Below are 57671 nucleotides of genomic sequence, written 5' to 3'. Positions count from 1 at the left end.
CGTCGACGAGCTCGGCGAAACTCGGGTATTCCTCGAGCAGGTTCGCCTCGGTCGGCACCAGATCGGCCTTCGCGATCTTGACCGTATGCTCGGCGCCGCCCTTCGATTCCGGGTCGAACGGTTCACACGTGTGCACGACGCAGCCGTAATGCTTTCCTGCGGAGACGATGTCGGGGTGGCGGACGGGGACGCCGGCGATCCGGTCCATCGTGACGGTTCGGGGATTGTCGGTCAGCAGATACGTCGGTGCCCCACCGATCCGGCGCAGCGTGGTGTCCAGGCAGGCGATCAACGTCGGGAGCTGCTGGTCCCACGCCGGCACCACCACCCGAAACCTCGACCACGACAACCATGCGCAGAACAGTTGGGTACGCCGGCCACCGACCCGCGGGCCCTCGCCCCAATCGAACTGCAGCCACATCCCCGGCTCCGGGATCCAGGGCCGATACTTCCGGCGGTGCCCGGCCCGGTACGTCGCCTTGAGCTCGGCGACCGCGCGGCGGGTGGTGCGGTCGGTGCCATCGAAGCCCATCGCGGTGAGCTTGTCGTGCACCACGTCCGCCCGGATCCGGCCCTGTGAGGCCTCCACCAGCTCCTCGATCTTCCCGAGGAACGGGTCGATCGAGCGTGCGCGACGCGCACGCTCGGCCGGGTCGCGGCCGGCGTCGCGGAGCGCGACATACCGGGCCACCGTCTTCTCGTCACACCCGACCAGCTGCGCCGCCGAATGCGCACACTGGGTCAGGTCGTAGGCTTCCAAGATCTCCATCACTTCCCTGGCACACTTGGTCATGGGGTTCCTTCGGTCGGTTGGTTTGCGCGGCAAACCAAGCCAACTCGGGCGAAGGAACCCCGTCCGGTATTTACGCCAGCGTGTCAATCAGCTGTTTCGCGGCCGCCGACCCGGAATTCTCGTGTCCACTGATCCGGAGAAACCGTGTCCGCCCAACCGGAGCGAACTGACCGCCTACAAGGAGTCTGACGTGTCCGTTGGCAGCGAAGGCGCTCCCGCACGCGGTGCAGCCACTTGAGACCAGCAGATCCCGCTTTGTGGCAACCAGCCTCCTGTGGCCGGCCCCACCACTGCTCGCGGAAATTCTCGCGACTTCGGCGCTGGAGGTGAGAGCAGCCTAATTCGCAACGATTCTCGATTACCCCGACGAGACCTGCACTCCGGAGTGGGTAAGTCTTTACCGAGGCCTACCCACACTCTATCGAAACCACCCCCGTCCCCGTCGTGGACGGGGGTGTGCTCGGTGTCACCCCCACCCGGACGGATCAGGGATGCAACATCGTCAGGAACACCTCACTGTGGGGACACGACGGTGTTTCTCGTTCTCGTTTCCCCGACTGTCGAAACGGCCCAGCGCTGCTCAACCTGCAGCCAGTCGAGGATCGCCCGCGCCGCACGCGCACACGAGGGACTGAACTTCAGTCGAATTGGTTGGCCTTAACAGGATTAAGGAGGATCGGTCGAACCGAATTGGTTCCCCCGACGAGATTGAGCTCAGCGAGAACCTGCTCGACGGAGGTGGTCGGATCCGGAAGTTCCCCTTCGACGTACGTCGCCAGGTTGGCCAGCGCGGAGGCGATCCCAGCCTCGTGCACCACTTGGTCGATACCGGGCGACACGTACGTGGCGGTGACGGTCACCTCGGTCCCGCCACCGGCGGCAACGAGGCGCCCGGTCATCGTCATGGTGCCCGCGTACGACGGGTCGTCAGCCTCGAACACCACCCGCTCCGCTGGCACCAACTCGGCGAACTCCACCTCGACGACATCCGTCCCATCCGAAGTCTTGCCAGGGCTGCCGGCAGGTTCGAGGTAGGTGAGGACCATCCGGAACCCGCCGCCACCAGGCCGAGGATCCGACCGGTCGACCCGCCCGCGCATACCGTCCGGCGGCAACCATGCCTCGACGGACTCCCCGTCAAGGAGGCACGTAGACAATCGCCGACGGTGCCGAAATCACCCGGCTGGCGCGATCGGTCCGAACCTCACCCGATTCTACGGCGGAGAAGTTCCGTAGCTGAACCCACAATCTCAACGATGCCACCTATCGAGGGAGCGGTTATGCGCCGCTGCCTCACACCGAGGGTGCCCACCGTTCCTCGACCGGCCGTGCACCGACTCCGCGGCCTTTCGAGGGGCCTCATGTACCGCGGGCCCCGCAGCGAGTGAGTTGGTCGGATAGGCGATGCACGGAAACTTAGGTATCACGCGTCGACTGCGCCACGATCCGGCACTATCGAATAGCACGTACGCAACGGCATCCTGATGCACCAATGTGGAGGACTCATGTCAATAGGCCCAGCCGTCAAACGAGATTGCCCGCCGAAGATCGACATCACAGAAATGACGTATACAGTAAAGTCCCACGCTGGGGGAATACGGCGACGTCCCCCTGTGAATCCCGCCCTCGTACCGATTAACAGGTCGGGGGGCAGGGTTGAGGCGAGTCTGGCAGATGTCCCCCGAGCCGGATACATCGACTTCGATACCGATGATGACAAGCGAATCGTCATGACTCTTCGCATAGAAGTCCAGTGGCAATACCAGTGCCAAGGTGTTGCGTCGCAGCTTATTTCCGCTCTCCTAGACGCATTTCCCACCTACGAACTAGTAGAAAGTTCAAACCCAAATGATGAAGACGGCAACCAACTCCTGTCTAAACTACGAAGTAGAGGTGTGCCCTATCACCTACCAACGTGCTTCCGAAATGACAGGGAATGCCACTGTAACCTCCACGGGCGCATGCGCGCAGCCTGACATTCGAGTCGTGGCGGAAGCGGGCATCGAGTTGCTCGCCTTCGGATTCAACGAACCGACTCTACGTTGGCCGGCGCGCGATTTACCGGATCACTGTGACGGCGGATGCTAGGTCGTCGAGATCGGCTGCCTTCTCCGAACAAAGTTGTCGCGATAACGTCAAATAGGCTGGCCGCTATCTGCGTCTTCAGTGCGTGGACTATGCCACCCCGTACGTGCGAGCACCGTGCAGAATTCGAGAGTGTGCCGTCGGTGTCATCGTGCATACTGTTGACACCAAGACGGGTTGGGCCACGGTATCTGCCGCCCGCCGAGCCCGCCCGAGTGGGCGCGGGCGATCTCGACCAGCGACGCCACCGACGGATACATCCTTGGCGCCGTCGACCCAGACACCGGCACCCATCGGCGCCGGCAGCTTGCAAACCGCCTCTACCTCGACACCGACCGCCAGGCGAACCCGGTGCGTCAACAGGTGGTCACCTGCCCGGGCTACCTACTCTCTGCCATCGACGGCAGCCGAGATCACCATTCCCACGACGGCCTGACCAGCTTGCTGACTGCCTCCACACTTCCGACCCGTGGCGGAAGTCTTGGGCGCGCCACTCGGATACTCTACGGCGAACAGAGATGCGCTGTGGACATCCGCAGCCATGCCGGTTGAGAAGCGAATCAGCCGTGCCCCAGACGATGTTGTTGCTCATATTTCACCCACTCGCAGTGGATTCGATCAAGCGCCGATATCGCAGACAGCCCGTAGACGAACTCACGAGAGGTGATGCCTTTCCGAAGTTGGGACACCTGGAACCCCACAACTGCTGTTAGTCGGCGTTTGTACTCGGCGATGTCGATTGCGAATGCGGCGGTGATATCCCTCGGAGCAGGCCCACCGAGCGGTTCCCAAAGAAGCGCAAAGTCGAGAATGTCGTTGTCACTATGGCGGTTTCCACATTTCGTTCCTGTGTGAGGCGGATGCTCAAGTTTGCGTAACTCCTGGGATCTGTCGGATCGCCAGCCGCGCCCTCTGTCCACGTAACCCGCCGAGCGACTTATCGCGGTTCCTCCGACGCCGGTCTTCTGCAACCACAGATACGCGCTGATGCTCACGCGACTCTCTGCTATGGCGCAGTACACGCCACCGTGGACGATGCCGAAAGGTTGACGGTGGATCCACCGATCTCAAGCGTGGCGGTCACCCCGTCGCCGTCGGTGGGGACGAGCTCTAGCCCAGCTCTAGCCCCAGTACGGTGTCGAGGCCTTCTTCCGGACGTGGCGAGTTTTCTCGTCGCTGGACGTGTGCATGTTCTCCCCCTGAAGATCAGTCGCCGCGGTGGCGCCATAGCTCACTCTTGTCGGCAGGGATCGGCACGAGTTCGCGCTCGATCCGACACTGCTGAGCTGCATCCACCGAGTGGGGGTTGAGCGTTGGTCCGAGTGGCAACCAACCGCTGAGGCAGGTGTTGTCGTATGCACCGTCATCACTCGCGCAGTTGAGCATGCCGGCCCGTTCGGCCTCCTCCGGGGTGGCCACCACAGAGAGCAGACGTCTGCGCCGGTGAACAGTTCGGACCATTCGGCGGCGCTGCGGTGGGAGATCGCCGCTGCCAGCTGTGCCCGTACCTCGACGACGTCGAGGGCCGCGCCCGCGGATCCTCGCTGGACTCTGAAGTTGTTGCCATTCGGCAGGCGACGAACCTCGACCACTACACGGGATTCGGAAATTCAGGCACCCGACATCGTCAGGCCACAGGGGTGGTCGATTGCGTTGTCGACCACGGAGTCGGACGGGGGAGACTCGGCAGTACCGCCACGAAGTGATTGCGTCGCGGCGGCTCGGGGAGCAAGCGACCGACCGTTTGGTAGTCCCAGCTCTCCGGGAGAACGCGCGACCGGTCGCATAGGGAAGCTGGCGGATGCATCACGTAGGGAAATTGTTCGGATAATGCATTCGACCGCAGACGATTACCCCTCGCTACGGATGACTTTGCGGTCTCGTTCGGGGTTGGCGAACAGGAGGACTAGCACCGCCGCGACAGCACCGAGCAGGCCGATGGCCTGGAATGACGTCGCGTATCCCTCGGACGGTGTCGCGGCGTGGTCAATAACGACGCCGGTTACGTAGGGGGTAATCAGACCGCCGAACGCCATGAGGGCAATGAAGATGCCCATGGTGCCCGCCGTCTGCTGCGGCGGACACAGCTCTGAGATCGCCGCGTTCACAAGGGGGTAAGCGACAGTCCCGATACCGTAGCCGATCGATACGACCGCAACCGCGATTCCCGGTGCGCCGATGTATGGCAGGAACACCAGCACGGCGCCGCAAATGAGAACACTGATGGCAGGGACGATGATTCTCGTGACGCGCGAGGTATGACCGCGCGCATTCAGGCGATCAGTCACGCTGCCAGACACGATCATCAGGACCAGCGCGACGATCGAGGGAAGCGCGAACATCGAACCTGCCTGCAATGCACTGTAACCGAGACCGACCTCGAAATACGACGGCAACCAGGTGAGTACAACAGTCGAGAGTGCGAAGACGGCGGTTGTCATGAAGGCGCAACTGACGAAGGTGCGGTTCAGGACGATCCTGCGCCAGGGTACGGACGGTTCTGTGGGCTCGGGGGGCAGTGTCTGTTCCCTGTGCCACCCGACCCGTGTAGGGGCCTTCCTTCCACCAGGCGAGCCACAACACCATCCACACGAGTCCGAGTAAAGACAGTGAAACGAGAGCGGCCCGCCAACCCCACTGCACGGTGATGAAGGTCAGCGCTGGAGCTAGTGCAATCTTCGCCACCGAGGGTGCGCCGGCGAGGAGAGCTCCCGGCAGCCCGCGCTTGGCCCGCGGATGCCAGGAGTACATCGCGGTATGCAACAGTGCTGCACTCGGCCCCTCGCCGAAGCCGAGCAGCATGCGACCGGCCACCAATGTCACGAACGTTGCGCTCACGACGAGTGGAAACATCACGACCGACCAGACCAGAGCGAGTGCGAGCAGCGCCCATCGCAGGGTGAACCGCTTCTCGAGTGGGCCGGCGAGGAATCCGCCGACTGTGTATGTCGCGTAGAACAGCGACCCCACCAGACCGATCTGGGAGGAACTCATGTCCAGTTCACGGGCCAGTGGCTGCGCGATGATACCCAGAACGGCCTTATCCGCATAGTTGACGACATACAGGAAGATGACCAGTCCGGTCATTCCCCACGCGCGGCCCGGGGTGACCGGGAACCCGGATGACTGCGTCCTCACGGCGCTTTGGCGGTCGGCGGAGGCCGACGGCTCGCGTGCAGTACCTGTGGTCATGGGGGTCCCTTCTAAATTCTGCACAGAGCCCTCGGCTCGGCCGCGAAACGCCGCGGGCCCAAGGAAGTGAACGTAGAGAATTGAACGTGACATGGGTCACGAAGCACAAAGTGTCACATGGAATCAGGGTGACTAACCAAACCTATGTAGCGACAACCGGATGGGCGGTGCCGCTGACTACGGTGGAATCGCATTCCTTCCCGTGATTGTTCGGCCTCGGCGGCCTGGGGAAGTCCGAGAGCGGATTGTGCCGTGTCCATCCATGTCAATCAGTTGTGCCGGTTGGACATCGTAATGACCGAGGCCAGTGAATCGCCCGGGCTCGTGAGGCAAGGCGCCGACGTTCCTGTGCAGGTCGGCTTCGAGTTGGAGGCGCGGCGAGGCGCGGCAGGTCACAGTCCGTAACACCACCGCGCTTCGCGGCGGGGCGACCATATTGACGCCCCAGCGCCGGGCATGTAAGTTTCGTCACAATCAGATCAGATCATTGATCTGATTTGCATATGAATACCACCAACCATTCGAATCGACTACAAGTACAAGGACCGACGGTTGCGAACCGTCGGTAACGGCGACTGCCGACGGTTCATCTGTCCCTGTGCATGCCCGGCAAGACACGTGTCCGTTCGCACCACGATCCTTCGACCCTGCCGGGCCTGCATTGACCCTCAGCAGGCCCCGAAACGTCTCTTCTTCGGAATTGGCGTTGCCGAACGCCCGGCATTGGCGCAATCAAATCGGTCGGGTGCGTCTATGGGCGTACTCGACTAGGGACCTGAGAAAGGTAACCTCCGCATGCACGCACAAAGTCAAGCGCTGGTAGGTCAGGCCAGCCCTGGCACGCGACTCGACCGACTCCCGGTAACCCGACGACACGTCTTCTGGATCGTCATTCTCGGCCTCGGATACCTGGTCGAGATGTTCGACAACGTGGTCTTCTCCTTCCTGGCACCCACGATCCGGGCCGAGTGGGGCCTGAGCATCGGTCAAGTCGGTCTCGTCACGTCTGCAGTTTTCATCGGGATGACCTTCGGAGCAATCGGTGGAGGTCGGCTCTCCGATCGATTCGGTCGAAGGCCGGTGCTGCTGTGGGCATCCGTGTTCTACTCGTTGACATCGGTGATGTCGGCACTGGCTCCCAACTTCGAGATACTGTTCCTCAGTCGCGTCCTGACCGGAATTGGAGTGCAGGCCGCCGCCGGGGTCATCTTCGTCTACATCAGTGAGATGTTCCCGACCCGGACCCGGGGCAGGTTCCTCGCGGTGACGATCTTTATCGGAGGTATCTCGAATCCGCTCACATCCTTTGCCGCCCTGGCAATTGCACCCTCGGGTGAGGGCGCATGGCGGTGGGTCTTCGCTTTCGGTGTCGTGGGCTTCATCATTGCCGCGGTGGCCGCGGTCGGTCTGCCCGAGTCGGTCCGCTGGCTGACCGCGAACGGGCAGACGGAGGAGGCTGAGCGCGTGGCCACAAAGTTGGAGGCGATCGCCAGCAGCAACGGTGAGCTCCCCCCGGTCGCTCCCGAGCCGGAAACCGCGCACAGTGGCACCTATCGGGATCTTCTCGCACCTCCATACCGTCGGAGGATGGTGCTGCTGGGCGGTGCCTTCGCGGTGTTCATCTTCGGCCTCTATGGGTTCTCTTCTTGGATGCCGACCGTACTCGTCGACCGTGGCATGGAGCAGTCGGAAGCGTTGAGGGTCGCCAGTATCGCGAGCTTCGGTGTCGTCCTGGCGCCGCTTCTGCTCTTTGCCGTGTCCGACAAGATCGAACGCAAGACGGCGGTGCTCGTAGCGGTCCTGACGGCAGGCGCGGCGATGATCGTGTTCGGACAGACGTCGAATGCTTCGGTGCTGATCGTTGCGGCAGTTGTCGTCCAGACCGCTCTCGTCGCCGCGACGACCAGTTTCTACACGTACATCCCTGAAGTCTTCCCGACTCACATCCGTGGTGTAGGTGCCGGCGTCGTCGGCGGAGTCGCTCGACTCGGCGGAGTTGCATCGGGTGTGGTGGTCGCAGCGACATACAGCGGCTTGGGAAGTGCTGCGCTCTACCTCATTCTCGGTGTTGCGATGTTCGCCGTAGGTGTGGTTGTGGCGGTCTTCGGGCCACGCACAACTGGTCGCTCACTCGAGGAGATCTCGCAGGACTAGCCCAGCGCTTCACATGCATCGGTGCTGAAATGCGGGCCATTCGGGCTGGCCCTCGGCCGGCGACAAGCCGAAACCATACGGACGATGGGAGTGCTCGAACCTGCGTCCTGCAGGGGTTTGGGGACCCTGCAGGACGCATTTTCCCGATTTCTCCGCCGCAGGCGACAGTCTCGGGTCAAACAGGTCCATCGACGCGTTGGTGACGGACTCCTCCCAGCATGTCGACGAACGCTCGTCCTGTCTTTGTCAGGGAAATGGGGTTGTAGATGACTCCGAAGCTCCGTGTGAACCGGGGTTCACACGGACGCGCCACGGCTACATCCCGCACGGATTCGGCAAGCGTCCGCTCGACCACCGAACCGCCTACTCCTGTAAGTACCATCGGGAGCCGGGCTTCCCGCTGGTCGTTCAGAACGGCAAGAGGTGGATGCACACCTGCCCGCTGCATTGCATTCTCGATCTGGAGACTCACGGATCCACCCACTCGTGGAACGAACACCATGGGGATATCGGGCAGCGCGGACCACGCGAGTGGCCCCTCCGGCAGCTGTGTTCCCGGAGGGTATACGAGCCAATACTCCTGCGTGCCCAGTTCGATGACCTCGAGACCGGTGCCATTGCCCTCGACCGGCAGGTGTGCCACCACGAATTCGCAGTGTCCGTCCCGTATGACCGAGGTGGCGTTCTCTTCCAGGCGCAAGTCTGCGAATCGTACGGTGGCCCGCGGATGCGCCTCGCAGAACCGGGCGACGAGTTCGACGATCGGGCCCGTTGCCAACGCGGGGAACACCATGAGATCGAGGCTGCCGACAATGTCGTCATCCGGCAGGGCCAGCAGTTCCTGAACCGCGTGGACATCTCGCAGAAGCTGTCGGCTCGGACCGATGAGCGAACGTCCTGCAGCTGTGAGTACCAGGCCGCGCCCGACGCGGTGGAAGAGCCGTACGCCGAGATCGCGCTCGAGGCTGCGCAGCGCATGTGAGACCGTCGGCTGCGCCACCCCGAGGGCGGTCGCGGCTCCATTGAGTCCGTCGTTCTCGACGATGGCAAGAAACAGCGCAACCTGCCGGAATTCCATGTCGCTATCCCTCGTTCGCCGGGCGGGTGGCCGCCGAGATGAAGGCGGCGGCGGCAGGGGTGAGTTCGTCGGCGCGCGTTACGAGGCCGACACGGCGAACGATGGGCGGATCCATCCCGATCACGACTGCATCCGGCATCTGCTGTTCGGCGACCAATCGTGGGACGACGGTCCCGCCGGTCCCTCGTCGCACGAATTCCCAGATGGCAGTCGGGTGGGCGCAGTCGACCACGACATTGTCCGTTCCGAATAGGTCACCAGCATTGACAACGGCTTCGGGGGAGCCGCGATCGACAACCAGCGGGATTTCCCGGACACGAGTGCGCGGGAGGGGGTCGGGAAGATCGGTTGCCAGGTGAGCCGGGATGGCGAGTACCAGCTCTTGTTCGCAGAGTGGGATGGTGGTCATGCCGGGGTGATCAGTCGCCAAGTCCGTGATGCCGATTTCTGCCTCGCCGCGCCGAAGCGCCGAGAGAACCCCTGCAGGGCCCTTCGTCTCTGAGATCCTCACGGTGATGCTCGGGTGGCTCGACCGGAAGCGACGCACCAACTCGACAACGGGATGGATCGAGAAGGTGGAGAACGTTGCTATGTCGACGGTCCCCGCCTCGAGGCTTCGGATCGCCGACATCTGCTGTTTGGCACGCTCGACATCTGCGACGATACGGCGCGCCGCGAGTTCGAATTTGGCTCCTTCGTCGGTCAAGGTGAGGCGCCGGCCCACGCGGTCGAACAGGGTGGTGTCGAGTCGGCGTTCGAGCGTGCGGATGGACTGCGAGAGTGACGGCTGCGAAATGTAGAGCGCTCGGGCGGCTTTCGTGACTCCGCCGTGGTCAACCACAGCCAGGAAGTAGATCACGAGGTGCAGATCCATATCTTCCCCTCACCAGCTCGAAACGCCGGGTAGGCCGGCCACCACACCACCGGGACCAGGACCAGGACCGCGGCGAAAACGGCCCTCGGTTCTTGACCGGCTGGGGCCTCTCAACCGTACAATCAGTCAGCAACACTAATAGTTGGCCAAATGACACCCAAACTCTAGATTAGTTAGAAGGATTGATTGAGCATGGATATCAAGCACATCGAAGCCTACTTGGTGCTTGCGGACGAGCTTCACTTCGGTAACGCGGCGAAGCAGTTGAACATGGCTCAACCGGTGTTGAGCCAGCTGATCAAGTCCTTCGAAGCCGAGCTCAACGTTGACCTGTTCGTCCGCACCACACGGTCAGTCGCGTTGACGCCTGCCGGCGAAGCGATGCTCGCCCCTGCCTCAGTTGTCAAGGACAAGGTAGACGAGATGCGGCGGGTGGCTGCGGCGGCGCAGGAGGGTCGGATCGGGCGAGTGCACGTCGGGATCGCCGGTGGCACGGGATACGCACTGGTCTTTCAGTTGGCGAAGATCACCGCGAAAGATGCACACGAGGTGGTGATCGACATCCACCCACAGACCTTCTACAAACAAGCCGTGGAGCAGCTTCGATCCGGTGACCTCGATCTGGCGATCGTGACTGCGAACGACATTCCGCAGGACCTCGAGTCGGTGCTGGTAAAGGAGGACAGACTCCTCGTGGCGGTGTCGGATCTGCACCCCTTCGCGAGCAGGGATTTTATCCGCGTCGACGACCTGCGCAACGAGCGGATAGTCGCGTTTCCGGAGAAGATCGGCTCCCATCTGCGTGACCTCCTGAAGAAGCTCTGCGGTGAGGCCGGCTTCACGCCCAACATCGTGCAGGACGTCAGTGACCCCTACAGTCTCTTGACGGTGGTGGGGGCGAACGTGGGTGTCGCCTTGATGGGGGAGTCGACAGAGGGCCTTCAGTTCCAGGGAGTCAAGTACATTCCACTGGACGGGGTGGACGATGTGATGCCCGTATACCTCGCGTGGCGATCCGCAGCCGTGTCGCCATCGCTCAAGCTCGTACTCACCCTCGCTGCCGCGCACTTCGGGCTGGACCTCACCCCGAACGGCGCGAAGGGGCTCGGAATCCCGTCGGCCGTATGAGACCGGTTGGCACTGTGGGCGCTGACACCGTCAAGCACCTCGACTCGACCGGGTTCGTTCTGCCCACACTGCGGTGGGCAGAACGAACCCATTTTCGAGGGCGGATTCCTTCGGGCACACCCTGGTTCCGTCCAAATCCACGGTGCGCCCCGCAGAGCCGTCTCAGACCAGGGCAGCGGAGCCCGCCGGCACGGCACCCTCGCGTCGGCGTCCCTTGACGTCACAGGCATACGCCGCGTCAGGGGTCACCATCACGGGATTCAGCTCGACGGAGTCGAGCGAGTCGCTGTCGAGAACAGCGGACAACTGCACTGCGAGATCGGCGATCAGCTGTGCACCCGCGCGTGCATCGCCGATCGTGGAGCCCAGGTACGTGTACAACGGCGTCGCACGCACCGCGGTGACGATCTCCGTGGCGGTGCTCCGTCGGCTGAGCACGACCTGGTTGCCGAGAGCGTCGGCGTGCTTTCCTCCGAATCCGATGACGAGCATGCCGCCCAAGGGCCCCGCCTTGGCGGTGACCAGTACTTCGGCGCCGCTGGGTGCGTGCGCCTCGACGACGAGCTCGGGGAACAATGTGCTCATTTCGCCGATGACCTCGAGCAGCTGGTCCCGGTCGTGAACTCCGGTACGCACGCCACCGTAGAGCGCCTTGTGGCCTCGCAGATTCCCTCCCTTGACCACCACGGGGTAGGTCAATGGAGGTGAAGCTGCCAGTTCGTCCCCTCGGGAGAGCCAGGTGGTGGAGGGACGAGAGATTCCTGCGCGGGCCAGCAGGGTGGTGCCCTCGGTGTAGGTGAGCCACTCCTCGCCGGTGCTGTCGTCCTGGCTGTCGTCAAATATTGCGTTATCCGCTGCGGGAATCGGTGTCGAGGCCGACGATGTCGACAGCCACCGCACGGCGTCCCCCACATCATCGACGACGAGAACGGCGTTGTCGTTGAGTTGCTTTTGCAACCCAGGTTCGACCTGCGCCGAGACGAAGACGATCGGCTTACTCAGGAGCCCGGACGTCAGCTGATCGCAGATGAACTCACCGTAGATGTTTCCCGAGGTCAGGAACAGCAACGAATCGACCGAGGGGTCGGTGGCGATCGCCTGGAGGTACTCCTTCAGGATCTTCGGCGTACCACCCCCGGTGGCGGAGTCGAACGGGTTCAGCGTGGAGTTGCGGGAGTTGAGCGCTTGCAGTGCCGGCGCGGACTCCGACAGCGGGCTCAACCGCAGCTCGGACTCGTCGATCAGGTCCGCGGCCAACGCGCCCGAACCACCCGACGTCGTGAACACCACTGTGTTCGGGCCGGGGCGTCGGCCGTTGTTGTTGACGAGCAGGGCCGCGATGTTTGCCGCGTCGCGGAACGAGTCGGCGACAACGCCCCCGCTGTGGCGGACTGCGGCGGCGAACTCGTCCCAATCGCCTGCAAGCGCCCCGGTGTGATCCTGAGCAGCCTGCTGGGCGACCGCACTCTTTCCGACCTTCACCACGACCACGGGCAGCCCCTTTGCGGTGCACCGGCCGACAGCCCGCAGGAAGGCGTCCGGTCGCCGTGCCTCCTCGACGAAGACCACAGCGCCATCGGTGACGCCCGCCTCCGCGAAGTAGTCCAGTACGTCCTCAATACCCAGATCGGCTTCCTCCCCGACGCTGAGCAGGTGGGAGACGTTGAGTCCGGTCTGCTCGACGAGAGGGGCCATGGTGCCGAGGGCGCCGCCACTCTGCGACAGCAGTGCCAGGTTCGACCGGTTGCCGTCGGTCACGTACTTCTCATCGGTTGCCATGAACGTCAGCTCGGAACCGCTGACGGTGTAGCCGACACAGTTGGGACCCCACACTCGAATCGAGTCGGGGATCAGCGCAGCGAGATCGGCTCGTTGCTGTTCACCCAGTTCGCTGATGATCAGGAAGTGGTCCCAACCGACACTCTGGGCTTCGCGGATGGTCGCGATCACATCGGAGGCGCGCACCACGAGCACACACAGGTCGCCGGGCTGGCCGCTGGTGTCGAGGACACTGTCCACAACCGGGACTCCCTCGATGTCCCCACGAGATCGACCGACCAGCTGAAGTCTGTCGAGCTTCGCATTCAGCACCGCGCGCGTCATTCGGGCGTTGAACGACCACGAATTGGTCTTTCCGTCCGAAGCGCCGACGAGGCAGGCGCTTCGGACCTCGAGGAACTCTCGGACGAGGTCGATCCGATCAGAATCGGACTGGACCTCCGGAAGGGTCTGGATTTTCACTATTTCACTCTCCGTACAACGATGAAAGTCGGTTCACAAGGGGCGTTTTCCCCGGTGCCGGAAGGTTCGGCAGCTCACGCTCCGATGCCCACCGGCGCGGCGCGCCGCAACTCTTCGATGGCGCCTCGGGCTGTGGTGCGGCGGTGCTGAGCGACGGAACCGTCGATTGCCCGCCAGGCCATCGAGCGCTGGAGGAACAGATGCAGGTTGTGCTCGCGCGTGAACCCGATTCCGCCATGGCACTGCAGCGCGGCGTTCGCAGCCGCGAGGTTCGCCCGGGTCGCCATCGACTTGGCCATCGCCGACGACGCAGCCCAGCCCTCGGACGAGGAGTCCAGTTCGTACATCGCGAACCAGCCGACAGATCGTGCCGCCTCGAGGGCGATCATGACATCGGCGAGCTTGTGCTTGATCGCCTGGAAGCTTCCGACCGCCTGACCGAACTGCTGACGCTGCTTGACGTACTCGGTCGACATATCCAGCAATGTCGTCGAAAGCCCGTTGAGCAGTGTCGCCGTTACCGTTGCGCTCACCGCCCGGACCCATCGGAGAGCTGTCGCATCGTCGGTCACGATCTCGGAGCGGGAGTCGTCGAACATACAGCGAGCGAGTCGACGGCTCGGGTCCTGGGAATCAACCGGAGTGGCTGCGAACTCTCCGGAGCGCGCCAACCGAAGTGCTCCCTCGCTTTCGTAGAGGACGATGTCGGCTCGGCCACCGTCTGCGACGAGGTCGCTGTCGCCGAGTGCAATCGTGCACATCAAGGAGCCCTCGGCGATCTGTTCCGCGTACGTCTCGCGCAGTTCTGATGCGCCGAAGCGCAGGAGAGTAGGCAGGACGACAGCGCCCGTCGCCGCAACCGGCTCGTCGAGTCCGGCCGCGCCGACTCTCTCCAGCGACAACGTCAGGTCGCTGAAGCGTCCCCCGAGGCCGCCGAGCTCTTCCGGTGCCAAGATCGTGGTGAGCCCGAGTTCCGCCAGCTTGTCCCAGTTGCTCCGGGAGCGTGCATGGCCGTCCTGCCAGGCCTGGCGCAGCGTATCTGCGCCGAACTCGCGTGCCACCCAGGCATCGACGGATCTCGCGAACTCTCTCTGCTCGTCAGTGAAATCAAACAGCACGAGACGTGCCCTCCTTCGGCAGACCGAGAGCCCGCTCGGAAATGACATTTCTTTGAATCTCATTGGTGCCGGCGAAGATCAACGAGGCACGGGTGAGCCAATACCGTTGACGGAGATCGTCGTCCCCATCGGTGAGCTGCTGATTTTCACCCAGCAGCTCCATTGCGAATTCGAGCATCCTGGCCTGCATTTCCGACCACCAGACCTTCCCGATGAAGGCCTGCCGCCCCAGGGCCTTTCCCTGCGACAATTCAGAGGTCGTGCGCAGCGAGAGATACCTGTACGCCTCGATCTCCTCGGCGAAACGGCCGATGCGATCCAGCAGGTCGGGGTCGTCGAGCCGATCCTGGGGAAGCAGGTTGACGATTTTGCCCAGGACACGCTTGAAATGAGCGGCGGTGTTCAGTCCGCTGCCACGCTCGAATCCGAGAGTGGACATGGCAATCTGCCAACCGCTGTTGATCTCGCCGATCACGTTCTCCCGAGGGACGACTACGTCGTCGAAGAAGACCTCACAGAAGCCGGCGTCGTCGACCATCTGCTCGATCGACCGCAGATCGATCCCCTCGGACCGCATGTCGATCATCAGGAAGGTGATTCCCTTGTGCTTGGGCACGCTGGAATCGGTGCGGACGAGGGCGAAGATCCAGTCCGCGAACCGGGCACCCGACGTCCAGATCTTCTGGCCGTTGACGATGATGTTGTCGCCGTCGACGGTCCCACGAGTGCGGAGAGACGCCAGGTCGCTTCCGGCTTCGGGCTCGCTGAATCCTTGGCACCAGAACTCCTGGCAGGACAGAATGTTTGACAGCCATCTGTCCTTCTGGGCCTGCGTGCCGTGTGCGATCAGGGTGGGGCCGGCCAACCCCAGCCCGAGGCGGTTGAGTCGATCCGGGGCATCTGCCCGCACGTACTCGTCGTAGAAGATCGCGGTGCTCAGCGGGTCCATTCCGCGGCCCCCGTATTCCGACGGCCACTGCACGGCAGCGAACCCGGCTTCGTACAGCCGCTGTTCCCATTTCTTGTGGGCCTCGTACCCGTCCGGCGTCCACTTGTCCGGCAACGGTTCGGTGGGCACGTTCTCACTGAGCCAGTTCCGTATCTCGTCCCGGAACGATCGTTGCTTCTCGGTCAGCTCCAAGTGCATTGCTGGACTCCCGTCGATAACTCTGGCCGTACGCCAGAATTCAAACTCTACTATTTATGTCAATCAAGTATTTATCACATCGATTGATATGAGCTGGGATGTGGCCGGACGCGCCCGTCGTGGGACGGCGAGCCTTGTCGCTGAAGCGGGTGCGCCCGGGCGGCGTACCCGCTCAGCTGTGGCCTACCGCAGCTGCCACTCGGGCTGTCGTCGTTCCACGAAGGCGGTCATCGCCTCGGCGGAATCCTCGAACAACCTGAGCCGGAGCGTGTAGTCCTGTTCGCAACGGTATCCGTCCTCGACCGACAAGCCGTCGATCCGCACCGCCGACTCCTTGGCCAGGCGCATCGCGATGGGGCTCTTCGTTGCGATCTGATCGGCGAGTTCTTCTGCATAACGCTCCGGCTCGCCGTCCGGGACGATCTCTTCGACGGCGCCGAGTCGGTAGAACTCGCTCGCCGGTACCGGATCGCCGGTGAAGAACATTTTCCGCGCCTTGTAGGGGCCGAGCATCCGCGTGACGACACTGCTTCCGCCGAGGAGACCGACATTGATCTCGGGTAGTCCGAACGCCGCCCGCTCGGATGCGTAGATGACGTCGCACTGGGCGGCCATCAGGCCCGCGCCGACGGCAAGGCCATCGACGGCACCGATAACCGGGACCGCGCAGTGAGCGATCGCCTCGGTTGCTCGGCGCCATGCTGCGCCGAAGTCGACCACGATTCCTGGAGTGGGGTGCGCCAGCTCGCCGGAGTTTAGCTGACGCCGTTCCTTGAGATCGATTCCTGCGCAGAAGATGCCATTACCCTTGATCTTGGCGCTGAGCACCATCGCACGAGTGTCTTTCGCGTACTCGGCCTGGGAGAAGACGGCGGTCAGGTCCGCCACCATCTGCTTGTTGACTGCGTTGGCCGGCGGGCGGTCCAGACGGACGATCACCACTCCGTTGTCTTTGCGGACTACCTCGAGGGTTTCGTATTCACGTTCCATGATTCATTCCCGTTCTTCGCCATGGGGCACCGATTGCTCGGTTCCCGGAAAATAGAGGCGCGTTGTTCTGTTATCTCCGGCCGATGTCTTCGAGCGCATCGGCGGGGAGTGGTCAGCTGTCGTGTCGAACCGCGATGACCCGCTGTTGTTCGGCGACAGGCCGCGTGATCTCTGTGTAGACCCGCCGGCTTGATTGTGTGAGGTGCGGCGCGATCTTCCGCTGCCACTCGCTTGGGGTCTTCATCGTCCGATAGTCGTCGGTGTCGAGAACATCCAGATTCTCGACTTCGTAGATCGCCAGGTACTTCGGTCCGCCTTCGACTGCTTGGAATCGGCGAGCGGACAAGAACCCCGGGCAGTTCGCGCGCTCCGGAACGTGTTCGGTGTCGAACCAGAGATTGAACTCGTCCTCGTGACCAGGATCGATGTCGCCCTGGGTCACGATCAGGGCCTTTTGCTTCACCTCGACCGGGGGGGTTTCCTCTGTCTCGGGCGAGTCGTCCGGGAGGTAGATGGGGTTGCTTGCTGCCGCGACGGCAGCCGGGTTCTCTACGTAGCCCGCCTGCGCCGGCTCGCCGAACGCCGCTTCGACCTTGCGGTGCCGGAGTTCGACTTCCTGTTTGAATGCGGGATGGGTGATGACGTAGAGCTCGTTGTTCTTCACCGCTGTGACCGTTCGGCGGCCGACGGCGAGCGCGTCCATTTTTCCTGAACGCGCTTCCTGGAGTGTTTCGAGGTAGTTGCTGATTCCGTCCGATGTGTTTGCTGCACTGCGCTGGGCAGCGGTCGCCTTGAGCTTTGATTTCACACTGCCGGGGCAGAGGATCGATACGCCGATGTTGTGCGGAATCAGCTCTCCCGCCAGTGCCTCCGAGAATCCCACGATCGCGAATTTCGAGGTGTCGTAGAGGCTTGTTCCCGGCACCGCGACGAGGCCGGCCATCGAGGCGGTGCTGATCAGGTGACCGCCCTGGCCTCGCTCGATCATTCGGGGTACCACATGCTGGACCCCTCGAATTACTCCTGCGATGTTGACGTCCAGAACGATGTCACGTGCAGAAGCCGAGAGTTCCCATGCCCGAGCTTGCTTCCCCGAGGGAAGCACGCCCTGTCCGACGCCTGCATTGTTGACGAGGACGTCGATGCCTCCGTAGGTCTCCCACACGTGGTCGATGACCTTGATCCAGCTCTCGTCTTCGGAGACGTCGAGTTCAACGAACTCGACCCGGGACAGGTCATCCGCAAGGACCTGGCGGGCATCGGAGAAGTTCACAGCATTGATGTCGGCGACGACGACCTTGCTGCCTTCTTCCAGGAACGCTTGCACCATTCCCAGTCCGATGCCGCTGGCGCCGCCCGTGATCAGAACTGTCTTATCGGCGAGCTCGTTCATTGTGATCCCTTACTTGATGAGGATTGCGTTGGCCGGGGATCCGATTCCGCCGGGAGCGCCGATCGGTGTGCTGACCAGCATTCCTTCGTAAACGTGCGAATCCCGGCAGTCGTCGACCAGGTCGGCCAGCTTCCACAGCTCGCCGAGGGCGATACCCAGGCTTCCGATCAGCATCTGGTGGAGGAACCCGAAGGGCATCGCGTCCGCGCTCAAGTCGCCGGGTGACGCCTCGACGGCGAGATTGTCGGACGCAACCGCCGCGACGCGTGTGTTCCACAGATGACGGGCCGTTTCTTCCGACCGGGCCAGCCCTGCGATCGCCCGGGTTTGCGTTATCTCGGTTCGCCCGGCGTGATCCTGGGATTCGTACCAGCGATCAAAGCCGGTGTAGACGAGCAGGATGTCGCCAGGCTTCCGCGTCGACCCTTGCAGAGTTGCCGCGCCATCCAAATGCGCGCTGGTGATCTCGAAGGTTTCGTCCGGTCTGTACGCGACGCCAGTCGACTCGAAGTATGCCGGCATATCGAGAACCACGCCGCGCCCGACGATTCCGGTGGCCGCCCAGCTGTGGATCGTATTCCTGTTCTGCGAACGGATTTCGTTCACCGAGGCACCGTTGTAGAACTTGTCACGCTCGTATCCGAAGTGTGCCAGCGAATCCCACTGACTTCCACCCTGAGGGAAATATGCGTCGTAGTAGTCGTCCATCGCCAGGCCGTCGGCCATCTCGATCACATGGTGCTGAGTCTCCAGTCTGCCCTTGACTATCGGTGGACTGAAGTGTCCGATCGGGTGGTCGAGTGGGAACGTGACGCCTCTTTTCACCAGCTTCGAGGCAGATTCCACTAGCTCTGGAGTCAGGTGATTGATCGTTCCTCGTTGGTCCGTGTCCCCGAAGACTCCCCACCCGAGCCGTCCACCGACGGAGCCGGCGGGGAGCTCGTCGTAGAGCGGAAGCGGGGCGGTCATACGCGCACACCTGACTCCAGCGACTGTGGTGCGGCCGAGATGCTGAACTCCTCGACGTCGACCACGTCCTGCGGACGCACCCGGCCGAGTGGTTCGGTGGAATCGGCAGTGTCCGGCACCAGCCCGGCGAGGCGGCCCTTGATCTGCAGCGCGAGGAATTTGGAGTTGATCCGGCATTGGGCAAAGCCGCCGCCGGCGATCCACAGGCCCTTCTGCTCGGTGCGGCGCCACATGTTGTTCATCTCGCCCTGCGGGTCGAAGCCCCAGATCCTGCCCAGGGAGCGCTGGACATCCTCACCGAAGATCTCTCCTGCGATGGAGTTCTGACCTTGGAATCCCGTCGCGAATACGACGTGATCGAACTCCAGGGTCTCACCGGTCTGCAGCTGCACGCCGTCTGCCACGAAGCGGTCGAAGTCGGCGAACTGGATCACCTTGATCGCGCCGTCCGCAATGAGTCCGGAGCAGCCGACGTCGAGGTAGTAGTGACCGAAGCTCTCGAAGAACTTCCCGGCGAAACCGAGATCGTCCTCGCCGAAGGTCACCCGGAAACCGGCTGCTTCCAGTCCGTCGTGGAGCTCCCGCTCGGCTTCCCGCAGTTCTCTGGTCAGCAGCTGCATGCTGTGGCGGTTCAGTGGGTAGGGCGTCGAGGCGGACTTCAGGTCGGTTTCCTCAGTCGGACGCCCACGCATGTAGGAGGCGTACAGCTTGCCCGCCCGTTCGATGCCGACCGTCGTGATCGCGGTGGCGGAGCGCTGCATCATCGTGACCTCTGCGCCGGCGCCGTGCAGTTCCTGGGCGGTGTCGTGACCGCTTGTTCCGGTGCCGACCACGAGCACTCGCTTGCCCTGGTAGGACGCCCCAGCTTCGAATGCGCTCGTGTGGATCTTCGTCCCGGTGAAGTCTGCACTACCGGGAAGGTTCGGAATGATCGGCTTCCCGCTCACGCCGGTGGCGAGAATGATGTGCTTCGGCCGCACCACTCGCTCGGTTCCGTCGTGGTGGCGTACCGTCGCCGTCCACGTCTGAGCGGTCTCGTCGTAATCGGCCTTGACCAGACGCGTGCTTCCCCAGAAGTTCAGCTCCATTGCCGTGGCATAGTTTTCGAGCCAGCCGGCGAGCATGTCCTTGGGGATGTAGGTGGGCCACGTATCAGGGAAGGGCATGTACGGGAGGTGGCACACGTCCGCCTCGTTGTGCAGGGTCAGGGAGTGGTAGCGGTTCCGCCAGTTGTCGCCGGCGCGCTCCATCGGATCGACGATGACCGAGTCGACGCCCAGCTGACGCAGCCGAGCTGCAACGGTCAGCCCCGCCTGGCCACCTCCTGCGATCAGCACCTCGGGCTCCCGCCCATCGAATTGCTGCTCCGCGTTGCGCTTGTCGAGCCAGTTGGGACCGCTGAAAGTACGCGAGAACTCCAAGCCGCTCGGCCGGTTCGCTCCGGTCCGCTCCTCATGGCCGATGAGTTCGTCGAGGATCGTGCCGAACGTCCATCCCCAGAGCTGTCCGTCGCGCTCGACCAGACGGACGTAGCCCCGGCCCCGCCCGATCGACGTCGTGAAGGAGTACGGAACCTCGATGTGCTCGACACCGTTGCGCACCGTACGCCGCATCTCCAGTGTCGGATCCAGTGCGAGGGTCTGCACCGACAGCGGCGCGGCCTGCAACGCCTCCGTGATCTGCTCGAGCCCGTACAGGGTGGTCAGCTGCCAGGACACCGCCAGGCCATCGCGCCACAGCGCATCGGGGAGCAACACATCCTCGAGGGACCGCCCATCTCCTCGAGACCGAAGCGCTTCCGCGAAGCGGCTCAACCACGCTTCTACGGCTGCAACGTCGATCGAATCGGTAGTAGGAGTCGTCATCTTCATCCTTTTCCACTTCGTTGTGAAGGATCGCTCAACAGCAGACATGGCCACTAGATCAATCCTAAGCAGTGATTACTGTCTCAGGCCTAATGATGTTTGTCTATAGGAGTTTGCTAGATCTTTCGCGAGTCGACACCCCCCTGTCGAAAGCGCTGCATACGAGGCACGTCGCTGGAATATATGCCCGGAACCGGGGCAATCGACCGAATCTCGCCTCGACATACTGCGCGGGCTGCGAGATCCATTTCGCCCCCGGGGTAAACCATCACTCGACATCGAGGCCTCGGTACGGCCGAACAGGAGTCCACTCGGTTTGACGCACGTCCGCGCTGTAGTAGCAGGCGCAGAATGCTCTCGGTGTGAGATCCGCTCCCGACATCGAGGGGCCCGGCTAGTGAGATATCGAGATCGCGAATGCGCGGATCTCGCGGAGATCGAGACCGCACCCAGCGCATCCGTACCGCCCATCCGGTACGGCCGGATGGGCACGAGGGCCGGCGCTGCCGCAACGCTTGACACCATAGTGCGATAGATATATGTTACAGAAAAATCAATGTTTCATATTGATTAACAATATGCATGAGTCTGGTGCGGAGCCGCATGCGCTCGGGTCAACACCCGGAGGAACAGCGGCGTGTTCGACCGTCGTCGCACTAGCGCTGATGAGGCTTGGCTCGGAGACACCGCTGTCGGACTGAACAGTTTCTGCTGGATAAGGCCATTCGATGCATCGCAGAGAATGCGGCCGGCCGGCCGCGAGATTCGAAGGTGGAAAGTATGTTGACCGGAATTCGTTCGACGATGGGTGATGACTACCCCCTGAATGTGACCTCGTTGCTCAAGAGAGCGGCCCGAGTGTTTCCGAACACGGAGATCGTGCATCGCAGACTCGACGGGTCGTGGCAGCGGACGGATTACGCCGGGACCCTGGAGAGGGTCAGCCAGCTCGCCCATGCCCTGGACGAGCTGGGCATCGGGCAGGGGACGATGGTTGGCGTGCTCGACTGGAATCATCTTCGGCACTTGGAACTGTACTTCGGTGTGCCGGGTGTGGGCGCGACCATGTTGCAGTTGAACCTCCGTCTAGCTCCTGCGGATCTCGCCTACGTGGTCGAACATTCGGAGGCGCAGTGGATCTTCGTGGACGAGTCGCTACTGCCGATTGCCGAGCAACTTGCCGACAAGATCCAGGTCCGTGGCTGGGTGGTGATGTCGGACAAGTCCTCGACCGAGATTGCGACATCCCTGACGAATGTGTATTTCTATGAAGACCTGCTGGCGGACAAGCCGACGCACTACGACTGGCAGCTCATCGACGAACGCACCGCGTGCTACGTCGGATACACAACGGGAACGACCGGCCAGCCCAAGGGCGTGTACTACTCACATCGCGCCATATACCTGCACACATTGGGCGTGATCGGCGCCCTCAAGGTCGACTATCTGGACTGCGTAATGCCGATCACGCCGATGTTCCACGTGCTGTCATGGGGTTTCCCCCAGGCGGCCGTGGGCGCCGGCGCGAAAGTCGTCCTTCCGGGCAAGTTCACTGCGGAGAACATCGAGTCTGTCGCAGATGCTCTGATCGGCGAGGGAGTCACGGTAGCCAATGGTGCTCCCTCCATCTTCACTCCAATCCTCGAGCACATCCGGTCCCTGCCAAACATCCCGGATCTGTCTCGTGCCCGTTTCGTGTCCGGTTCCACCGAGCCGCCGCAGTCGCTGATGATGGGCCTGTCGGATCTCACCGGAGCCCAGGTCATACACGCATACGGTGCTTCCGAGACCAGCCCGGTCGCGGTCCTGAACTGGCAGCTGAAACCGGAGCTGAACAGCTTGTCTGACGAGGAGAAATGGGACCTGAAGCGCTATCAGGGTCTGCCCCTTCTCGGGGTCGAAATCGAGGTCGTCGACGACTCGGACGGCCGCGACCTGCCATGGGATGGGACGTCTGTGGGAGAGGTGCAGCTGCGTGGACCATGGATCACCACCAGCTATCACAATCTCACCGACAACGCAGAGCGATTCTCCAACGGCAGGTGGCGGTCCGGTGACGTCGGGGTCATCACTCCGGAGGGCTACCTCAAGCTCACAGATCGACTGAAGGACGTCATCAAATCCGGCGGCGAGTGGATCTCGTCGATCGACATGGAAAATGCCATTCTCGATCACCCGCAAGTGCGTGAAGCTGCGGTCATCGGGGTACCGGATCCCAAATTCCAGGAACGCCCTGTGGCGTATGTCGTGCCCCGAGAGGGCATGGAACTGACCCGGGCAGACATTGTCGAGGTCCTCAAGGACCGGTTTGCGAAGTGGCAGCTACCCGATGACGTCGTTCTCATCGACGCGATGCCGCGGACATCGGTGGGCAAGCTCGACAAGAAGCTGCTGCGGACCCAGTGGAATTCATAGTCGCTGCTCATTCGTGATGAGAACCGGTGATCCCCCCGGAACCATCTCATCTCGACATCGAGCCACGACGCCGGCCGGATGGAACCGGCATGACAATGTTGCGCGCAAGGAGACCCCACCGCCTCACATTGCCGCCGACACTGCCCACAAGCATGCGACGGCCCTTCATCTTTCACGACGCGCCAACAGTTCGGAGGAGACGATCTCGGATAGCCGGGGGTACGTGTTCGCGACGTGGTTGCGGGGGCGGCCGTCCCACGTCGCGATGGGCTCCCACCGTCTTATCGAAACTACGAGGAAGAAGAGCATGACTGAAGAACGCAGGACCGCGATCGTGACCGGCGGCGCACGGGGCATCGGTGCCGCGGTGGCCAAGAAGCTGGCCTCCGACGGCTACGCGGTCGCCGTGATCGACCTCGACGAGTCGGCGTGTGTCGGCATCAACGACGTCATCGAGGCCGCGGGCGGATCCACACTGGCGGTCGGTGCGAACGTCGCCGACGAGGCGTCGGTTGCGACCGCCGTCGAGCGGGTCGCCACCGAACTCGGCGAGCCGACCGTGCTGATCAACAACGCCGGCATCACCCGGGACAACCTGCTGTTCAAGATGACGGTCGAGGACTGGGACTCGGTGATGAACGTGCACCTGCGCGGGTCGTTCCTGATGACGCGCGCCGTGCAGAAGTACATGGTGGACGCCAAATTCGGGCGCATCGTCAACCTGTCCAGCACCTCGGCGCTGGGCAACCGCGGCCAGGTCAACTACGCCGCGGCGAAGGCGGGTATGCAGGGCTTCACCAAAACCCTCGCGATCGAGCTGGGACGCTACGGCGTCACCGCCAACGCGATCGCCCCCGGCTTCATCGAGACCGAGATGACCGCTGCCACTGCGGAGCGGGTCGGTGTCGGCTTCGAAGAGTTCAAGGCCGCCGCGGCCGCGCAGATCCCGGTGAACCGGGTCGGGCAGCCCGAGGACATCGCAAACACCGCCTCATTCCTCGCCAGCGAGGGTGCCGGCTTCGTGTCCGGTCAGGTCATCTACGTCGCCGGTGGCCCGCGGGACTGATTCGGGCGTGTTCGACATGGTCGGATCGCGGCGTCTCCAGGGGAGTCGTCGCTTCCCTGTCGACATTGCGGACGTCTCGGTCTCGGCGTCGGCGTCGGTCTCCTCGTTTTTCCCGCACCACTGCGGCGTAGCCGCGTTTCGTAAGGAGTTCCCATGAGGGAAGCAGTCATCGTCTCCACCGCCCGGACACCGATCGGCAAGGCGTTCCGCGGCGCGCTCAACGACACCCAGGGCCAGGAGCTGGCCGGGCACGCGATCAGACACGCCGTGCAGCGCGCCGGCCTCGACGGCGGGGAGGTCGAGGACGTCGTCGTCGGTGCCGCACTGCAGCAGGGCTCGACTGGCAGCAACGTTGCGCGGCAGGCACTTCTGCGTGCCGGTCTGCCCGACACGGTGTCCGGGATGAGCCTGGACCGGCAGTGCGCGTCCGGGTTGATGGCGATCGCGACGGCCGCCAAGCAGATCGTGCACGATGGCATGCAGATCACCGTCGGCGGCGGCGTCGAGTCGATCTCGCTGGTGCAGAACGACCACATGAACCGCTACCGGGCCACCGATCCGTGGCTGGTCGAGAACGTCCCCTCGATCTACATGCCGATGCTGCACACCGCGGAGATCGTCGCCGAGCGCTACGGGGTGAGCCGGGATCGTCAGGACGAGCTGGCGCTGGCTTCCCAGCAGCGCACCGCCGCCGCGCAGGCCGCCGGGAAGTTCGACGACGAGATCGTCCCGCTGACCTCGATCCTGAAGGTCGTGGACAAGGCCACCGGTGAGGTTTCCGAGCGGGAGGTCACGCTGACGCAGGACGAGGGCAACCGCCCGTCCACCACGCTCGAGTCGCTCGCCGGGTTGAAGGCGGTGTTGCCGGATGGGCAGGTCACCGCGCACTCGACCGTCACCGCGGGCAACGCCTCGCAGCTCTCGGACGGCGCGTCCGCATCGGTGCTGATGGAGGCGGGGGAGGCATCGCGCCGCGGGCTGACTCCGCTCGGCACGTACCGCGGTATCGCCGTCGCCGGCGGCGCACCGGACGAGATGGGCATCGGACCGGTCTTCGCCATCCCGAAATTGCTGAAGCAACACGACCTGACGATCGACGACATCGGGCTATGGGAGCTCAACGAGGCGTTCGCGTCCCAGGCCGTGTACTGCCGCGACGAGCTCGGCATCGACCCCGGCCGCTTCAATGTCAACGGCGGCGGCATCTCCGTCGGGCACCCGTACGGCATGACCGGAGCCCGCCTCGTCGGCCACTCGCTGATCGAGGGCAAGCGCCGCGGCGTGCGCTACGTCGTCGTCACCATGTGCATCGGAGGCGGCATGGGTGCCGCCGGACTGTTCGAGGTCGCGTTGTGAACGGACTGTTCGACGTCGTGGGCACCAACGTAGTCGTCACCGGCAGCACCCACAGAATCGATCTGATGATCGGGGTCGGCCGCAAGCTCCTGCGAGAAGAAAGTAAGAGAAGAGAAGCGGAGGGTTCACATGCTTGACTTTCAGGGCCGGGTCGCACTGGTCACCGGTGCTGGACGCGGAATTGGTCGCGACTACGCTCTCCTGCTGGCCGCACGCGGCGCCCGAGTTGTCGTAAACGATGTCAACGCGGACCGCGCCGAATCCGTTGTCGCTGAAATTCAGGGGCAAGCGGGGCAGGCAGTACCCGACAGTCACAGCGTCGTGGGCGAGGGTGCCAGCATCGTCGACACGGCCCTCAACACCTTCGGACAACTCGATGCTGTGATCAACAATGCCGCTGTCAAGGGAACAGGATCCTTCGCGGACCGGAATGCAGATGAATGGTGGAACGAATTCGACATCAGTTTTCGAGGCACAGTGGAGGTTACCCGGGCAGCGTGGCAGCACCTGGCCAAATCCGGCGCGGGCCGGGTCATCAACACCGCTTCCACCGGCATGCTTGGAAATGCGGGGAGCTCAGCCTACGGTGCTGCCAAAGCCGCAGTTTGGGGGTTGAGCAATACGCTCGCTCTTGAGGGCGATCCACTGGGAATCCGAGTGCACACCATAATCCCAGGTGCCTGGACGCCGCTTCATGAGGAGAACGGACGGTGGCTTCCAGAAGTCGAAGCCACCATGCGCGAGCACTTCACGACAGAACGCGTCGCATCCTTTGTGGTATGGCTTGCACATCCCGCCACCCAGGCCGCAGCGGCCAAGACTTTCCGGGTCGGAGGTGGCCACGCTCGGCGTGGAGGGTTTGGGGTCATGCCTGCAATCCGTCCAACGTCCAACACCCCCGAAGGGTGGGCCGATGTAAGTGCAAGCCTCGTCGAAGATCAGGGCGATTTCATCCCTGCAACAGATCTGGCCGAACTCGTCACCCGCGAACTGATCACTGTGAATCCAGCTCTCGAATCGGTACTTCGAGGCAGTTCATTGACCAATTGACAGAGGCCAACGCTGGCGGAGCGATTTGTAAACCAAGGCCGCCCAACGCGTCGCGGCAGATCTCATCCGTCGACGTCCCGGCTGGGTTGAGACGGAAGTTCTCGAAGTGGTGCCATCCGAAGCGTGTCCGAACACCGTCACTATTTCAACGCCGCTGCCCGAGTCGGCCTTTCCCGTGTATGGGTTGGTCCCAGGGGTCGTACGGCAGATCGGTCGCGAGGGCATGGGCTCGGCACGGTATCGGTTCAACCCGTTCCTGCGCTTGCGATGCCGCCAGTGGTCAGTCTGCGGTCACAGTGAAAGGCAGGTAGCAATGGCACACCTCGACGATATCCTCGATCTCGCGGAGCAACTGCCGGACACGTTCCGGTCCCGGCCGATTCCGAGCGAACTTCCCCTCATGTTCGGCGGGCAGGTCGCGGGTCAGGCCTTGATGGCGGCCTCCCGTACCGTCGATCCGACCTACCGGGTGCACTCCGTGCACGCCTACTTCCTCCGGTCGGGCCGGATCTTCGATCCGACCGATTTCACGGTCGACCGTATCCGGGATGGCGGCAGCTTCTGCACCCGCCGGGTCACCGGACTGCAGGGCAGCGAGGCCATCTTCACAATGATGACCTCGTTCCACCGGGGCGACCACGGGTTCTCCCACCAGGGCGCCATTCCCGTTGTTCCCGCACCGAAGGATCTGGCGGGTGGTGAGGACCATGCGCGACGGGCGGAGTGGGGCGCGGTGGGATCGACGTTGGGTCCTCGTGGATCCGGCTCGTCGACGCGGCAACAGCTTTGGATCCGGCATCACGAAAAGCTCTCGGACGACCCGGTCGTGCACGCGTGCGCGGTGACCTACATCAGCGACATTGATCTGCTCGCCACTAGCATCCTGCCTCACCCCGACCGGCCCGTGCAGGGTGTGTCCCTCGACCACACACTGTGGTTCCTCCGCGACTTCCGTGCGGACGACTGGCTGCTCTACGACCAGGTGTCGCCGTCGTCTGAATCCGGACGAGCGCTGGTGTCCGGGCGGCTGTTCGACTCAGCCGGACGGCTCGTCGCGGCCGCCGCCCAGGAGGGGATGGTGCGGTTCGCGCGATGACGGAGGTGTCCGCGAACTCTGTGCCGATCCTGCAGACGGCGGTCGTGCCGGGGGTCCGGCGCACGGCGTCCAGCTCGGACCGGCAGCATAGCGATGGGTTGGGTGTCTTGGCGACCGCCGTCAAGCCGAGGCGGCCGACCACCCCCAGGTACGCCGATTCCCGCCACGCCATGCCTCGACCCGGTGTCGCCCCTCCCGGAGGGCGGCGATAAGGCATGACGAAAACGACACCGCGCTTGCGGCGATCCTGCATCTCAAGGGCACAGGCCAGCGGTGCGATCGATACCAGCGTGCCAAACGAGTGCTCGCCCGTTTCCTCAACAGCCGGCTGCTCCGTTGCACGATGTCACCTCGGGTCGCCGGGACCTCCTTGCCTGATATCTCCTGAAACAAGCCCAATCGGACCCAGTGGTCATTCCACTCCCCACATACGAAGGAACTCCAATGCCCTTCCTCCAGAACCAGAACGACATCTTCGTCCTCGACCTCGGCGACGGAGAGAACCGCCTCCACCCCGACTGGATTGCCGCGGTGAACTCGGCACTGGACGAGGTCGAGAAGAACGAGGGGCCTGGCGCCCTCGTGACGGTCGCTAACGGGAAGTTCTACTCCAACGGCCTCGACCTCGACTGGTTGTCCGCCCATCGTGACCAGCACAACGACTACATCGCCGCCGTCCAGGCGCTCTACGCTCGGTTCCTCGCGCTGCCGGTGATGACCGTTGCCGCCATTCAAGGCCACGCGTTCGCGGCCGGGGCGATGCTATCCCTCGCGCACGACTTCCGCGTAATGCGTGCCGATCGCGGGTTCTGGTGCCTGCCGGAAATGGACATCAATCTTCCATTCCCCCGCGGTATGGCAGCGCTCGTGCAGAGCAGGCTGTCGCCACAGACCGCGCATGAAGCCATGCTCACTGCGCGCCGCTACGGCGGCACCGACGCGCAGGCCGCCGGCATCGTCGACCATGCAGTCGAGGAGGCCTCCATCTCGGAGACCGCGCTCACGATCGCCCACGCCAATCTGGCCAAAGCCGGCGAAACCCTCGGAATCACCAAATCGCGGATGTACGCAACAGTTTTGGCCACGCTGCGCGACAGCAGTAACCCCCGGGGCTGACACAGCGGCACCCGTATCCCTCCACGACCTGGTGAGACAACGTCTACGGGGGAATAGACACTCACAAAGCCACCGATCACGTCGCGGTAATCGACAAACAAGGACGGCCACTCGGCGACCGTGAGTTCGGCGCCACCGGCGCCGGTTATCGGACGATCGTCGATTATCTCCGTGGGAAGCCGGGGGCAAGGGACACGAAATAGAAAGCGACACCGCGTCGCCGGAACCTACAGAACCACGTGTAGGTTCCGACGTCCGATGTCGGTCGTCCAAGTTGGTGACCTGGGCTTTCCAGTCAGCTTGTCGGAACGGGTTTCCTGGCATTCCGTCGGATTTCTCAAGCGCCTCAGCAGTAGCAGATCAGTCAGCCAGCCTTGCGACCTGCGAAAACGTGTCTAATTGGGGCTTCCTGCCGACACGAAATGCGGAAAACCGACACCCCACCGACGCGAAATCTGGAAACCGACACGGAACCGTGGAACATACACCACGCCCGCGACACCGCTCCTCGACTGACGTCCTCTGTGTCACTCATGGTTTGTGCGCACTCGGCGACGATAATTTCGGTTATCGCACCGTGTTCGACGTATCCCCGCGTCGGGAACAGCACTCCGTCAGTCGATTTCGGTGCAGTCGAGGATGGCGAGCAGGTCGACGAGGAGTTTGTCGGCTTCTTCTTCGATGCCGTCGAGGATGTCGGTGACGTCGTCAAGGTGGGTGTGGGCGTTGCGGCGGGCGACGATGCCGCGGTCGTAGTAGCCCTGGTCGAGTTCGACCTCGACCACGACCGGGAGCGGCGCGTTCTCGTGTAAGGGCGTCGCGGGCGGCCTGGTCGGCGGCCGCTTGTGTACCGGTGCTTGGTCGGCCAAGTGCGCCCGAGCCAGGCCGGCGACGGTGGGATCTATGTGGAGTCCCCCGCTCCTTCCCAACGCGATGAGCCTGATCGAGGAGCAGACGCCTGGGGACGTTCCAGGCGAATCGTGGTGGGTCCTCCACGGTAACGCCGAGCCCGAGGTGCAGATCGATGTCACACTCGAAGACGGCAGCTCACCGAGGGTTCATCGGCTCGGCAATGTCTGGGCCATCGAGTGGGTCAGTATCCCGCAAAGCGCCTTCGTCTACAGGTCTGACAGGCCAGAAGGTAACCAGCCCGACAGGATTCGGATGATCCGTCCTAGCTTCCTACCGCCAGCGCCCTACCCTGATAACCACTGGTAGGTACAGGTCCATGGTCGACGATTTCTCCGGTCCGGTGCTCCGATGTGCCATGGGGGATCGGTGACCGGTCCCGCGCCTTCTGTAGATCGCTGACCTGGCGTTGCAGGTGCGTCAGGCAGTGCCACCGGCCGGGAGCCGACATGCTGCGGTGGCGATCTCCTCGGCGTAACGAGGCTCGAATTCAGGCGCCAAGCCCGCGGCGGCCCAGTAACCACTCTCGGGGTGGGCGGAGCCGATAATGCCGCCGGCGATGCAGGCGATGGAATCGGAGTCGCCGTTGCTGGTGGACGCCCAGGCGAGTGCCTCCGGCCCCGTCAGGGCGGCGGCAGCGTCATCATCGGAGGTGGCAAGGTCGGCGACCAGCAGCGCCAGGGCGACCGCACTGGCCGACTCCCACCCCTCACCGATCCCGGCACAGGGGTCCCCGAATTCGGCTGGCGGCAGAGTGCGCAGCTGTTCGAGTCGGCCCGCGGCGGCGGTGAGGATGTCTGCGGTCCCGTCGTCCAGCCCTTCTACCAGGTATGACGGCACGTCCCCGGTGATCGGGGCGAGGACATCCCGCAGGTACGGATCCGTGGTCCAGGTGCTGGTGCCGTTGTGGATCTGCGCCGCCACGGTCAGGGCGTGCTTGAGGAACCTGCCGCAGTACTCCTGCGCGTGGCGGGTGGCGTCGGCAAGCAGCAACGCGGGCACCACGGCCCGCGGGTGTTTGTGGGTGATCACCGCCTGAAGAGCGGTCAGGCCCAACCAATACGGTTCGGGAGCGAAGGCGGTGGGGACCAGGCGCATCACTGCCCCGCAGCCGGCGGATTCGACGGCGCCGTCGGTGTCGTACCAGCAGGCGCCGGCGCGCAGGTTGCGCAGCGACGTCATGCAGGTGCGGCCCGGCGCCCGGGTGTTGTCGGGGTCGACCTGCCACAACAGGAACTGCCGAGTAATCGCGTCGGTAACGTTCTCGATGTCGTCGAAGTCGGGAACCTCGGCCAGAGCACGGTGAAGGGCAAGAGTCATCTGCGTGTCATCTGAGATCACCCACCACCGACCGGCGGGAGGGGCGACCGGATAGGCCGGCATCTGAGCGTAGCTGGTGAATTCGACCTGATAGCCCCAGGCGTCACCGGCGGCCAGTCCGGTCAACGCGTTGGCGTACCGGATCTGGGTGTCGGCCGGCGCGGTGTGGTGGCTCATCGACGGCGTCACGGTCATGGGGTCTCTCCTCGCGAGATGGCGTAGGCGGCGGTGCGGACGGTCTCGATGTCCATGAGGTCCAGGTCGGCGACGCGGCCGAGGTAGTCGGCGATCGCGTCGGGGGTCATCCCCTGATCGAGCTGCCAGCGGATCTCGTCGAGCTGCTCGTCGCTGAGTGCGGCCATCGCCGTAGTCCTTCCCTCGTCGCCCCTCTGAAAGAGGGGACGTGTCATTTTAGCTGGTAGAGAATGGGTTACGCGGCCTTGGTCGCGCCGCCGCCAGTGCCGCTGTCGGCTTCGGCGACCAGGTCTTCGGCGACCATGTAGACCGTCGGCCGGCCGCCGATGCCCTTGTGATCGACCTTCACGCACCGCAGATTGGTGCCCATCGGGAGCACGACCTCGTCCTCCGAGGAGAAGTTCGAGATCGACTTGAGCGGCAGCCCGTCCCGGGTGCGGACAACCATCATGTACGGCGGGTGGCCGGCGAAGGCGTTCGCAGTGCCGTGATTGGTGCTAAAGCTGGTCACCTTGCCGATCTGCATGCGGGAACCGACCGTGAATGCGGCGTCGATGTACTCCTCGGTGCTGCCCTTCCACCCGCTCGGCACTCGGGTACCGCGCACAAGTGTCATCGGCGCCGTGTTCGGGTTGTGCTCACGAAACTTTCCGAACGCCGAATCCAGCTGCGACACCACGGTCTTGACGTGCCCGGACGGACTCGGGTCGCGGCCGGTGATCGCCGCATTGATCGCGTGGTAGCTCCCGCCGGTGTAGGTGGTCAGCGCGGTCCGCTCTTGGTAGCTGAGCATCTTCTGCACGAACTGCGCGTTCGACGTGGTCAGCGACCCGATGCTCGAGGTCTGCACCTGCCCACCTGGGCCCACCTGGAACCCCCATGCCTTCAGGTCCCCCGCCTTCTGCGCGATCACGCTGTAGTCGCCGGCTGTTTCCTTGCCGTAGGCGCGGATTCCGCTGCGCCAGAGGCTGGCGTGCTTGTCGGCGCCGAGGCTGTGCGGTGGGATGTCGTGGTCGAAGTGCGGGATCACCCCACCACCGACCGTGGGCGTCCCCAGGGCGCGCCGGTGCGCCTTGGCGTACGCGGCGCCGGCCTCGGCCTTGCTCGCACCGCCGGTGAGGGCTTTCGCCCGCGCCTGCTGCCCGGCCGCGTCCGCCGCTTGCTCGCGCAACGCGATCTTGTGCCGTTTGATGCCGTCGTGGATATCGGCGCGGGCCGGTCCGCCGCCGAGCGCGTGAGTCAGTGTGTCCCGGGCCTCGGCCATCTCCTCGTCGACCACCGCCTGTTGCGCGCCCGCCGTGGACGCGGCGCCAGAGACCGCCTTGCGGGCCACATGCAGCCCGACCTCGCCCTTCAGCGCGTGGGCTTGCTTCTGCATGTCGGTAGCGCCCGTCGGCAGCGGATCAGGCGCGGTCAGGACCGGGATTCGGTTTGCCTTGGCCAGAGCATCGTTCTTGCTGCTGGCCTGCCCCACCGGGTGGTAGGCGTCGCCGCTGCGCTGCAGGATGATGAAGTCCGAGTAGCCGCGGCGGTAGATGGCGGTGCCGCCGTCGAGGATGCGTCCCTCGACGTCGGTGACACCGGAGCCGGTTTCCATCGCGATGGTGCCCACGGTGTAGACGGTGGTGTCGCGGGGCGTCGATGCCAGGGCGGGCTGGCCGCCTGCGGAGAGAGCCTGCGCCGCGGCCGGGGCGGCGCGGCGGTTCAGCGCTCGGGTGATCGTGTCGACCTCGTCATCCGAGAGCGACGCATAGTACGCGTCGCGTTCGGCGGCGGTGGCCATGTCAACGCGGCGCCCAAACTTCGCCGCTGCCAGGTCTTCCCGGGCCTCGACCTGCCGGATTTTGGCGTCGAGATGCGCCTGCTTGGCGTCGTCGACGTCCTTCTGCTTCGCGGCGACGTCAGACTCTTCCGCGGCGGCCTTCTTCGCCTTCCGCAGCCGGGCGCGAAGCCTGTTGACGGCCTTCCGGGCTTCTTCTGCCTCCGCGTCGGCTGCGGCCAGGTTGTGCTCGGCCTCCTCCAGTGCGGCCTGTGCCGGGGTGATCGTCGGGGCGGTGAGTGTCGCGCGTTCGGTCTCAGCGTGCGCGATCAGCAGTTTCGCCGACGGTGGGTTGGCGTGGGTGCTCGGCATCGGGGTGTCTCCCAGCACCGAGGGGTCGATTCCCAGCGCGGCCATCAGCTCCGGTAGGACGCTCGGGGGCGCCGTTTGCACGGCGGCCGCGGTCAGGGCCAGCCCCTGCTGTTTCAGGTGGTCGACCACCTTTTTCCGGGCTTCGCGGCCCAGTCGTCTGTTCGCGTTGGCTTTTGCAGCGGCCTTGTAGCTTCCGCAGCCGGGGCAGCGGCGGCCACTACCGTGGGCTTTCGAGCGGCACATCGGGGCATCTTTCTGGGCAGACGGCGCGTCCCCGCACGCGGGTCGGCCGCCGAACTTGGAGCGGGCGAGGCGGTTACATCGCCGCCCTGCCAGGTGCACGGGCACAATGAGTACGGTGCCGTGGGGCATGTCGTGCACACCCCCGCCCCGGTCCGTTGCGCGCCAGCCTGCCTCGGGCAGCAGATGTCCGAGAACCCTCTCGCGGCCCACCAAGTCCAGACTTTACAATGTCACGATTGTATGTCGCAAGCAAGATCTGCTCGTGAGACGTGCCGTTCGTCCAGGCTGCAGCCTCGAATAGACGGTTAGCGGTCAGGTCATCTGCGGATCGCAGTGGGGCGCGATTCTCGGCGATGCCAGGTTGGTGGCCGGTGACCCCGAAACAGCGGAGGGCACTGAACGGCAGGGCGATCGGGGGTCGGATCGTGATGCTGTGGCAGCTCATCCTCGTCGGTCGCCCGCTGTTCGGGCCGCTTGGTTGCGCAGTCGTTGCCGGTCGATCTGACCGTTGCTCAGCGCGTCGGGGCGGTGACCGATGTGGAACAGGCCCGTGGTGTGCGGGCAGACGAACACGGCGAGTCCCTTCTCGCCGGGGTGCCTTTTGCGGACCGCTTTGGCGTCGGCGCGGCTGTGATAGCCGCGGTGATGACACAGAGTGCAGAAGGTCCAGCGGGCGGCGGGATTGTTGTAGGGTCTCCGAGCTGGTCGCATGTCGCGGGCACGCTGACCAGCGGCGATCGATCTTGTCTCACGGCGTGGTCACTTCATCTGTCTCCGATCTGCGACATTTCTTCCAGGGGCGCGGGTGCGGGTTTGCGAATTCTCGGGCGGCGGCAAGGACTTCAGCCTCCAGTGGGGTGTGACTCATCGGGTGGCACGAATCAGGAGTGGGCCACCGAGATCGCTTTCAAGCCTTTCGGCGTGTCTCACTTCAACTGCACAAATGCACCCGAAGTGCGGTCCGTTTCGAGACGGGGCAGCCGAATCTGAGACCCTACAATTGTGGGCGCGGGAGGTCATACGGACCGTCCGATCTGCAGATTCAGCCAGTCGGACAGCCAGGTGATCGCGTTGCGGCCGGCGTTGTCGACGACCAGAGAGTTGTAGTTGGTGTGGGCACCGGAGGTGAAAAAGCTCGCAGCCTTGAGGCCTTCGCCGACCAGGGCGGTCAGGTCCTCGGCACCCTGGGACTGGGCCATGGTCGTCAGCGAGCCGGTCAGCGCCGGCAGATCAACGTTCTCCGTGTGGGTGCTGATGCCGGTGGCCGCGCTTGACTTCTTGCCGAGTAGTTCCGGTGGGGTCTTGGAGGCCTTGCCGGAGAGCATGTTCACCGCCACCGAGGCCAGGTCGAGGCCGACGGGCAGCAGGCCCGCCATCGCGGCACCCGCGCCGAGCGGGTCGGGTGCCTGCCCGGGGGGCGGCAGCAGTTTCTCGACCGCGGTCCAGGCGATTTCCTGAATCTGCCCGATCAGGGTGGCCAGCCGGATGACGTCGACGCCTCCCAGGATCGACGCGACAAGTGCGGCGATCTGGGTGTACCCGGTGGGGTCCGGGATGACCGACAACACCCGAGACACCCAGCGCAGATCCACGGCCGCGGCCATCTTCACCAACGGCGCGAACTGGTTGTTCAGCTCCCCCGCCACCTGGTGCGCACCGTGGGCGTCGAGCGCGGCGACCTTCTGCGGCAACGCCGTGAGGTTACGGAGAATGCCGGGCACGTCGAGAGCGGTCACCCCGGTGGCGACGTTCAGCACCTGGCCCACCACGGTGGCGGGTTTGAGCACCGACAGCACATTCGAGGCCGATGCGAGCGCATCGGCGGGAACCGATGTCAGCGGGGCGACTTGACCACCGAGGGTATTGGCTGCGGCCGACAGCTGCGCCGCGTCCCCGGATGCCCCGGCCACGGTCGACGAGCCCGACCCGGCCAGCTTCCCCGCGGTGTCGGCGATCGTCGTCACCGTGGTCAGCGCGGCGGACAGATCGGATGCCCCGGCATTCGAGAGCACTTGGGAAGCACTGTGTTCGGGGCTTTCCACCGGGGCGGCGGCGAGCTGTGCGGTGGCGGCATGTGCGGTCCCGGAGTCGATCAAATCCACGATCGGTTCGAGCGTGCCGGCGATGGACGATGCCGTGGCCGCGACGCCGCCGACATCGATGTTCGGCTGCGAGAGTTGCTGTCCGAGGACGGTGACACCCCGGCCGAGTGCGGGTAGGTCGGCGCCGGAGAAGTCCGAGGTCAGGGCGGTGGCCAGCTGGGCGTTGCCGGTGCCGCCGGTGTTGCTGGTGTCACCGTTCGTGCTGGGGGTCTTGCTCAGAATCGACCCGAGCGAGCCGAGGAGGGGGTTGTCGCCCTTGCGGATCGAGCAGTACAGGTCCCCGGGATCGCAGATCGAGGCAACCCGGCCGGAGAGCGTGCCCATTCCCTGGGGGCGTGGATCAGCGATGCCGTGACCGGAGGTGCGCGGGCCCACAACGGCGGAGCCCTGGGTGCCGGCGCCGGGGTCGGCGAGCAGGCCGACTGCCAGGACACGATCAGCGGGCACCGGCCCGTGGTCGTTGCCGATCCGAGAGGCAAGGTCGCCGGCGGCATCGGCGCCCTGGGAGTAGCCGGTGATCGTGAACTTCGTGTTCGTGCACTTGCTCGCGACGTCGGTGAGCACAACCTCAGACTTGGTGAGGGCGTCGATTTTGCTGTCGGCGTAGGTGTGTCCGTTGTCGAACGCGCGGGCCATGTACGGGAGGGTGTAGACCTGCGCCCGGTCACCGTGGGCGGCGGTGATGGCGTCCGCGACCGGTTTGAGGATCCCCACCGGTTGGTGGGGGTCGGCGTTCTCATCGGTTTCCCAGGTACCGGGGATGAGCAGATTGAACGTCGCCGCACAGCCGGTGGGGTCGGCGTGCGCGATAGCGGGGGCTGTCAACGCGACACTGCCGCCGGCGACGGTCGCGCACACAACCAGAGCCACCAGGTGGCGGGCTCTCGAACGTCTTGCGGGCATGGACACCTCATCTGTCGCCGGCGAGCTATGAGCACTCACCCCTCGGCGCGGGTTCCGGGAAGACCATGCGCTGCGCAGCCTCCGGAGAACACGCACCGATGGGGTGAGGTGCATACGGTGACCGAATCGGGTAGCGGAATTCAACGGGGTATGTGGATAACTTCTTCTGCCTGGCCGTCCTTCGCGCCTCGCCTGCCACCTGTGTTGCGAGAACCGCTAGCTGCACTAGCAGTGCTGCCGCGATAGCAACGGTTTTCCGCGATTTGAGCTGCGAGAACGACACGTCCCCTCGGGATTTCCTAGGCCGGTGATGCCTGCGATCAGATCCAGTCGATGTGGACGGAGTCGATGTGGTCGAAGTGGAATCCGAACTGGTCGCTGTACTTGTCGAAGCCCTTGTTCTCCGGGTAGTCGAGGGTGGCGTGCCGCTCCAGCAAGGCCACGACCCGGGCGTGATCGTCATTCGCTAACGCGGCGGCCAGTTCGCGTGACTCCTCACTGGTGAACGGGGTGTCCGATTTCGCGAAATCCAGTGTCCGGACCCGGTAGTCGTAGCCCTCGTCGGCGCCGTTACGGACCATGACGCCGCCCTTGACGCGGATGACCGCTCTTTTCGGGGTTCCGTCCGGCCGCAACACTCCGGCGCGTTTCATGATGTCCTGGGCCTTGACGTTCTTGAGCTTCTTGCTGGCGTCGGCACGCAGCTCGTTCGTTTCCCCGGACCGGTACCGGGAGACGGCGGAGCGGGACCGGCCGATCTTGGCGGCCACGGCGTCGACTCCGCCGAGGCGTTCGATCGCGGCACGGCGTTGGGCTCGCTCGAGAACATCCGGGTGGGGGATGCGGCCCTGCTGCGCCCACCGGCGCAACGTGCGAGCCGACGGGGGTGTGCGGCCGGCATCGATCGCCGCCTGCCGCAGGCCCTCGTTGCCGAGTTCCTTGCGCAGCTGCTTGACGGAGACCTTGCTGGTCAGCCCCGCCAGGCCACCGCTTTTGACCTGCTTTGATTTTTCGACACCGCTGGTCGCGGCGTTGGCGACGGAGACCTTGAGGCCGTCGAGGCCGACCGCCTCCTGTGCCGGCTTTTTGGTGCGCGGCTTCGGAAGATGCAGGGCCATCAGAGCACCCCCTCCCCTTCGTCGTCGGCACCGGCGTCCTCGTTGTCGGCGAAGGCCGCCTTGATCGCGAGGTTCACCTCGTGCACGTCCTGCGCCGATGTGAAGGCGTACAAGAGGGTGTCGGTGAGGACCACGTCCTTCTCCACCGACATCTTCCCCAGCGCCTCGCTCGGGTCGGCGATGTCCTCGCCATCGGCGAGGAGGTACACCCAGGAGTCGGTGACGGTGCGGACCGGCCAACGATTGTGTTCGCGGGCGATCCGCATCGCGACGCGGCGGCCGCGCCACCGGCAGTGCGCGATGATCGACGCACGCCAGAGCGGTTGGTGGTGGTGTTGCATCTGCTTGGCAGTCCACATGTCCGGGTTGACCATTCGCCCGATGTAGCCCTTGTAGCAGGTGCCGAGGAACCGCTTCGTCGCGTCGTCGTCGGTGTCCACCGCGGTCTTGCGGGCCTCGCGGAGGATTTTGGCCCACTTGTCCAGCGCCCGGCCCTGTTGTGGGTAGACCCAGGCCTCGGTGATGTCGAGGTCGTCGAGGTCGGCGCCGATTCCTCCGTCTGCCACGGGTGAGCACAGTCCGTCGAGGCTGACCGTGGTCACCCAGGTCTGCACCGGTTGGTCGGCGAGCATGTGCGGGTGCGGCAGAGGTAGCTTGTCGGGAAGTGACAGTGTCTGCCCGGGCGGCAGGGTGATCCGCCACAGCCCGAACGGGGCACCCTTCTCCCCCACCGCCGCAGCGGCAGCAGTGTCACCGGTCAGGTGTGTGGGTTGCCCGTAGCCGAATTCGAGCATCCCGGCGGAGGCGAGGTAGGCGGCGCGTTGGTCGATCGACACCAACCGGTGGACGTTGTCGAGATCCTGCGCGTCGGGGACGCGGGTCCAGCCGACGGCGGGTTCGAGGTCTCCCCGCGGCGGGCCGTCCAGGGGTGGGACCGAACCAGGGGTGGTGACGACGATCCCTTTGCCGCTGCGGGTGCGTTCACGCTTGATCTTGTCGACGAGGGCGGCACCGGTCCGCGCGGGCGTTGGTCCCGGGAGCACCCCGAGGTGCTGGGCGCACCAGGCCAACCGGCGACCGAGTTCCCGTGCCGCGGGGAGATCGTCGTCCGGCAGATACGTTCCGGCCGTCGGTGAGCCGAGGATGCCCATGTCACCGACCCGGTTGTGCCAACCGAAGTCCTTGTTCCAGTACGTCCACACGTACGGTTCGATCACCACATCGACCATCGAGGTGAAGTTCCCGATCGAGCGGGACAGATGCACCACGTGCCCGGGCTCGCCGCGCAACTCCCAGCCCGCGTTCAGCATCGGGGTCAGGGTGGCGTGCAGGACCGCGGTCAGTTCCTGGGCGGCACGGTTGCGCAGGGCCTCCATGTCGTCGACGTCGTCTTCGCTGCCCGGGTCGATGATCCACCCGAGCAGCTCGCACGCGGCCTGTCCGACGACCCAGATCTGTGCGGGGGCGCCCAACGGTGTCAGCGAGGCCCAGCGGATCAGTTTGTCCAGCTTCTCGACCGAATCGACGGGACCGGTCAACTCCCGCCCGGAGGGTGTGTAGGTCCCGTCGGCGGTCACGATCAACGCATGGCCATCGGCTTCTTCGCCGGCGGGCAGCGTCTCCCACACCGGCGGATCCGCCGCGTCGTTGCCCGCCTCTTCGTTGTCAGCCGTGTCGTTTCCAGCCGTGTGGTTTCCAGCCGCAGCGCTGCTAGCCGCGTCGTCGTCCACTTCGTCGTCGTCCACCGCAGCGCTGGCGGCCGCGTCGCTGTCCGTCTCGGGTGTCGGCGGGGTCGGGGCGCCGGCTTCGGCTTCGGCGACATCCGACCGCTCGGGCGATGCAGGGTGTGCGGCAGCGGCCGGCTCAGAATCCGCATGATCGGCTTCGAAGAAGACATCAGCATCGACGGCGACAGCGTCGTCGTCGGGAAGAACGTCGTCGTCGGGAAGAACGTCGTCGTCGGGAAGAACGTCATCGTCAGGAAGAACGTCATCGGCGGACGAGGGAGATGTCGTCAGGGTTGTCTCGGGCAGTGCGAACAGGGGGATCTGTTCCCACGGACTGCTCATGACTCCTGCTCGGTGATCCGGCCGTCGTGATCTGCCGGCGGGACGCGGTAGCGGTCGAAGAACTCCTGCAGGGCCACGTCCACGACATTGGTCACCGTGGATTGGCGATCGTTCACCAGCCAGTTCAACCGGGCCTCCGTCGAGGCCAGGACCCGGGTATTGAGCGGAACCTTCGCCGGCCCCTTCCGCGGTTCCAGCTTCGCCGTCAATTCCGGACTCGGCGTTCCCGCACCACCGCCCTCTGCCGCACCGGACGCGCGTTTCCCCGAGCCCGCGGCGCCTCGTCCGGCCCCGGTCGGGCGGCGGCGGGCGCCGCCTTCCGAATTTCCTATCTTCGCCATCCCCACCCACTCGTGTTCGGTATGCCACCCGTATCCGTGCGCGGACATCACCCTACCCACTACGCGCCTTCATGCCGGTATCTTCGTTGGCATGTTTACGTGCAGAGTTGCGGCCAGGATCTGACCGGGGTGTTACCTCCCGCCGGGGCATCGACGGGCGCTGGTGGCGACGTCGCCGGAGACACCGCCCGGGCAGTGTCTCCGCGGGAAACCGTTATGATGCGACCACCGCGGAGTCGTCATTCCACCAGCGTGATCGGCACCCCGGGGGTGATGAACAGGTGGTGCCGGGCGCCGTCATGGGTGAGCGACATCGCCACTCCCAGGGTGTGTCCCTCGGCGAACCGTGCGAGCAGCTCCCGGGTGGCCTCGAACCTGGTCTGGCTGATGCCGTAGGTGACACCACCCAAAAGTGAGGCTGGGCACCCTACCCTCCTTGTGTTGACGGTGGATCGTTGCCGAAAGTCTCGCGGACACCGACGCCTCCGCGAGGATGGACACACCGTCGCGGCCCGATGGAGGTATCTGCTGCGGGCTGGGCTACCAGCGGTAGACGACGCTCGGATTTGGCTCGTCACTGCCCCGAATCGCGATCGGAGTCGCCGGTGTAATCAGCAGGCGAACCGTCGAGTTCTGGCTGACGAACCCGACGAATCCACCGTTGCCGTTGCCGTCGAAGACACCCCTGACCGCTTCCTCGAGGCCGTGCGCGGCGGCCGCATCGGCGAGTGGATAACGAACCCCGTCGTAGATCGCTTCGTAACTCATCATCCTTCTCCCGCCGGTCTCGTCTCGTGGTGCTCACAAGCGTAAGAGCGCCGAGCCGACAGTCGGGGCCGACGCCGACACCGACGCCGACACGTTGTCCGCAACCGAGATTCGACCGGATGATGCACCCCGGGAGACCGCGGTCAGCCCGCCCACGCGCCACCGTCGACCTCGCCGGGGAGCGCCGGGCCGGCGGCGCCCCCCGTTGAGCTTCTTTTAGCGTTGCCCGGGACCGGCACCACACGCAAGGCGGGCCGGTTACCGTCTGTCGGTATGGGGACCACCTTCCACGGCCCGAGCCCGTGGCCACACATCACCCGCGCCATCCGCACCCGCGGCGCCCGGTACGCGGCGATCGGCTATCTCGGACAGGATGCACCCGAGCTGCTCCCGCTGCGCACCGGGGACGTCCTGGTCGTCAACGCCTCCAAGGCTGCGGTCCGGGCGCACGCCACCTCTCCCGCCGCCCTCGCGTACTACGTGAACAAGGGGGTGCGGGTGCTGTCGTCGCCGACCCTGCATGCCAAGGTGATCGCGACCAACAACCGGGCGGTGATCGGGTCGGCGAACGCGTCTGAAAACTCCACCCTCGCCGACGACGCCGTGGTCATCACCGACGACCCCGACATCATCGCCTCCGTGCGGAAGTTCATCGACAGCCTCGACGAGATCACCGAAGTCGATCAGGTGTTCCTCGACGACGCGATCCTCGAGTGGGAGATCGGCCGCGCCGTCCCACTGCCCGGGGTCACCGGCCGCGTCCGCACCGAGACAGATTTCCTGCCGACGCCCGTGACCCGGATGTTCGTCAAACACGCCGTCGACTACGAACCCACCCCCACCGAACAACAGGTCCTCGACAACCAGCGGGGCCGGCACCACAGCCGCGGCGGCCCGGCGGCGAAGTATCAGCTCGAATCGCTTCGCCTCGACAGGCCCAGCGGTGTGAGGCGGGGCGACGTGATCGTCTTCGCCGATGACGAGTGGATTTACGCGCCCGCGGTCGTGGTGTCCGACCCGATGAAGATCCCGCGGTCCGGTGGAGCGGTTCTGTACTTCCTGCGCCTGCGCACCGGCCTGTCTCCACTCCTCCTTTCCGATGCGGAGAAGGCGCTGACCGATCTGGGGCACCCTGGCTCACGGCTGCGGACTGACCATTTCGTCCGCTCCCCTGGCCTTAGGTCCGCGTTGCTGGGGTTGTGGGACCTCTGATCGTCAGCGAGCCTGTGTCAGCGTGAGAGTCAGCGCCGCAGAACCCGACAAGCCCGACTGCTGGCACGCTGGACGGCACCAGATACCGCGACACGGCGCGGCACTCCTCGAGTCCTCGGACGCGGGTGTCGCCGTGACCATCGGCCCGGCGGTGTTGACCATCCGCGTGTGCACCGTCCTCGGATCCGTAGTACTGGCCCTCCTCATGCTCGTCGCGGTCGCCGGCATTGTCGGCCTAACCATCGCCGCCCACTGGCACTGCCCGCATACCCTTCTCCGCTGCCGTGTTGGTTCCGGTGCTGGAGAGTCACCGAGCGTCGTGCGTTCGTCGTGCCTTGGTGGACCAACCCCAGAGCTTGCGCCCCTCGGCGACCGGCGGGGTAGGCACTCTGATCTCAGCTACCTGGAGGTAAGACTCGTGTTCGAATCGTTCTCGCGGGGAGGGACTCTCAGGAAATTCACAGACACCGCCGGGCCGAGTAGTGCGACGATGAAGCATGCGCCGCCATCGTTGGCCGGCCCTCGCGCCGCCCACTACCGGAGGGACGCCGTGCACGCGGCGATGCCGATCGTGGCCGAGAAGGATCTCACGCTCGAACTGTCGGAGGTGACCGCGTTCGTGTCCGGGCTGCTGCTGCGGTTCGCGCTGTGGGTCGCCGGGGTCCGCGCCGACTTCGCGCGCTTTGAAACCCGGCCCCTGACCGACGCCCACGACTGGTCGGCGCAGTGGTCCTATCTGGCCGTGCGCATTCTTGTCGACGACCTCGGCGGCCCGGCCGACCCGTTCCACCCGACACCCGATTCCGGGCTGGAGGGATCCGGGCCGTACCGAACGACGCCGCAGTACTGGATCGGCACCTACCCGACCACCGGATCACTGACCGTCACCACCAGCTGGCCTCAGGTCGGACTCCACCCCACCTCGTTCACCCTCACGCTCGGGTCCAGCCCCTTCCCCACCACCTTCGGGTCCGATGCCCCGCGGTGACGGTGCGCGACTCTGCTCGACGAGCCGAATGGTGAGCGGCTGTAGACGATTCCTGATTGCCCGGAACCTACCGGTGAACCAAACCGCACACGGACGTCTGACCCTCAGGCGATTCGGGTGATGCGGGCAGTCGCGCACATCGGGCACCAGGTGGTCTCGCCGACGACCCACCCGTTGATCCGGGCGAACGCCACCGCCGCGGTCTGTCCGGCGACCGCGGCATCGAATCGGTGCTCACACAGATCGCAACGCACCGCCCACCCATTGTGTCCACTGGATTGGATCACCTGCACAGTCATGTCACCCTCACGCTCGCGACGTCACCGAACCTGGCACCAGCATGGCACAACCGACCGACGAAGTAGAGGCACGGAATCCGGTCCTGACGAATCCATGACCCCCACACCGTCGGCCCGGCTACGACAGATTTCAGTCGGCGCCGCTCGATCCGTCACCGATCCCCCAGACGTGCGATGCCGGATCAGTAGGCGTCACAGAAGGGTTGCACGATCTAGGCGCGCCACGAAATGAGCGGCGCTCACCGCCACCTAGCCACCTCGATGTGTGATCCAGTAGTCGAGGGCTGCGTGGAACGCGCTGGCGTTCTCGTCCTTGAGATCGATCTCGTACTCGGCACTGACGACGAGTAGCTGATGCTCTCGCCCTCATCGCCGGACACTGTCTCGGTCGATGTCATCGACCAGTTCCGCTACAGCCCTACTCGCCGCGAGAACGACTCCCGGGGTGGTCGATACGGACGAGGCACCACGACGGGCACCTTGCGTTGCACTATACGCAACCCGCAATTGCAATGATAGCTAGCGTAGCGGCGCTAGCTATCCTCGCATCACGGTCACCGTCACGGTCACGGTCGCGGAGCTGCAGAGCCTTTTCGGCCCACGATTCATGACGATGCCACTTCCGCGGCAGCCATCCGGCCGCCGACAAAGAAAATAGACAACCGCCCAAGCTCGGGCACTTACGTCACAGTGATGAAAACTTGTCCGCTCTCCCCTGCCACCAGCGCCGCACAGCAGCACCAGAATCACCGCGACGCCGACGGTCGCAGCCCACGGCACGCCGAGCGGAGTCGTCGGGTTGTGGCCCCGGCTGGCACGATCGCGAGCGCCCCACATCCGATCGCAGCACGGGTCGCCGGGGTTCCCCTTGGGCTGTGGTGCACCACTACGGCCGTCATACCTGAGTATTCCGTGCCGAGGGCGCTGACTGACGAAACGACATTAGTCCTGGATCTACTCGCCCACTTCGAGATCGAGTGGCGGGATGGGTGTGCCTGCGGCGGGCGTCAGCGTCACCAGGTACCCCAGAGGAGAGCGCGACTAGAACTCGACGGGTATACGTTGCTGCATCGTGCGGGCGTGTTGTTGCTTCGCGGTGATGGCGGCCTCGATACGGCAGCTCAGGTTTTCGTCGCTGAGGTGTGGATCGTCGAACCCGGCCACCGCCGCCAGCTCTGTTCCGATACGGATGTGGGCAGTCCTATTGACCACAGACCCGTCGTCTCGGCGCGCCAGCTCGCGCCCAGCGGCGATGACCTGAGCCATGGCGTCAACGCCATTGGACGCTTCCCCCCGCGCGCACCGATGTCCGCTGAGTCTCCAGATCCCAAAACGATACGAACCATTCCACAACCGCTCCCTCATCCACTCTTCTCAGCTGAATTGTGTAGATCACCAGCGGTCCAACATGCAACGCGTCCCCCACCCACCTGCAATGCGCCGACGTTGTTGCGTCTGCTTAGCGGCCCACGTCCGGTTGTCCGTTGCATCCGAATCTGACGTTGCGTTGCCAATCTCGCACTGCCGGCGTTGCGTTGCAACTCCATCTGGCTGTGCTGCAACGTCGGGCAGCATTGCGGTCAAAGGCGCTGGGTGTTGCGGCCGTTCGGGAGTCCCTGGGTAAGGGGCGTGCTACTCCCAGTCGAACGCCGGAGAGTACGAACTGGCTGTCGCCGCCCTGCCGGGGCGGGTGATCAGGGTGTCCCGACCAATGTGTACTGCGGATCGAGCGTTGCCGCATTGCGTCCGTCCGCCATCTCCTCGAGCTCCGGCAACGGGGGCGTCCGGAACCCGGCGTCGACCGCGCGTTGCGCAACCTTGTCGAACCGGCGCATTGCGGTGCTTGCGGCCTTGGCCCGCGTGAGGGTGGCGATCTCCGCGTAGCTGTGCTGTTCGATGATCCGCAGTCGGGCCGTCTCCCTCACTACAGGCTCGAAGTCGGCGCACGTTTCGATGAAGTCGAGGAGGTTCTCGATGGTCTGGGCCTCGTCCGGCAACACGAATGGCTCTTGCGAGTCCTCAAGCGCATTGCTGACCTTCAGTGCAGCGGCATTGCTTCCGTCCAGTGCACTGCGCGCAACGTGCTCCTCGGTGAGGGTCGCAACATCGGTGCGGTCATCTGGATTCGTTTCGGTTCGTTGCGCGGCATCCGCAACGCCACTGGAACTCTCAGGTCCGGTCACGGCGGTCGCACGGCTGTCGTCGAGTGCCGAGCAGTCGCCTGCCGTTGCAACGTCGGCGAACTGCGCAACGTCGGCGAACTGCGCAACGTCGGGGTCCTGAGCAATGCGCGGCGCAACGTCGGGGTCCTGAGCAATGCGCGGCGCAACGTCGGGGTCCTGAGCAATGTGCGGCGCAACGATGTCCGCAACATGGCCAACGTTCCGTTCGGATGCCGGCATCGACTCTGCCGCCACCGTCGGATAATGGTCCGCGATGTCCTCACCGTCCTGCTGTTCGCGGTCGCGGGCATCTCGGACGACCGCGGTGTACTCGGTGTGGGCGGTGCCGATGGCCTTGATGAGGATTCCGACACCGTGGGTGAAAGCTAAGACCAAAAGTGGCGGGATGACTGCGATGAGCGATGCGCCGGTTGGAGTCAGTGGGGTGTATCCCAGGTCGATGCCAGCTGCAGCACTCCGTGCGGCGGCTTCCCCTGCGCGGTAGGCGTGGTAGGCGTTGCCGAAGACGCTGATGAAGACGACGACCACTGCGAGCCAGAGGAAGAAATGCTTCCCCGTTGCGCTGCCGTTGATTTTGCTCAGCACAACGATGGCGATCGTTGCGCCGAGGATTGCGCCGTCGACAATGGCGGGGAAGATCCAGGTGAGGTAGTGCGGGATTCCGGCCTGCAATGCGAGGTCGCGTTGCACGGCGAACGACAGCACGAACGCTCCGGTGGTGATACCGACCGCAATGGCGATCGCAACGATTAGGGCCGCAATGAGGGCGCGGAGCTGGATTCGTGCTGCTCGGATACTAAGGTCGTTCATGATCGGGGTTTCCTTCCACGGGGTCCCGGTCCACGGGGCCCCCGCCGGCGCAATCGGCGGGGGCCTCCTTATGTCGGCTCGGTCAGTGCGTTGCGGTTGGCATAACTTGCACTCCAACACCCACCTAACAACGCTAGCTATCGTCGCTGTCGGTGCTAGCAGCCGTTTTTGGTCAGGTATTCGATGAGAGCGGCGTCGGTGACGGACGAGATGGTGATGCTCCGATCTCCGGTCTCGTAGCGCAGCTTGTCCACGCCGCGTGTCAGGCGGGCCTTGGTCGAAGGCCGCAACCGTACGTTGTGTTGTTCGCTGAGCTTCTCAACAGGCGATGCCGCCTCGGGTGCAGGAGACACGACCGATGTGACGGGCACGTCGGCGACGGGTCTGATCGTCGATTCGGTCGGAAGTTGCGTCGGCTGCTGGTCGACGGCGGCCGGTGTGGGGTCTTTGACGACCCGGGGGCGCTCAGGAAGATCTGCGGCAGGGTGCGCCGGCCTGCGGATAGCGGGTTCACGTTGGACGCTCATACGGTCGCTCCTGCGGTCTTGATGGGTAGTTCGTTGAGAAGGTCGGTGTAGGCGAGCTGCAATGACAGCGATTTTCCGCCTGTGAATTTGTGGATCGGGGTGCGCGCGCTGTGTGCGTCCTGCCGCGTGGCGTATTCCGGGATGGTGGTGCGCGCGACGAGGTCGCCGTAGACCTCGCGTAGTTCGCTCTCGCGGAATCGGTGTTCGCCTGTCCCCCGCTGTCGGCTGAGGACGATCTTGTCGATAGCCAGGTTCGGGTTGGGGCGTCGCTGGACGTTCTCGACGGTTTCGAAGAGCTTGGTGACGCCTTGAACGCTGTCGATGGTGGGCTCGGTTACTGCGATGACCCCGTCTACTGCACAGAAGACGGCGAAGAGGAGTTTGCCGAGCGACGGTGGGCAGTCGAAGAGGACTGCGTCGTAGGCGGAGAGGTCGAGGCCCTCGAAGGCGATGTCGAGGCGGAAGATGAGGTCGTTGGCCCCATCCGATTCGATGTTCGCGAGCGTCTGGTCGGCCGGGATCAGATCGACGCCGTCCCATGGGGTGGCAATGACGGCGTCGATCGCTGTGCCCGACTCGGTTCGGCTCATCAGGTCGTAGGTTGTCATCATCTCGTCGGTGATGGTGACGCCTACGCCGTTGGTGGCGTTGCCCTGGGGGTCGACGTCGACAATGAGGACGTGTCCGCCGGCGTTGCTTATTGCGCTCGCGAGACCGAGGGTCGTGGCGGTCTTGCCCACTCCCCCTTTCTGATTGCAGATCGCGCATTTGCGTGTCATGACTTGGTTTCCGTTCCGTCGTGGCCAGGAGACTTCCAGATGCGCGCGATGAGCGTTAGTGCAACTCCGCACGCTCGCGTAGGGAGCATAGCCAGGCTTGGCTGCTGAACTAGCTCGACACGCCGAGCAACGCTAGCGTTCTTTGCTAGGTGAGCAAGCGTGTGTAGCGCACCTAGCGTCTCTAGTTTGGCTTTCGTAGCGATCGACGCTGCGCACGCAGGCATAGCTATGGCCTCTATGGTTGTGACCTTATCTACGGTGTCTGTAATCGCTTTGCTCGCAACAGCTACTGCACTAGTTTTCATAGCGAGATTAGATACGTCTGCGCTTATAGCGATGCCAGCAACGATCGATAGTTGAACTTCTCTAGTAAGCATCACGCTCGTAGTTATGTTCGCACTCATAACTCTGCAAGCGATCCTACGACCCCTAGACTGCATAGCCAGCCTAGTAGGGCTGGTACTGCTAGAAAGGCAAGCCAGCCTAGACGTGCGAGCGTCTATAGAATGCGGCGCTACTGTAGCGCTCATACGGCGTCTAGCTCACATAGATATCGTTGCTGGCATCTCTCGGATAGCGCGGATTGCGAGACTTGCTGCGCTACAACGAGTAGCTGTAATCGTCTCCGTAGCAGAATTATCCGCGATATGAAGGCTAGAGCCGACACCCCGGATAGCCTGGATAGTTGCGCTTCCCTTCCTGCTACCAAAGTAGATCCCGTCAATGCTATCGGAGCTAGCATTGATATTTCAGCAGGTCAGTGGGTCGCCGCCACAAGGATGCGCGAGGCACCGTCACGCGAAACGCATCCCTCGACCACATCGCATCTGCCTGGGCACGGCGGAACCCGGCGAAACGGAGCAGGCCGGCTTCGAGTCTTCGCAGCTCGACATGCTGCCCGAGCGGATCTGGCCCCGCATCAACCAAGCACGATTTTCGGCTAGCCGCACTCCGCTAGCTAGCCTAGCGTTCCTATCTCGGTGCGCGAGAAGTGCTACTTCCGCCAGCGGGCGTTAGTGCAACGGTCGCTCAACCGCTAGCTACGACTTCACTCCTAGCAGCCGTAGGTGGGCGAGCAATCAACGCTCACATAGCGAGTCGAGATAGCTGGAATAGTGTTACTTTGCTATCTAGTATCTCTAGCACCGATAGATAGCCTGACTAGCATCGCACTGTGAGGTCACTTAGCTTTCCCAACGAGCGCACATTCGCTGGGCAACGCGTCGCAGGAAAGCATTCCCCAGGTTCAGAAGGGAATCGGCACGACGTGTGAATCGGGTGTGCTCACAGCTGACGGTTCAGGGCAGTAGTCGGTGGGCGAGTTGTTCGGCGTTGAGTTGCCGAATGGCGTCGTCGACGGCGTGGCGGTCGGTGAGGTCGATGCCTCGCTCGGAAAGCGCTGCGACCACCTGTTTGCCGGGGCCCCATGCAGTTTCATCGTCAAACGCGTCCTGGAACTCAAGTGTGAAGGTGTCGACAGCATCAACGACGAGACTGATCCACTGGCGGTCGATACCCTGTTGGGTCAACGCGAAGGTCAGCCATCGGCGCAACACGAAGGGCAGTGCGTTGCGTTGGTCGGCGTCGAGGACTGCTTTGCGGGGAAGCCAATCTGTAAGCAGCAACATCACCTCGCCCGGACTCCAGCACAGCGGTCCGGCGCCGATGTAGCCGTCGCCGTAGTCCAGGAACAGCTCGGCCAGCGACCGGCTCACCTCGTCGTCGCTTCCGATGTCGGTGAGGAAGTCCTCGACCAGTTGGCGGCGCCTTTGCTCGGGGAGTCCGATGTGTTCGGGCCATTCCGGCAGGTAGTCCCGGCAGCGGGACCATGTCAGCGCCCGGTGATCGCAAAAGTCCTCGTCGGCGGTGCGGGGCCAGGTCATGTCGGTGGTGCGCAACGCGTGCGCGAGATCGGCGAGCACCTCGGCGACCGGGACCGACTGGAGCGGCATCGGTGCCTCGTCGGGCTCACGCAGCTGGTCCCACGCGGTGGCTGCGCCGGGATTCAGGAGAGCGAGCTTGTCGATCATCAGCCCGCCGACCTGGTAGATATGTGCCATCAATGTGTGTGGGTGGGGTCCGTCGTAGTCAATGAACAGGACCCGTTCGCTGTCGTACACGTCGACCGCGCGCCACGCCGCGGTGGGAGTCCACGCCGCGACGGTGTGCCAGGCCGGCGGTGGTTGGGTTTCGGCCAAGATGCCGAGGGTTTCAGTCAGCATGGAGATGTCGGCCGCAGGTGCGACTCGCGCAAGCGCGTCGACCGCGGCCAGCGCGTGCGGGGACGGTGTGGAGCATGCTCGGCCGGTGACCTGCATGCACAGTTGATGCTCGGGCTTGCGTTCGGTCACTGCCGCCGTCGACCACGCCTCGCCGAGCCAGCCGCTGGCCCAGGTCTCGGCGGTGAGCACATCGTCGATTTCGAGGAGTTGCTGAGCGTCGCGCAGCAGAAGATCGGCGGGGTGAACTTGCCTGGGAGCACGGCGAACGGGTCGGCTTTTGCCGCCCTTGCGGCGGCCACGGCTCTTGGGCATAACCGCAGTCCACCACAGACACCGACCAAGGCGCCATCATGACGCGCCGTCCGGTGAGATTCCGGCGACGTCCGTATCTGCCGTCACGTGACAGAAACCGTAGATAGCCGGGGCATCGGCGCTCGCCTAACTCTTCAGCGTCGCTAGAGTGGTCTAGCGACGCTAGCTCGCATTGCTAGCAACGTCAGGTTGGGTTGCGTAGCTTCCAGACAGCCAAGAGGGGTAGACCACACCGCACTTGAGAGGGCCAACTTCGACAGGCAGGCATACGAAGGCCCTCTTGGAACTGCTGTTGGACAGGTGGTACGTCAACGGCGCCGAGTCTGCCGATGATCGGGAATCATGTTGTGCCCCAGATGGTGATGTTCTTGCGGGCCGGACCGCGAACCTCAACTGCGGTGTCCACGACTGCACGTGCCTCGTCGGACAGGGCGAGAATCGTGTGATCTCTAGCCTGGACGGTGGCCTCGTCGTAGGCGTGAACAACGACATTGTCGTCGGCCCACACAGTGGAGTGGTCACACGCTCTGATGAATGCATGATTGTGAGCTACGACCCTGCACCGGTCGAAGGCAGTTATTGTCGCGTGGGTGTAGGCCCAGACATGCACTTGCCCTGTGACTTCCACGGTCGTTGCGTCGGTGGCGACGATGTGCGCGGTGGCGGGTAGTGGTGAGTCGAGATGAATCCGTGCTTGCGATCCAGCGGTAAATCGTAGGGTCCACTCGTCGCCGGCCGATGCGAATGTTTTGTCGTCGAGTTCGATTAGCTGACCTGCAGTGTCAACTACGACTGTTTTGGCGCCGTTGCGGAGGCGTTCGCGGATCGAGTCTGCGTTGCGGCTGATGTGGGGAGGCGCCTGGACCCGGCTGACATAGACCCGTGGGTGGCGGTGGGGCGATCGGGACGCGGTGTTCTTCTTACCCACGAGCGCACTCCGTTCTGTGCGAGTCGGCCACAATGATTCTCGCAGTATATGGCCGAGACTTGGTGATGAGTGGTACCTCGGTCGGCGCGGTGGTGATCGTCCGCGGCCAGTCCGACCAGCGTTGCCCTATGTGCAGGGTGCGACAAGGATCGATGGGCATTATTAGGCCGCCTGCCTCGGGGGTGCCAAGCTAGCGCGGATCTGTTCCATGAAAGCTTTTCGGTGCTCAGGCGAGGCCGCTGCGCGACGGGCTCGTTCGCGTTCGGCGTCACGCTCAGCGCGGCGCTGTGCGCTGTGCACAGCGTCTGCTGCGCGTCGTTCGCTGGGGGAGGGGCCCGACCAGTCGATTCTGGACAAACGCCAGGTCAGATATCCGATCGGCGAGCGAACCGTGTTTGGCCAGAGCTCACCTCGCGCGACGGTGTCAGCGGTCAGGGCTTGGGCGATATCCCGTCCTGTCCAGCGGGTGGTGTCGATTCCTGCGCGATCGACGACGTCGCACACGGCTCCGATGTGGCCGCTGGGTGCGATAACTGGAGCTGCGGCGACCAGCGTCGAGGCGGCTCGTTGCAGATTTATTGGGCGTGGGTTCGTCTGATTCGGGGATGAGGGTTGATTCTCGCGCGCGCATGCGCGTTTGGTGATTACTTCTCTACAAGAGATCCCCTTCGGGGAAAAACCACTCAAAGATAGGGGGTCACGGTCGCGGGCTTGGGGATTGGGATTCGAACCTGGCGTGGTGGTCTGGCGAGCGTGCTTCGCCGCGCGGTGTGTCCTGCCGTGGGAGCTGCCGCGCTTCTTTGGTTGTGGGGGAGCGGGGGTAGTTGCGACGAGGTCAGGTGGGGAGGATAGAGCCCATACGCTGGCAGCGCGGTGCTGGCGCCCACCGTGGTGGATTTCGGCGGCTTGGAATTCACGCGTAGTCAGGGTGCGGCCCCGTACCAGCTCGAAGCCGAGGTGTAGTGCCTTCAGCACGCGGCGACCTCGTTTGACCACCGATTCGGACACACCGGCGCGGGCCGCGAGGTTCTGGAGTGTGGCAGTAACGCGGCGCCCAGTTTTCGAGTCGGCTGACGACGCGTGCGCGCCAGCGATGGCGACCATACTTTCGACGCCGATCCTGTGTCGGGCAGCTGCGGCGCGGCCGGCGGCGGTCTTGGTGACTGCGTACCGGACCTGTCGCATCCATCCGTCGCGGCTTGTCCAAATCGGAATGCTTGCTTCTTGGCCGGGATTGACGGGCAGCGTCCAGGATTTCCCGCGCTGATCGGTGTCCGTGTTGAGTCGTCGCAGCTCGTCAATCCACGGGGTCTGAAGTGGTTGCGTTGCTGGTTGCGTGGTTTGGGAAATCGGCGAGTTGTGTGATTTAGCCCACGACACGCCGAGATCGGAATGTTCAACCGTGGAAAGGGCATCAGGGTATGCGTTACCCTGGGACGTACCTAGTAGCACAGGTAATCCCTTCGGGGAATGCAGTACCGAGTCGAAGAGGCTGCACACTTCTTCTTCTCACCTCAGGGAATGACCGTCCTGCCAGACGATCGCCCTAGACGGGAGGACCTGCCAGTCCTCCCAGCGGGATTCATTGACTAAACCCACCCCCGCCCGGGGGTCCCTTTTGGGTGGTACCGCTGCTCTTGAATTAGCTATCGAGGTAGTTCCGATCCGCTAGTCGCCAGGCCCACCGCCCTCCTCAGTTGGAAGGGCCGGTGCGCGCATAAGCAGCACCGGAAGTCGCAGATCAGAATCCGTAGATTCCGTCGCGTAATAGGCGCCCTGGTAGGCCAACACAGGTGTAGCGCCGTCGAAAGGGTCTCGCCCGTGCGGGAGTGTCGTTGCCGGCACGTCGTCTCGTTGAGACAGACACGTGACTGACTGGAGGTTCGCAGGCAGGGCAGAGTTGCGGCCGTGCGTTATCATGGAGTAAGCACCGCCTCTTCCTTTCGAGGTAGTGGTGGTCAGGGAGCTGGTAAGGTCCCGAAATTTCATACACGGACAACCCCCGACGCCGCCAAGCCCTGGGGGTTGTTCCGTGTTCAGGTGTCGTTCATGCGCCCATCGCCAATTGCTCGATGCGATGCAGCGACCCTGCAGCTTCGATTTCGAGTAACCGGAGTTGTTCCGGTCGAATTTTCTCGCTGATGTAATCCGGGATGTCCAGTCCGTGCGTGATGGCGAGGATAAGCACGGAATAGTCGCCAGCAGGGATGCCGAGTTCGGCTGCCCGACTCTCGTAAACCTTGTGGTGTCTGAGGGGTGCGCGAGTAGCGATCTGACCGCGGGGCCCCTTGTTGTGCTGTGCCATGAGGAAACCCTAGATCGAACCTGTAACCGATACGGGTAACCGGCGCTCTTCGGTGTGTCGCATGTGACTGAAGTGGTCATCGAAGGGGACTGCCTTTCGTGAACGATTCGGCGTATCAGGACTGAACGGACTTGGTCGCAGGTTTCAGCGACCCCGCTTCCAGTGAGGGCGCGACAAGATTGGGTGATCGGGACGATCTGCCCTGCTCTGAAGCGCGCTGAATCTGTACTGCTACGCGGGATATCGGCGGAGATGGAGACGGGCGAGCGAAGCGACCTCACGGATCTGCTCAACGGAAGCCGTTTCAGGGTTCGTCACGACCAAGTCGATGACATCGGTGAGCTTCTCTCGGGCGCCCACACTCAGAGTCGGCGCCTCAGCCGAGATCACCAGAGGACATTCGGCGAGAAGTTGCTCGGATCTCCGGATTGAGTTGCCGCTGGCCGGTAGTTCGAGGGCATTCTGTGCGGGCGCGTCCAACAGGCGGAAACCCGTGCGGGCTCTCATGCCGCCCCGTTCCCGAAGTGCGCGGGCTGCCGCGCCGGAGCCGGAGTGGGGGCCGGGATTGGGGCAGGGGGCTTCTGCTTCTTCTTCGTCCTCCCTCGGGCAACTGCGAACGCATCGACCCCAGCGGGTTCGATCTCGCGGCCGGTGACGGTGAACAGCCGTCCGGCCATGATCTGCTCGCGAACTTTCACACCAGTAGCGAGCCTGTCCTCCAGTTGCGTCTCGCACTGCGCGAGCAGCGGGCACACCGAGCAGGCCGCCATCGCACGCTTCCACGCCGCGGCTGTTGTTCCGGTGACGGTCCAACCGGAACCCTTACCCGCGCACAGCCCCTGACCTGTGTGGGGCTGGGTCACGGGCGCCTTGCCGCGGGTCTCGAGTTCGGCGGCGATCCGCCGCGACGTCGGGCATAGACGCACCTGACTGGCGTAGACGAACCCGCACCGCCGGCACCGGCCCTCGCCGGTGTGTTCGCGCGCCACCGCGCGGAGTCGACCGGTCGTGTAGTGGCCCAGAGACCGGTCCTGGGACCGGAGGGCGCCCGTGGACAGTTCGCGCAGAGCGCCCGCGACGGGCGGGCACAGTGGGCGGGCCGGGGTGTAGACGAACCCGCAGGCCGTGCAGGACGTGTGGTCATGGTTCGGACGATGCTTGGCCAGGATCTCGCGGAGAGGGCCGCTGGTCACGCGATCGTGCCCGTCGACCTTCTCTCTACCAGCATGAGAACTTGCAGTCGCTAGGCGTAGAGAACCAGCGCCATCTAACGTGTTCATTTGCAGGCTCCGATCTGCATTCGAGGCCGCGGGCCGCTAACCCGCTGGTCTCATGGCTTGTCCGACTGCGCTAACAGTCGACTTGCTGTTCTGACGGTCCCCTGGCTGCGCTAACAGCCGGGGGACCGTTCACATCTGGTCACTTCCGACTCCAAACGTTTGTGTGTGTGGCTTCAGGCGCTCGGCTATCACGTCCATAATTAAGCAACATCATTAAGCTACGTGCGTATGTTAATGGTGGGAGTGCAAGGTGTCTAGCGAAGCTGTAGGCGGGGCGATGAAAAGGGTGAGTGTGAGTCGACGTGTGCTGCGTGGATTCGATCCCGAGCGCCTGATCGCACTGCGTAAATCCCGTCGCCTCGGGCGTCCTGAACTTGCTCGCCTCTCCGACGTGTCCTTGCAGACGATCCACAAGTGGGAATCCGGCGGTCAGTCGCCCCAGATCGACATCCTGATGCGCGTTGTCCGCGCGCTGGAAGTCGAAGTCTCGGACCTCGTCGATATCAAGCGCGACGATCGCTACCCGGGCGACTGGCGCGTGCTTCTCGGCCTGACTCAGCCCCAACTCGGCGCGAAGGCCGGCATCAGCACCTCGATGGTCGGCGCGATCGAGCGAGGCGACGCCCGCCTCACCGACAACTTCGCAAAGAAGCTCGCCGAAGCTCTGGAGATTTCGGAGGAGGAGCTGCGAGCAAGCTTCGAGCGGGTGCGAACCCGCCCCGCCGGCACTCCCGCATAGTCCTCGGGCGTCGCGGATACGAAGAGACTGGCTGCAGTCGCCGACGTGCTCGACTTGCGCATGGACGATCTCATCGAGATCGCGCCGGATGGGCGGTTCCTCGGCGACCTTCGCATCATCTACGGCCGCTACATCCAGGATCGGTTGGCGTGAATTATCGGCGTCTCCATGAGTACGTTGAGCACGCTTGAGCGAGGCGAATCCAGGCTCAGTGGTGGCACGCCCGAAGCTATCGCCGAGGTGCTCGGTCTTCCTGCTGAGGTCGTCGTCGGCGCTTGCGAGCGGACGAAGAACCGCCCCGCCGGCGTCAAGCCCTGAGCCGCGGGCAGCTCTGATCTGGATAAGGGGCCTGCCGGTGGTCAATCGCGATGGTCTCAATGCGCCACCGTCACCCCGACGATCGCCCGGCCGTTGGGCTGCGCTCCCGGATGTCACGGAAGCAGCCTAGAGCCTCCAGCGGGAATATCAACAATTAAGAAGCAAAAAACCATCCTCTGCTGACCATATGCTGGCGGGATGTCTTTGATATTTGTGAGCAAATTGCTGTCCGATTTCGTTGGGCACCTATGATGTGGGCATGCGATCAGGAGACCCTCAGCGCTTTGCAGCCAAGGTTGCTGAGCGACGAAAGCTCCTCAATCTGACGATTGGGGGCCTCAAGGCAGCTGGGGGCCCGACACCGCCAGTAGTAACGCAGGCTGAGCGTGCGGAGCTTCAGAACCCGAGGCCAAGCACTCTTTCCAAGTTTGATGTCGGTCTGCAGTGGAGTCCGGGAAGCGCCGCACGGGTCTACTGGGATGGCGGAGAGCCGACGGTCAGGGAAAAGGTAAAGCAACCGCTGGCTACCGGCGGCGGAGCGATGACGGTTTCCCTCCAGACGGTACTGCGTCTGATGAGTGCCCAACAGGTTCTGCACGATCTTTCGGACAAGAACCAGCCCATCGCGCCGGCAGACCTCCGTGGAGCGCGTGATGACGTCGACGCATGCGTGAGCACTGTCGCCGGAGCGTTCATTACGGACCTTCTCGAGCGGAATTACGGCGAGGACGGTTCGACCACGCACCCGCTCCTTGAGTATGCGTTCACAGAGCTGCTCAGCCCCCCTGTCTCAGATGATGACCCGAATGCGGAGGAGAAATGGTACCGGCGATGGCTCTTCGGTAAGACCACCGATCTTGACCCCACTATGATCAAACGGTTCCACCGACGTTTGCGAGCGAAACAGATACAGATCACGCGTGAAGGGGGAAAGCTGGCGTGACAGTTGATATTCCAGTCGTCGCCGAGCGAATCAACAGGCTCTTTGATGTGGCTCACCTCAAAGAGGACCCTGAACAGACCACCGGTCACGTTGCGCGCTCGATTAGCACGATCCTTGGGCAAGACATCCCCGCAAGCCGCATCGAAGAACTACGTGGTGGTGAAGCGGCGACTCCGCCAGAACCTGAGCTGCTCCGGGCGCTTGAACAGCACTTTGACGCGCCACGTACATACCTCACGGAAGATGGGCCTCATGCGGCGGCCGTCGACTTTCAGTTGCAGGTGGTCATTCGTGCACGCAACGCCGGTGTAAAGCGAATCGAGGCACGACACGGGAAAGGTCCCTTCGCGAGTGCGATCGCCGAAATTCTGACTCAACTTCCACCGGAGCCGCCCGCGAAGACAGACGTCGATGCCTAGCCTGCGCTGGGCGGAGCGATTTGCCAGCGATCTATCAACAGGGATAGGTTTTCGAGCAATTTGAACCGATCGGGAGTTGTGTCTGGGGTGGATGAGGGTTCGATCGCAGCAATGGCTCAGGAGCTGGTCAGGCGGATGCCGACCAATGTCCCGTGGGCACGTCAGAAGTTCATCGAGGTCGT

At 63.9% G+C, this 57671-nt stretch carries 45 protein-coding genes and 4 pseudogenes (2 of these 49 cut by a window edge); 16 read left to right on the top strand and 33 right to left on the bottom strand.

Going from position 1 to position 57671, the window contains the following annotated elements:
• On the bottom strand, positions 1-793 hold the 5' portion of the coding sequence (gene istA / locus QM841_RS38590; RefSeq protein WP_283336076.1) for an IS21 family transposase. 707 nt of this gene lie to the left of the window's left edge; the window shows 793 of its 1500 coding nt (coding positions 1-793); the start codon lies at positions 791-793; its stop codon lies beyond the left edge, outside the window.
• 638 nt (positions 794-1431) lie between these two features.
• A complete protein-coding gene (locus tag QM841_RS38585; RefSeq protein WP_283336075.1) occupies positions 1432-1950 on the bottom strand; it encodes an SRPBCC domain-containing protein in 519 nt (172 codons plus the stop codon).
• Between the two features lie 1064 nt (positions 1951-3014).
• Between QM841_RS38585 and QM841_RS38580 the strand changes: the two are divergent.
• Positions 3015-3314, top strand: a pseudogene (locus QM841_RS38580) (N-formylglutamate amidohydrolase); the annotation flags it as partial.
• Between the two features lie 502 nt (positions 3315-3816).
• Here the strand turns inward: QM841_RS38580 and QM841_RS38575 are convergent.
• Both QM841_RS38575 and QM841_RS38570 read right to left on the bottom strand, forming a co-directional pair.
• Positions 3817-3962: pseudogene (locus QM841_RS38575) on the bottom strand (esterase); the annotation flags it as partial.
• A 766-nt stretch (positions 3963-4728) separates the two neighbouring features.
• A pseudogene (locus QM841_RS38570) lies at positions 4729-6070 on the bottom strand (MFS transporter).
• 795 nt (positions 6071-6865) lie between these two features.
• On the opposite strand from QM841_RS38570, the gene QM841_RS38565 reads away from it, so the two are divergent.
• Positions 6866-8224: an MFS transporter gene (locus QM841_RS38565; protein ID WP_283336073.1), complete on the top strand. Its 1359-nt coding sequence runs from the start codon at positions 6866-6868 to the stop codon at positions 8222-8224.
• Between the two features lie 175 nt (positions 8225-8399).
• Here the strand turns inward: QM841_RS38565 and QM841_RS38560 are convergent, their stop codons facing one another.
• Positions 8400-9302: a LysR family transcriptional regulator gene (locus tag QM841_RS38560; protein WP_283336071.1), complete on the bottom strand. Its 903-nt coding sequence runs from the start codon at positions 9300-9302 to the stop codon at positions 8400-8402.
• Positions 9303-9306: 4 nt separating this feature from the next.
• Positions 9307-10176, bottom strand: a complete 870-nt coding sequence (locus tag QM841_RS38555) for a LysR family transcriptional regulator (RefSeq protein WP_283336070.1) — start codon at positions 10174-10176, stop codon at positions 9307-9309.
• 192 nt (positions 10177-10368) lie between these two features.
• Between QM841_RS38555 and QM841_RS38550 the strand changes: the two genes are divergently transcribed.
• Complete coding sequence (locus tag QM841_RS38550; protein WP_283336069.1) at positions 10369-11304, top strand: LysR substrate-binding domain-containing protein; 936 nt, start codon at positions 10369-10371, stop codon at positions 11302-11304.
• 162 nt (positions 11305-11466) lie between these two features.
• Here QM841_RS38550 and QM841_RS38545 read toward each other — a convergent pair whose 3' ends face one another.
• The 7 genes from QM841_RS38545 to QM841_RS38515 all read right to left on the bottom strand — a co-directional run bounded on the left by QM841_RS38545 (position 11467) and on the right by QM841_RS38515 (position 21027).
• Positions 11467-13545, bottom strand: coding sequence for an acetate--CoA ligase family protein (locus QM841_RS38545; RefSeq protein WP_283336068.1), 2079 nt, complete (start codon positions 13543-13545; stop codon positions 11467-11469).
• Between the two features lie 74 nt (positions 13546-13619).
• Positions 13620-14663: an acyl-CoA dehydrogenase family protein gene (locus tag QM841_RS38540; RefSeq protein ID WP_283336067.1), complete on the bottom strand. Its 1044-nt coding sequence runs from the start codon at positions 14661-14663 to the stop codon at positions 13620-13622.
• On the bottom strand, positions 14653-15810 hold the full coding sequence (locus QM841_RS38535; protein ID WP_283336066.1) for an acyl-CoA dehydrogenase family protein: 1158 nt from the start codon (positions 15808-15810) through the stop codon (positions 14653-14655). The genes QM841_RS38540 and QM841_RS38535 overlap by 11 nt, the downstream gene beginning before the upstream one ends.
• A 183-nt stretch (positions 15811-15993) precedes the next feature.
• The gene (locus QM841_RS38530) at positions 15994-16800 is read right to left on the bottom strand and encodes an enoyl-CoA hydratase-related protein (RefSeq protein WP_283336065.1); all 807 of its coding nucleotides are present in this window, start codon (positions 16798-16800) and stop codon (positions 15994-15996) included.
• A gap of 112 nt (positions 16801-16912) precedes the next feature.
• Positions 16913-18193: an SDR family oxidoreductase gene (locus tag QM841_RS38525; RefSeq protein WP_283336064.1), complete on the bottom strand. Its 1281-nt coding sequence runs from the start codon at positions 18191-18193 to the stop codon at positions 16913-16915.
• A gap of 9 nt (positions 18194-18202) precedes the next feature.
• Positions 18203-19162, bottom strand: a complete 960-nt coding sequence (locus QM841_RS38520) for a cyclase family protein (protein ID WP_283336063.1) — start codon at positions 19160-19162, stop codon at positions 18203-18205.
• Positions 19159-21027: a flavin-containing monooxygenase gene (locus tag QM841_RS38515; RefSeq protein ID WP_283336062.1), complete on the bottom strand. Its 1869-nt coding sequence runs from the start codon at positions 21025-21027 to the stop codon at positions 19159-19161. The genes QM841_RS38520 and QM841_RS38515 overlap by 4 nt, the downstream gene beginning before the upstream one ends.
• 780 nt (positions 21028-21807) lie before the next feature.
• On the opposite strand from QM841_RS38515, the gene QM841_RS38510 reads away from it, so the two are divergent.
• The 6 genes from QM841_RS38510 to QM841_RS38485 all read left to right on the top strand — a co-directional run bounded on the left by QM841_RS38510 (position 21808) and on the right by QM841_RS38485 (position 29126).
• Positions 21808-23442 carry a long-chain-fatty-acid--CoA ligase gene (locus tag QM841_RS38510; protein ID WP_283336061.1) on the top strand — a complete coding sequence of 545 codons (1635 nt, stop codon included), beginning with the start codon at positions 21808-21810 and terminating at the stop codon, positions 23440-23442.
• Between the two features lie 307 nt (positions 23443-23749).
• Entirely contained in the window at positions 23750-24508 is a 759-nt protein-coding gene (fabG, locus tag QM841_RS38505; protein WP_283336060.1) for a 3-oxoacyl-ACP reductase FabG, read from the top strand.
• Positions 24509-24661: 153 nt separating this feature from the next.
• A complete protein-coding gene (locus QM841_RS38500; protein ID WP_283336059.1) occupies positions 24662-25864 on the top strand; it encodes an acetyl-CoA C-acyltransferase in 1203 nt (400 codons plus the stop codon).
• Between the two features lie 129 nt (positions 25865-25993).
• Entirely contained in the window at positions 25994-26914 is a 921-nt protein-coding gene (locus QM841_RS38495; RefSeq protein WP_283336058.1) for an SDR family NAD(P)-dependent oxidoreductase, read from the top strand.
• A gap of 313 nt (positions 26915-27227) precedes the next feature.
• Positions 27228-28010: an acyl-CoA thioesterase gene (locus QM841_RS38490; RefSeq protein WP_283336057.1), complete on the top strand. Its 783-nt coding sequence runs from the start codon at positions 27228-27230 to the stop codon at positions 28008-28010.
• A 444-nt stretch (positions 28011-28454) separates the two neighbouring features.
• Positions 28455-29126 carry an enoyl-CoA hydratase-related protein gene (locus QM841_RS38485; protein WP_283336056.1) on the top strand — a complete coding sequence of 224 codons (672 nt, stop codon included), beginning with the start codon at positions 28455-28457 and terminating at the stop codon, positions 29124-29126.
• Between the two features lie 614 nt (positions 29127-29740).
• Here QM841_RS38485 and QM841_RS38480 read toward each other — a convergent pair.
• From QM841_RS38480 to QM841_RS38430, 11 genes are all read right to left on the bottom strand, one after another.
• Positions 29741-29911, bottom strand: a complete 171-nt coding sequence (locus QM841_RS38480; protein WP_283336055.1) for a hypothetical protein — start codon at positions 29909-29911, stop codon at positions 29741-29743.
• Between the two features lie 544 nt (positions 29912-30455).
• Entirely contained in the window at positions 30456-31550 is a 1095-nt protein-coding gene (locus QM841_RS38475) for an ADP-ribosylglycohydrolase family protein (RefSeq protein WP_502943322.1), read from the bottom strand.
• Complete coding sequence (locus tag QM841_RS38470; protein WP_283336054.1) at positions 31547-31717, bottom strand: hypothetical protein; 171 nt, start codon at positions 31715-31717, stop codon at positions 31547-31549. Before QM841_RS38470 ends, QM841_RS38475 begins: the two co-directional genes overlap by 4 nt.
• A 68-nt stretch (positions 31718-31785) precedes the next feature.
• A complete protein-coding gene (locus QM841_RS38465; RefSeq protein ID WP_283336080.1) occupies positions 31786-33783 on the bottom strand; it encodes an ADP-ribosyltransferase in 1998 nt (665 codons plus the stop codon).
• A 582-nt stretch (positions 33784-34365) separates the two neighbouring features.
• Positions 34366-34635 carry a hypothetical protein gene (locus QM841_RS38460; RefSeq protein ID WP_283336053.1) on the bottom strand — a complete coding sequence of 90 codons (270 nt, stop codon included), beginning with the start codon at positions 34633-34635 and terminating at the stop codon, positions 34366-34368.
• 305 nt (positions 34636-34940) lie between these two features.
• On the bottom strand, positions 34941-36929 hold the full coding sequence (locus QM841_RS38455; protein ID WP_283336052.1) for a cutinase family protein: 1989 nt from the start codon (positions 36927-36929) through the stop codon (positions 34941-34943).
• Positions 36930-37249: 320 nt separating this feature from the next.
• On the bottom strand, positions 37250-38047 hold the full coding sequence (locus QM841_RS38450) for a hypothetical protein (protein ID WP_283336051.1): 798 nt from the start codon (positions 38045-38047) through the stop codon (positions 37250-37252).
• Positions 38047-40116, bottom strand: coding sequence for a hypothetical protein (locus QM841_RS38445; protein WP_283336050.1), 2070 nt, complete (start codon positions 40114-40116; stop codon positions 38047-38049). Before QM841_RS38445 ends, QM841_RS38450 begins: the two co-directional genes overlap by 1 nt.
• Positions 40113-40505 (bottom strand): hypothetical protein, encoded by a 393-nt coding sequence (locus QM841_RS38440; RefSeq protein WP_283336049.1) that lies wholly within the window; start codon positions 40503-40505, stop codon positions 40113-40115. Before QM841_RS38440 ends, QM841_RS38445 begins: the two co-directional genes overlap by 4 nt.
• A 191-nt stretch (positions 40506-40696) precedes the next feature.
• Positions 40697-40867 carry a hypothetical protein gene (locus tag QM841_RS38435; protein ID WP_005245088.1) on the bottom strand — a complete coding sequence of 57 codons (171 nt, stop codon included), beginning with the start codon at positions 40865-40867 and terminating at the stop codon, positions 40697-40699.
• Between the two features lie 130 nt (positions 40868-40997).
• Positions 40998-41225 carry a hypothetical protein gene (locus QM841_RS38430; RefSeq protein ID WP_283336048.1) on the bottom strand — a complete coding sequence of 76 codons (228 nt, stop codon included), beginning with the start codon at positions 41223-41225 and terminating at the stop codon, positions 40998-41000.
• A 273-nt stretch (positions 41226-41498) separates the two neighbouring features.
• Between QM841_RS38430 and QM841_RS38425 the strand changes: the two genes are divergently transcribed.
• Positions 41499-42437, top strand: coding sequence for a phospholipase D family protein (locus QM841_RS38425; protein WP_283336047.1), 939 nt, complete (start codon positions 41499-41501; stop codon positions 42435-42437).
• A gap of 497 nt (positions 42438-42934) precedes the next feature.
• Positions 42935-43425 (top strand): annotated as a pseudogene (locus tag QM841_RS38420) (hypothetical protein).
• Between the two features lie 104 nt (positions 43426-43529).
• Here the strand turns inward: QM841_RS38420 and QM841_RS38415 are convergent.
• The 9 genes from QM841_RS38415 to QM841_RS38375 form a co-directional block, all read right to left on the bottom strand.
• Positions 43530-43724, bottom strand: coding sequence for a hypothetical protein (locus tag QM841_RS38415; protein WP_283336045.1), 195 nt, complete (start codon positions 43722-43724; stop codon positions 43530-43532).
• A gap of 1041 nt (positions 43725-44765) precedes the next feature.
• Positions 44766-44990, bottom strand: a complete 225-nt coding sequence (locus QM841_RS38410; protein ID WP_283336044.1) for a hypothetical protein — start codon at positions 44988-44990, stop codon at positions 44766-44768.
• A gap of 428 nt (positions 44991-45418) precedes the next feature.
• Positions 45419-46717 (bottom strand): DUF2637 domain-containing protein, encoded by a 1299-nt coding sequence (locus tag QM841_RS38405; protein ID WP_283336043.1) that lies wholly within the window; start codon positions 46715-46717, stop codon positions 45419-45421.
• A 155-nt stretch (positions 46718-46872) separates the two neighbouring features.
• Positions 46873-47244, bottom strand: coding sequence for a hypothetical protein (locus tag QM841_RS38400; RefSeq protein WP_283336042.1), 372 nt, complete (start codon positions 47242-47244; stop codon positions 46873-46875).
• Positions 47241-48023: a ParA family protein gene (locus QM841_RS38395; RefSeq protein ID WP_005572408.1), complete on the bottom strand. Its 783-nt coding sequence runs from the start codon at positions 48021-48023 to the stop codon at positions 47241-47243. The genes QM841_RS38400 and QM841_RS38395 overlap by 4 nt, the downstream gene beginning before the upstream one ends.
• A 1298-nt stretch (positions 48024-49321) precedes the next feature.
• Positions 49322-50557 carry a hypothetical protein gene (locus QM841_RS38390; protein ID WP_283336041.1) on the bottom strand — a complete coding sequence of 412 codons (1236 nt, stop codon included), beginning with the start codon at positions 50555-50557 and terminating at the stop codon, positions 49322-49324.
• A 340-nt stretch (positions 50558-50897) separates the two neighbouring features.
• Entirely contained in the window at positions 50898-51485 is a 588-nt protein-coding gene (locus QM841_RS38385; protein ID WP_061700961.1) for a hypothetical protein, read from the bottom strand.
• A 2047-nt stretch (positions 51486-53532) separates the two neighbouring features.
• Positions 53533-53790 (bottom strand): hypothetical protein, encoded by a 258-nt coding sequence (locus QM841_RS38380; protein ID WP_005245100.1) that lies wholly within the window; start codon positions 53788-53790, stop codon positions 53533-53535.
• A 503-nt stretch (positions 53791-54293) separates the two neighbouring features.
• Entirely contained in the window at positions 54294-54983 is a 690-nt protein-coding gene (locus tag QM841_RS38375; protein WP_283336038.1) for a hypothetical protein, read from the bottom strand.
• A gap of 337 nt (positions 54984-55320) precedes the next feature.
• On the opposite strand from QM841_RS38375, the gene QM841_RS38370 reads away from it, so the two are divergent.
• The 5 genes from QM841_RS38370 to QM841_RS38355 all read left to right on the top strand — a co-directional run.
• The gene (locus tag QM841_RS38370; protein ID WP_333782126.1) at positions 55321-55809 is read left to right on the top strand and encodes a helix-turn-helix transcriptional regulator; all 489 of its coding nucleotides are present in this window, start codon (positions 55321-55323) and stop codon (positions 55807-55809) included.
• Between the two features lie 168 nt (positions 55810-55977).
• On the top strand, positions 55978-56127 hold the full coding sequence (locus QM841_RS43660; RefSeq protein ID WP_143548827.1) for a hypothetical protein: 150 nt from the start codon (positions 55978-55980) through the stop codon (positions 56125-56127).
• A gap of 259 nt (positions 56128-56386) precedes the next feature.
• Positions 56387-57070 carry an XRE family transcriptional regulator gene (locus QM841_RS38365; RefSeq protein ID WP_283336037.1) on the top strand — a complete coding sequence of 228 codons (684 nt, stop codon included), beginning with the start codon at positions 56387-56389 and terminating at the stop codon, positions 57068-57070.
• A complete protein-coding gene (locus QM841_RS38360; protein ID WP_283336036.1) occupies positions 57067-57489 on the top strand; it encodes a hypothetical protein in 423 nt (140 codons plus the stop codon). The genes QM841_RS38365 and QM841_RS38360 overlap by 4 nt, the downstream gene beginning before the upstream one ends.
• 111 nt (positions 57490-57600) lie before the next feature.
• Positions 57601-57671, top strand: partial view of a hypothetical protein gene (locus tag QM841_RS38355; RefSeq protein ID WP_271209427.1) — the start only. It continues 412 nt past the right edge of the window; only the first 71 of its 483 coding nucleotides appear in the window; the start codon lies at positions 57601-57603; its stop codon lies off the right edge, out of view.

The sequence above is a fragment of the Rhodococcus sp. IEGM 1307 genome, assembly GCF_030056915.1.
Taxonomy (GTDB): Bacteria; Actinomycetota; Actinomycetes; order Mycobacteriales; family Mycobacteriaceae; genus Rhodococcus_F; species Rhodococcus_F opacus_D.
This window is presented reverse-complemented; position numbering and strand designations above follow the sequence as displayed.

Excerpts from the sequence above, each read along its gene's own strand:
- QM841_RS38565 (WP_283336073.1), top strand. The coding sequence starts at position 6,866 with ATGCACGCACAAAGTCAAGCGCTGGTAGGTCAGGCCAGCCCTGGCACG.
- QM841_RS38560 (WP_283336071.1), bottom strand. The coding sequence starts at position 9,302 with ATGGAATTCCGGCAGGTTGCGCTGTTTCTTGCCATCGTCGAGAACGAC.
- QM841_RS38555 (WP_283336070.1), bottom strand. The coding sequence starts at position 10,176 with ATGGATCTGCACCTCGTGATCTACTTCCTGGCTGTGGTTGACCACGGC.
- QM841_RS38550 (WP_283336069.1), top strand. The coding sequence starts at position 10,369 with ATGGATATCAAGCACATCGAAGCCTACTTGGTGCTTGCGGACGAGCTT.
- QM841_RS38535 (WP_283336066.1), bottom strand. The coding sequence starts at position 15,810 with ATGCACTTGGAGCTGACCGAGAAGCAACGATCGTTCCGGGACGAGATA.
- QM841_RS38530 (WP_283336065.1), bottom strand. The coding sequence starts at position 16,800 with ATGGAACGTGAATACGAAACCCTCGAGGTAGTCCGCAAAGACAACGGA.
- QM841_RS38525 (WP_283336064.1), bottom strand. The coding sequence starts at position 18,193 with ATGAACGAGCTCGCCGATAAGACAGTTCTGATCACGGGCGGCGCCAGC.
- QM841_RS38520 (WP_283336063.1), bottom strand. The coding sequence starts at position 19,162 with ATGACCGCCCCGCTTCCGCTCTACGACGAGCTCCCCGCCGGCTCCGTC.
- QM841_RS38515 (WP_283336062.1), bottom strand. The coding sequence starts at position 21,027 with ATGACGACTCCTACTACCGATTCGATCGACGTTGCAGCCGTAGAAGCG.
- QM841_RS38510 (WP_283336061.1), top strand. The coding sequence starts at position 21,808 with ATGTTGACCGGAATTCGTTCGACGATGGGTGATGACTACCCCCTGAAT.
- fabG (WP_283336060.1), top strand. The coding sequence starts at position 23,750 with ATGACTGAAGAACGCAGGACCGCGATCGTGACCGGCGGCGCACGGGGC.
- QM841_RS38500 (WP_283336059.1), top strand. The coding sequence starts at position 24,662 with ATGAGGGAAGCAGTCATCGTCTCCACCGCCCGGACACCGATCGGCAAG.
- QM841_RS38495 (WP_283336058.1), top strand. The coding sequence starts at position 25,994 with ATGCTTGACTTTCAGGGCCGGGTCGCACTGGTCACCGGTGCTGGACGC.
- QM841_RS38490 (WP_283336057.1), top strand. The coding sequence starts at position 27,228 with ATGGCACACCTCGACGATATCCTCGATCTCGCGGAGCAACTGCCGGAC.
- QM841_RS38485 (WP_283336056.1), top strand. The coding sequence starts at position 28,455 with ATGCCCTTCCTCCAGAACCAGAACGACATCTTCGTCCTCGACCTCGGC.
- QM841_RS38475 (WP_502943322.1), bottom strand. The coding sequence starts at position 31,550 with ATGACCGTGACGCCGTCGATGAGCCACCACACCGCGCCGGCCGACACC.
- QM841_RS38470 (WP_283336054.1), bottom strand. The coding sequence starts at position 31,717 with ATGGCCGCACTCAGCGACGAGCAGCTCGACGAGATCCGCTGGCAGCTC.
- QM841_RS38460 (WP_283336053.1), bottom strand. The coding sequence starts at position 34,635 with ATGCGACCAGCTCGGAGACCCTACAACAATCCCGCCGCCCGCTGGACC.
- QM841_RS38455 (WP_283336052.1), bottom strand. The coding sequence starts at position 36,929 with ATGCCCGCAAGACGTTCGAGAGCCCGCCACCTGGTGGCTCTGGTTGTG.
- QM841_RS38450 (WP_283336051.1), bottom strand. The coding sequence starts at position 38,047 with ATGGCCCTGCATCTTCCGAAGCCGCGCACCAAAAAGCCGGCACAGGAG.
- QM841_RS38445 (WP_283336050.1), bottom strand. The coding sequence starts at position 40,116 with ATGAGCAGTCCGTGGGAACAGATCCCCCTGTTCGCACTGCCCGAGACA.
- QM841_RS38440 (WP_283336049.1), bottom strand. The coding sequence starts at position 40,505 with ATGTCCGCGCACGGATACGGGTGGCATACCGAACACGAGTGGGTGGGG.
- QM841_RS38430 (WP_283336048.1), bottom strand. The coding sequence starts at position 41,225 with ATGAGTTACGAAGCGATCTACGACGGGGTTCGTTATCCACTCGCCGAT.
- QM841_RS38425 (WP_283336047.1), top strand. The coding sequence starts at position 41,499 with ATGGGGACCACCTTCCACGGCCCGAGCCCGTGGCCACACATCACCCGC.
- QM841_RS38415 (WP_283336045.1), bottom strand. The coding sequence starts at position 43,724 with ATGACTGTGCAGGTGATCCAATCCAGTGGACACAATGGGTGGGCGGTG.
- QM841_RS38410 (WP_283336044.1), bottom strand. The coding sequence starts at position 44,990 with ATGGCTCAGGTCATCGCCGCTGGGCGCGAGCTGGCGCGCCGAGACGAC.
- QM841_RS38405 (WP_283336043.1), bottom strand. The coding sequence starts at position 46,717 with ATGAACGACCTTAGTATCCGAGCAGCACGAATCCAGCTCCGCGCCCTC.
- QM841_RS38400 (WP_283336042.1), bottom strand. The coding sequence starts at position 47,244 with ATGAGCGTCCAACGTGAACCCGCTATCCGCAGGCCGGCGCACCCTGCC.
- QM841_RS38395 (WP_005572408.1), bottom strand. The coding sequence starts at position 48,023 with ATGACACGCAAATGCGCGATCTGCAATCAGAAAGGGGGAGTGGGCAAG.
- QM841_RS38390 (WP_283336041.1), bottom strand. The coding sequence starts at position 50,557 with ATGCCCAAGAGCCGTGGCCGCCGCAAGGGCGGCAAAAGCCGACCCGTT.
- QM841_RS38380 (WP_005245100.1), bottom strand. The coding sequence starts at position 53,790 with ATGGCACAGCACAACAAGGGGCCCCGCGGTCAGATCGCTACTCGCGCA.
- QM841_RS43660 (WP_143548827.1), top strand. The coding sequence starts at position 55,978 with ATGAGTACGTTGAGCACGCTTGAGCGAGGCGAATCCAGGCTCAGTGGT.
- QM841_RS38365 (WP_283336037.1), top strand. The coding sequence starts at position 56,387 with ATGCGATCAGGAGACCCTCAGCGCTTTGCAGCCAAGGTTGCTGAGCGA.